The sequence below is a fragment of the Georgenia phoenicis genome, assembly GCF_047302425.1.
Taxonomy (GTDB): domain Bacteria; phylum Actinomycetota; class Actinomycetes; order Actinomycetales; family Actinomycetaceae; genus Oceanitalea.
In genome coordinates this window covers 2,704,164-2,759,884 of the sequence record NZ_CP154855.1, presented here as the reverse complement: position 1 = coordinate 2,759,884, position 55,721 = coordinate 2,704,164, and the positions used below count along the sequence as shown (strand labels likewise).

At 69.9% G+C, this 55,721-nt stretch carries 53 protein-coding genes, 2 pseudogenes and 1 other annotated feature (1 of these 56 only partly in view); of the genes and pseudogenes, 30 read left to right on the top strand and 25 right to left on the bottom strand.

What is annotated here, in order from left to right:
• The first annotated feature begins 141 nt into the window (after positions 1-141).
• The 3 genes from AA0005_RS13115 to AA0005_RS13105 all read left to right on the top strand — a co-directional run bounded on the left by AA0005_RS13115 (position 142) and on the right by AA0005_RS13105 (position 3,683).
• Positions 142-2,529, top strand: a complete 2,388-nt coding sequence (locus AA0005_RS13115) for a heavy metal translocating P-type ATPase (RefSeq protein WP_413450589.1) — start codon at positions 142-144, stop codon at positions 2,527-2,529.
• A 187-nt stretch (positions 2,530-2,716) separates the two neighbouring features.
• Positions 2,717-3,493 (top strand): prolipoprotein diacylglyceryl transferase, encoded by a 777-nt coding sequence (locus AA0005_RS13110; RefSeq protein ID WP_413450588.1) that lies wholly within the window; start codon positions 2,717-2,719, stop codon positions 3,491-3,493.
• A gap of 25 nt (positions 3,494-3,518) precedes the next feature.
• Positions 3,519-3,683 carry a hypothetical protein gene (locus AA0005_RS13105; protein ID WP_413450587.1) on the top strand — a complete coding sequence of 55 codons (165 nt, stop codon included), beginning with the start codon at positions 3,519-3,521 and terminating at the stop codon, positions 3,681-3,683.
• On the opposite strand, the gene AA0005_RS13100 is transcribed toward AA0005_RS13105, so the two are convergent.
• The 5 genes and pseudogenes from AA0005_RS13100 to AA0005_RS13080 all read right to left on the bottom strand — a co-directional run bounded on the left by AA0005_RS13100 (position 3,675) and on the right by AA0005_RS13080 (position 7,994).
• On the bottom strand, positions 3,675-4,817 hold the full coding sequence (locus AA0005_RS13100; protein ID WP_413450586.1) for a sensor histidine kinase: 1,143 nt from the start codon (positions 4,815-4,817) through the stop codon (positions 3,675-3,677). The two genes, AA0005_RS13105 and AA0005_RS13100, sit on opposite strands and share 9 nt — an antisense overlap.
• A complete protein-coding gene (locus AA0005_RS13095; RefSeq protein ID WP_413450585.1) occupies positions 4,814-5,527 on the bottom strand; it encodes a response regulator in 714 nt (237 codons plus the stop codon). The genes AA0005_RS13100 and AA0005_RS13095 overlap by 4 nt, the downstream gene beginning before the upstream one ends.
• 114 nt (positions 5,528-5,641) lie before the next feature.
• Positions 5,642-6,415 carry a sensor histidine kinase gene (locus AA0005_RS13090; protein WP_413450584.1) on the bottom strand — a complete coding sequence of 258 codons (774 nt, stop codon included), beginning with the start codon at positions 6,413-6,415 and terminating at the stop codon, positions 5,642-5,644.
• A pseudogene (locus tag AA0005_RS13085) lies at positions 6,324-7,560 on the bottom strand (IS3 family transposase). Before AA0005_RS13085 ends, AA0005_RS13090 begins: the two are co-directional and overlap by 92 nt.
• Positions 7,169-7,282, bottom strand: a sequence feature (AL1L pseudoknot). It overlaps the preceding pseudogene by 114 nt.
• 5 nt (positions 7,561-7,565) lie before the next feature.
• Positions 7,566-7,994, bottom strand: a complete 429-nt coding sequence (locus AA0005_RS13080; protein WP_413450583.1) for a hypothetical protein — start codon at positions 7,992-7,994, stop codon at positions 7,566-7,568.
• Between the two features lie 274 nt (positions 7,995-8,268).
• On the opposite strand from AA0005_RS13080, the gene AA0005_RS13075 reads away from it, so the two are divergent.
• A complete protein-coding gene (locus AA0005_RS13075; protein ID WP_413450582.1) occupies positions 8,269-9,468 on the top strand; it encodes an IS110 family transposase in 1,200 nt (399 codons plus the stop codon).
• 108 nt (positions 9,469-9,576) lie between these two features.
• Here AA0005_RS13075 and AA0005_RS13070 read toward each other — a convergent pair whose 3' ends face one another.
• The gene (locus tag AA0005_RS13070) at positions 9,577-9,792 is read right to left on the bottom strand and encodes a response regulator transcription factor (protein ID WP_413450581.1); all 216 of its coding nucleotides are present in this window, start codon (positions 9,790-9,792) and stop codon (positions 9,577-9,579) included.
• Between AA0005_RS13070 and AA0005_RS13065 the strand changes: the two genes are divergently transcribed.
• Entirely contained in the window at positions 9,768-10,052 is a 285-nt protein-coding gene (locus AA0005_RS13065; RefSeq protein WP_413453128.1) for a hypothetical protein, read from the top strand. The two genes, AA0005_RS13070 and AA0005_RS13065, sit on opposite strands and share 25 nt — an antisense overlap.
• Here the strand turns inward: AA0005_RS13065 and AA0005_RS13060 are convergent.
• Entirely contained in the window at positions 10,041-11,174 is a 1,134-nt protein-coding gene (locus AA0005_RS13060) for a cation diffusion facilitator family transporter (protein ID WP_413450580.1), read from the bottom strand. The genes AA0005_RS13065 and AA0005_RS13060 overlap by 12 nt on opposite strands.
• A 58-nt stretch (positions 11,175-11,232) precedes the next feature.
• Between AA0005_RS13060 and AA0005_RS13055 the strand changes: the two genes are divergently transcribed.
• From AA0005_RS13055 to AA0005_RS13040, 4 genes are all read left to right on the top strand, one after another.
• The gene (locus AA0005_RS13055) at positions 11,233-11,613 is read left to right on the top strand and encodes a metalloregulator ArsR/SmtB family transcription factor (protein ID WP_324653693.1); all 381 of its coding nucleotides are present in this window, start codon (positions 11,233-11,235) and stop codon (positions 11,611-11,613) included.
• A gap of 192 nt (positions 11,614-11,805) precedes the next feature.
• Positions 11,806-12,204, top strand: a complete 399-nt coding sequence (locus AA0005_RS13050) for a CrcB family protein (protein ID WP_324653694.1) — start codon at positions 11,806-11,808, stop codon at positions 12,202-12,204.
• A complete protein-coding gene (locus tag AA0005_RS13045) occupies positions 12,201-12,413 on the top strand; it encodes a DUF190 domain-containing protein (protein WP_413450579.1) in 213 nt (70 codons plus the stop codon). The genes AA0005_RS13050 and AA0005_RS13045 overlap by 4 nt, the downstream gene beginning before the upstream one ends.
• The gene (locus tag AA0005_RS13040) at positions 12,401-12,982 is read left to right on the top strand and encodes a hypothetical protein (RefSeq protein ID WP_324653696.1); all 582 of its coding nucleotides are present in this window, start codon (positions 12,401-12,403) and stop codon (positions 12,980-12,982) included. Before AA0005_RS13045 ends, AA0005_RS13040 begins: the two co-directional genes overlap by 13 nt.
• A 121-nt stretch (positions 12,983-13,103) precedes the next feature.
• Here AA0005_RS13040 and AA0005_RS13035 read toward each other — a convergent pair whose 3' ends face one another.
• The 5 genes from AA0005_RS13035 to cmtR all read right to left on the bottom strand — a co-directional run bounded on the left by AA0005_RS13035 (position 13,104) and on the right by cmtR (position 17,299).
• Positions 13,104-13,730, bottom strand: a complete 627-nt coding sequence (locus AA0005_RS13035) for an isoprenylcysteine carboxylmethyltransferase family protein (protein WP_324653698.1) — start codon at positions 13,728-13,730, stop codon at positions 13,104-13,106.
• Positions 13,731-13,744: 14 nt separating this feature from the next.
• On the bottom strand, positions 13,745-14,263 hold the full coding sequence (lspA, locus tag AA0005_RS13030; RefSeq protein ID WP_324653699.1) for a signal peptidase II: 519 nt from the start codon (positions 14,261-14,263) through the stop codon (positions 13,745-13,747).
• Positions 14,264-14,363: 100 nt separating this feature from the next.
• Positions 14,364-14,972, bottom strand: coding sequence for a cadmium resistance transporter (locus tag AA0005_RS13025; RefSeq protein ID WP_324653701.1), 609 nt, complete (start codon positions 14,970-14,972; stop codon positions 14,364-14,366).
• 63 nt (positions 14,973-15,035) lie between these two features.
• A complete protein-coding gene (locus AA0005_RS13020) occupies positions 15,036-16,943 on the bottom strand; it encodes a cation-translocating P-type ATPase (RefSeq protein WP_324653702.1) in 1,908 nt (635 codons plus the stop codon).
• Positions 16,940-17,299: a Cd(II)/Pb(II)-sensing metalloregulatory transcriptional regulator CmtR gene (gene cmtR / locus AA0005_RS13015; RefSeq protein ID WP_413450578.1), complete on the bottom strand. Its 360-nt coding sequence runs from the start codon at positions 17,297-17,299 to the stop codon at positions 16,940-16,942. Before cmtR ends, AA0005_RS13020 begins: the two co-directional genes overlap by 4 nt.
• A 72-nt stretch (positions 17,300-17,371) precedes the next feature.
• Between cmtR and AA0005_RS13010 the strand changes: the two genes are divergently transcribed.
• From AA0005_RS13010 to AA0005_RS12995, 4 genes are all read left to right on the top strand, one after another.
• Positions 17,372-17,746 carry an ArsR/SmtB family transcription factor gene (locus AA0005_RS13010; RefSeq protein ID WP_413450577.1) on the top strand — a complete coding sequence of 125 codons (375 nt, stop codon included), beginning with the start codon at positions 17,372-17,374 and terminating at the stop codon, positions 17,744-17,746.
• Positions 17,746-18,657 carry a cation diffusion facilitator family transporter gene (locus AA0005_RS13005; protein WP_324653707.1) on the top strand — a complete coding sequence of 304 codons (912 nt, stop codon included), beginning with the start codon at positions 17,746-17,748 and terminating at the stop codon, positions 18,655-18,657. Before AA0005_RS13010 ends, AA0005_RS13005 begins: the two co-directional genes overlap by 1 nt.
• A gap of 68 nt (positions 18,658-18,725) precedes the next feature.
• Positions 18,726-18,866 carry a hypothetical protein gene (locus AA0005_RS13000; RefSeq protein WP_324653709.1) on the top strand — a complete coding sequence of 47 codons (141 nt, stop codon included), beginning with the start codon at positions 18,726-18,728 and terminating at the stop codon, positions 18,864-18,866.
• A 40-nt stretch (positions 18,867-18,906) separates the two neighbouring features.
• Complete coding sequence (locus AA0005_RS12995; protein WP_324653711.1) at positions 18,907-20,949, top strand: cytochrome c oxidase assembly protein; 2,043 nt, start codon at positions 18,907-18,909, stop codon at positions 20,947-20,949.
• Between the two features lie 104 nt (positions 20,950-21,053).
• Here the strand turns inward: AA0005_RS12995 and cydD are convergent, their stop codons facing one another.
• Genes cydD through AA0005_RS12980 form a run of 3 tightly spaced genes read right to left on the bottom strand, consistent with a single transcriptional unit; the run spans position 21,054 to position 27,063 of the window.
• Positions 21,054-24,563, bottom strand: a complete 3,510-nt coding sequence (cydD, locus tag AA0005_RS12990) for a thiol reductant ABC exporter subunit CydD (RefSeq protein ID WP_324653712.1) — start codon at positions 24,561-24,563, stop codon at positions 21,054-21,056.
• Positions 24,560-25,561, bottom strand: coding sequence for a cytochrome d ubiquinol oxidase subunit II (gene cydB / locus AA0005_RS12985; protein ID WP_324653714.1), 1,002 nt, complete (start codon positions 25,559-25,561; stop codon positions 24,560-24,562). Before cydB ends, cydD begins: the two co-directional genes overlap by 4 nt.
• 20 nt (positions 25,562-25,581) lie before the next feature.
• On the bottom strand, positions 25,582-27,063 hold the full coding sequence (locus AA0005_RS12980) for a cytochrome ubiquinol oxidase subunit I (protein WP_413450576.1): 1,482 nt from the start codon (positions 27,061-27,063) through the stop codon (positions 25,582-25,584).
• A 99-nt stretch (positions 27,064-27,162) separates the two neighbouring features.
• Between AA0005_RS12980 and AA0005_RS12975 the strand changes: the two genes are divergently transcribed.
• Both AA0005_RS12975 and AA0005_RS12970 read left to right on the top strand, forming a co-directional pair.
• A complete protein-coding gene (locus tag AA0005_RS12975; protein ID WP_413450575.1) occupies positions 27,163-27,537 on the top strand; it encodes a BlaI/MecI/CopY family transcriptional regulator in 375 nt (124 codons plus the stop codon).
• A gap of 10 nt (positions 27,538-27,547) precedes the next feature.
• Positions 27,548-28,450, top strand: a complete 903-nt coding sequence (locus tag AA0005_RS12970; protein WP_324653718.1) for a M56 family metallopeptidase — start codon at positions 27,548-27,550, stop codon at positions 28,448-28,450.
• A 131-nt stretch (positions 28,451-28,581) separates the two neighbouring features.
• Here AA0005_RS12970 and AA0005_RS12965 read toward each other — a convergent pair whose 3' ends face one another.
• The 3 genes from AA0005_RS12965 to AA0005_RS12955 form a co-directional block, all read right to left on the bottom strand.
• Complete coding sequence (locus tag AA0005_RS12965) at positions 28,582-29,658, bottom strand: flavin-containing monooxygenase (RefSeq protein ID WP_413450574.1); 1,077 nt, start codon at positions 29,656-29,658, stop codon at positions 28,582-28,584.
• Positions 29,655-30,320, bottom strand: coding sequence for a DsbA family protein (locus AA0005_RS12960; protein ID WP_324653721.1), 666 nt, complete (start codon positions 30,318-30,320; stop codon positions 29,655-29,657). The genes AA0005_RS12965 and AA0005_RS12960 overlap by 4 nt, the downstream gene beginning before the upstream one ends.
• A 132-nt stretch (positions 30,321-30,452) precedes the next feature.
• Entirely contained in the window at positions 30,453-30,827 is a 375-nt protein-coding gene (locus AA0005_RS12955; RefSeq protein ID WP_324653725.1) for a hypothetical protein, read from the bottom strand.
• Positions 30,828-31,368: 541 nt separating this feature from the next.
• On the opposite strand from AA0005_RS12955, the gene AA0005_RS12950 reads away from it, so the two are divergent.
• Together AA0005_RS12950 and AA0005_RS12945 are read left to right on the top strand one after the other, a co-directional pair.
• Positions 31,369-32,277 carry a M23 family metallopeptidase gene (locus AA0005_RS12950; protein ID WP_324653728.1) on the top strand — a complete coding sequence of 303 codons (909 nt, stop codon included), beginning with the start codon at positions 31,369-31,371 and terminating at the stop codon, positions 32,275-32,277.
• A 219-nt stretch (positions 32,278-32,496) separates the two neighbouring features.
• The gene (locus AA0005_RS12945; protein WP_324653730.1) at positions 32,497-32,970 is read left to right on the top strand and encodes a hypothetical protein; all 474 of its coding nucleotides are present in this window, start codon (positions 32,497-32,499) and stop codon (positions 32,968-32,970) included.
• A gap of 108 nt (positions 32,971-33,078) precedes the next feature.
• On the opposite strand, the gene lnt is transcribed toward AA0005_RS12945, so the two are convergent.
• A complete protein-coding gene (lnt, locus tag AA0005_RS12940; protein WP_413450573.1) occupies positions 33,079-34,734 on the bottom strand; it encodes an apolipoprotein N-acyltransferase in 1,656 nt (551 codons plus the stop codon).
• Between the two features lie 18 nt (positions 34,735-34,752).
• Here lnt and AA0005_RS12935 point away from each other — a divergent pair, with 18 nt between their 5' ends.
• From AA0005_RS12935 to AA0005_RS12920, 4 genes are all read left to right on the top strand, one after another.
• The gene (locus tag AA0005_RS12935; protein WP_324653732.1) at positions 34,753-35,403 is read left to right on the top strand and encodes a copper resistance CopC family protein; all 651 of its coding nucleotides are present in this window, start codon (positions 34,753-34,755) and stop codon (positions 35,401-35,403) included.
• A 121-nt stretch (positions 35,404-35,524) separates the two neighbouring features.
• On the top strand, positions 35,525-35,701 hold the full coding sequence (locus AA0005_RS12930) for a hypothetical protein (protein ID WP_324653733.1): 177 nt from the start codon (positions 35,525-35,527) through the stop codon (positions 35,699-35,701).
• Positions 35,702-36,042: 341 nt separating this feature from the next.
• The gene (locus AA0005_RS12925) at positions 36,043-36,690 is read left to right on the top strand and encodes a DUF3105 domain-containing protein (protein ID WP_324653734.1); all 648 of its coding nucleotides are present in this window, start codon (positions 36,043-36,045) and stop codon (positions 36,688-36,690) included.
• A 10-nt stretch (positions 36,691-36,700) separates the two neighbouring features.
• A complete protein-coding gene (locus tag AA0005_RS12920; protein ID WP_324653735.1) occupies positions 36,701-37,384 on the top strand; it encodes a DUF305 domain-containing protein in 684 nt (227 codons plus the stop codon).
• 186 nt (positions 37,385-37,570) lie between these two features.
• On the opposite strand, the gene AA0005_RS12915 is transcribed toward AA0005_RS12920, so the two are convergent.
• The 5 genes from AA0005_RS12915 to AA0005_RS12895 form a co-directional block, all read right to left on the bottom strand.
• Positions 37,571-38,167 (bottom strand): M15 family metallopeptidase, encoded by a 597-nt coding sequence (locus tag AA0005_RS12915; RefSeq protein WP_324653736.1) that lies wholly within the window; start codon positions 38,165-38,167, stop codon positions 37,571-37,573.
• A 405-nt stretch (positions 38,168-38,572) separates the two neighbouring features.
• Complete coding sequence (locus AA0005_RS12910; protein ID WP_413450572.1) at positions 38,573-39,334, bottom strand: hypothetical protein; 762 nt, start codon at positions 39,332-39,334, stop codon at positions 38,573-38,575.
• A 47-nt stretch (positions 39,335-39,381) separates the two neighbouring features.
• Positions 39,382-39,759, bottom strand: coding sequence for a hypothetical protein (locus AA0005_RS12905; protein ID WP_324653739.1), 378 nt, complete (start codon positions 39,757-39,759; stop codon positions 39,382-39,384).
• Between the two features lie 346 nt (positions 39,760-40,105).
• The gene (locus tag AA0005_RS12900; RefSeq protein ID WP_413450571.1) at positions 40,106-42,034 is read right to left on the bottom strand and encodes a heavy metal translocating P-type ATPase; all 1,929 of its coding nucleotides are present in this window, start codon (positions 42,032-42,034) and stop codon (positions 40,106-40,108) included.
• 185 nt (positions 42,035-42,219) lie between these two features.
• On the bottom strand, positions 42,220-42,456 hold the full coding sequence (locus AA0005_RS12895; protein ID WP_324653742.1) for a heavy-metal-associated domain-containing protein: 237 nt from the start codon (positions 42,454-42,456) through the stop codon (positions 42,220-42,222).
• Between the two features lie 1,116 nt (positions 42,457-43,572).
• Between AA0005_RS12895 and AA0005_RS12890 the strand changes: the two genes are divergently transcribed.
• The 7 genes and pseudogenes from AA0005_RS12890 to AA0005_RS12860 all read left to right on the top strand — a co-directional run bounded on the left by AA0005_RS12890 (position 43,573) and on the right by AA0005_RS12860 (position 53,235).
• On the top strand, positions 43,573-45,048 hold the full coding sequence (locus AA0005_RS12890; RefSeq protein ID WP_413450570.1) for an ImmA/IrrE family metallo-endopeptidase: 1,476 nt from the start codon (positions 43,573-43,575) through the stop codon (positions 45,046-45,048).
• A gap of 196 nt (positions 45,049-45,244) precedes the next feature.
• Entirely contained in the window at positions 45,245-45,394 is a 150-nt protein-coding gene (locus AA0005_RS12885; RefSeq protein ID WP_413450569.1) for a hypothetical protein, read from the top strand.
• Positions 45,395-45,592: 198 nt separating this feature from the next.
• A complete protein-coding gene (locus AA0005_RS12880; RefSeq protein WP_413450568.1) occupies positions 45,593-46,360 on the top strand; it encodes a hypothetical protein in 768 nt (255 codons plus the stop codon).
• 309 nt (positions 46,361-46,669) lie between these two features.
• Positions 46,670-47,437 (top strand): hypothetical protein, encoded by a 768-nt coding sequence (locus tag AA0005_RS12875; protein ID WP_413450567.1) that lies wholly within the window; start codon positions 46,670-46,672, stop codon positions 47,435-47,437.
• A 169-nt stretch (positions 47,438-47,606) separates the two neighbouring features.
• Positions 47,607-48,689 (top strand): annotated as a pseudogene (locus tag AA0005_RS12870) (FtsK/SpoIIIE domain-containing protein); the annotation flags it as partial.
• A 521-nt stretch (positions 48,690-49,210) separates the two neighbouring features.
• The gene (locus tag AA0005_RS12865) at positions 49,211-50,485 is read left to right on the top strand and encodes a leucyl aminopeptidase family protein (protein WP_413450566.1); all 1,275 of its coding nucleotides are present in this window, start codon (positions 49,211-49,213) and stop codon (positions 50,483-50,485) included.
• 107 nt (positions 50,486-50,592) lie between these two features.
• Positions 50,593-53,235 (top strand): DNA translocase FtsK, encoded by a 2,643-nt coding sequence (locus AA0005_RS12860; RefSeq protein WP_413450565.1) that lies wholly within the window; start codon positions 50,593-50,595, stop codon positions 53,233-53,235.
• Positions 53,236-53,474: 239 nt separating this feature from the next.
• Here AA0005_RS12860 and AA0005_RS12855 read toward each other — a convergent pair whose 3' ends face one another.
• Positions 53,475-54,788 carry a CapA family protein gene (locus AA0005_RS12855; RefSeq protein ID WP_413450564.1) on the bottom strand — a complete coding sequence of 438 codons (1,314 nt, stop codon included), beginning with the start codon at positions 54,786-54,788 and terminating at the stop codon, positions 53,475-53,477.
• Positions 54,789-54,849: 61 nt separating this feature from the next.
• On the opposite strand from AA0005_RS12855, the gene pgsA reads away from it, so the two are divergent.
• Both pgsA and AA0005_RS12845 read left to right on the top strand, forming a co-directional pair.
• Entirely contained in the window at positions 54,850-55,443 is a 594-nt protein-coding gene (gene pgsA / locus AA0005_RS12850; RefSeq protein ID WP_413450563.1) for a CDP-diacylglycerol--glycerol-3-phosphate 3-phosphatidyltransferase, read from the top strand.
• A protein-coding gene (locus tag AA0005_RS12845; RefSeq protein WP_413450562.1) for a CinA family protein crosses the window boundary here: on the top strand, positions 55,440-55,721 show its 5' portion. The gene runs 210 nt beyond the window's last position; the window shows 282 of its 492 coding nt (coding positions 1-282); it begins with the start codon at positions 55,440-55,442; the stop codon falls past the right edge of the window. Before pgsA ends, AA0005_RS12845 begins: the two co-directional genes overlap by 4 nt.

Here is a 55,721-nt window from a genome sequence, read left to right as displayed (position 1 = left end):
AATCGATCGACCTTCCATGAAGAACCGATGAAGATCTCTGCCCCTTGCGGGCAAATCGGGAATGGACCGCCGCCCGGTCGCCTTTACGGTCGATAGAGATACCCTCTAGAGGTATGCCGAACGATGGAATGAGGGGTTGCCATGGGTACGCCACCGGGTCACGATCACGCAGGGCACCCGCCACGCGAGGACCACGAGGCCGCACACGCTCACCACGACTCGGCTCACGGTGACGGGGGCGGACACGAGGGGCACGAGACCACGCACGGGCAGGCGATACCCACTGACGGCGTGGGTGTCACCGACCCGCTGACCGCCGCAGGCCACGACTCGGCCGCGCACCATGGGCACGGCAAACACACCGGCCACGACGGCGGGCATGGTGGGCACGACGCTCACGCCGACCACGACGCTCACGCCGACCACGACGCTCACGCCGACCACGACGCTCACGCCGGTCACGCCGGTCATGGCGACCATGGCGACCATGTGGGCATGTTCCGTCGCCTGTTCTGGATCATGCTCGTCCTGGCGGTGCCCACGGTGCTGCTCAACGGGATGTTCGCCGACCTGCTCGGGTACACGCTGCCCGACGTTCCGGGGGTGGAGTGGGTCTCCCCGGTCCTGGGCACGGTGATCTACCTGTGGGGTGGGCGCCCATTCCTCACCGGCGCGGTCGACGAGCTGCGCTCCCGCAAGCCGGGCATGATGCTGCTCATCGGGATGGCGATCACCGTCGCCTTCGTCGCCTCCCTGGGGGCCAGCCTGGGATTCTTCTCCCACGAGCTGGACTTCTGGTGGGAGCTGGCGCTGCTCGTGGTCATCATGCTGCTGGGCCACTGGCTGGAGATGCGCTCCTTGGCCCAGACGTCCTCCGCGCTGGACTCCCTGGCCGCGCTGCTCCCGGACCAGGCCGAGCGAGTGGAGGGGGACCAGGTCGTCACGGTCGACCCTGCCGATCTTCGTCTTGGTGACGTGGTCATCGTGCGCCCGGGCGGGCGGGTGCCGGCCGACGGTGAGGTCGTCGACGGCGGCGCAGACGTGGACGAGTCGATGATCACCGGTGAGTCCCGCCCGGTGCTCCGCACCGTGGGGGACCACGTCGTTGCCGGCACGGTGGCCACCGACAACGCGCTGCGGGTGCGGGTCTCGGCCGTGGGGGAGGACACCGCCCTGGCCGGCATCCAGCGGCTGGTGGCAGAGGCGCAGGCCTCCACCAGCCGCGCCCAGCTCCTGGCGGACAAGGCCGCCGGCTGGCTGTTCTGGTACGCGCTCATCGCCGCGGTCATCACCGCGGCAGTGTGGTTGTCGTTCGGGGTTCCGGAGAGCGCACTGGTCCGGGCGATCACCGTCCTGGTCATCGCCTGCCCCCATGCCCTGGGCCTGGCGATTCCGCTGGTGGTGTCCATATCCACCGAGCGCGCCGCCCGCGGAGGGGTGCTCGTAAAGGACCGCGGCGCCCTGGAGCGGATGCGCGTGGTCGACACCGTGCTGTTCGACAAGACGGGCACCCTGACCAAGGGCGAGCCGGCCCTGACCAACATCACGGCAACCGGCGGGTATGAGACGGAGGAGCTGCTGCGTCTGGCGGCGGCCGCCGAGGCCGAGAGCGAGCACCCGCTCGCCCGGGCGATCGTCGCGGCCGCCGAGCACCGCGGCCTGCAGGTGCCGCGGGCCAGCAACTTCCGTGCCGCAACCGCCGTCGGGGTGCGCGCCACCGTCGAGGACCGTGAGGTCCAGGTCGGCGGGCCAGCGCTGCTCTCCCAGCACGGCGCCGAGCCGCTGCCCGCGACAGCGCCGTGGTCCCAGGCCGGTGCCACCGTCCTGCACGTGATCATCGACGGGCAGGTGGCCGGTGCCGTTGCGTTGGCCGATGAGGTCCGCGAGGAGTCGCGTCAGGCGATCGACGCCCTGCACCAGCTGGGCATCCGGGTCGTCATGATCACCGGTGACGCCGAGCCGGTGGCCCGGGCCGTGGCCGCCGAGCTGGGCATCGACCAGGTCTTTGCCCAGGTGCGCCCGGAGGACAAGAGCGAGAAGGTCGCCCAGTTGCAGCACGAGGGCCGCACCGTGGCCATGGTCGGGGACGGCGTCAACGACGCTCCCGCGCTGGCCCAGGCCGACGTCGGCATCGCCATCGGCGCGGGCACCGACGTGGCGATCGCCTCCGCCGGCGTCATCCTCGCCTCGGACGACCCACGCTCGGTCCTGTCGGTCATCCAGCTCTCCCGCGCCGGATACCGCAAGATGAAGCAGAACCTGTGGTGGGCCGCCGGCTACAACATCGCCGCCGTCCCGCTCGCCGCGGGCGTGCTGGCACCGGTCGGGTTCGTCCTGCCCATGTCGGTCGGCGCGATCCTCATGTCCCTGTCGACCATCGTCGTCGCGCTCAACGCCCAGCTGCTGCGCCGCCTGGACCTCAGCCCCGAGGCCAGCACCGCCGCGGCACACGGCGCCCCGCAGGTCCAGTCGGGCCGCACTGCGCGGGCTGCTGACCACTCCGAGGAGGCCGTGGGAGCGCACCACTAACAGAGGCCGTATTTACCTTCGCGGGGTAGCGGCTACCGGCGGGGCGGCTGCCGGTGCTCGCGGTTCTTCAGCAAACCTTCATGCAACGGGACCGGACTTCTTCGGGGTCCGTGGTCATCGTGGTGGGAGGACGCCTGCCGCCGTCGGTGGCACGTCCCCACGATGATGGGAGGGACCGTTGCGTCCGGTGCTGTTCACGTTCCTCGGGTTCGATGTCCAGAGCTACGGGGTGAGCAAGGCCGCGGCCGCGCTCGTCGCGGCGTGGCTGCTCGGCCGGGCCTTCGAGCGGCGGGGCCTGAAGAAGAACTCGGCGCACGCGCTGGTGCTGTGGGCCACGGTCTGGGGGTTCGTCGGCGCGAAGGTCTACTACCTGCTCGAGCAGTACCCGGGCATCACCGCGCATGACCTGGGCGGGATGGGGTTCACCTGGTACGGCGGCCTGGTGGGAGGGATCCTGGCGGCCGTGGCTGTCATCCGCCGCCACCAGCTGCCCCTTGACGTTGTCGCGGGCGCGGTCGCGGTGCCGCTGACGGTGGCCTATGGCATCGGCCGGCTGGGCTGTTTCGTCAGTGGTGACGGGACCTACGGGCGTCCCACCGACCTGCCGTGGGGGATGGCTTTCCCCTCGGGTGTGGTGGCCACCGATGTGCCGGTGCATCCCACCCCGCTGTACGAGGCGATCCTCGCGGCCGTCGTCGCCGGTGTGCTGGTGCTGCTCGCCCGGCGCTGGGCGCCGGGCGCGGTGTTCGGCGCCTACCTGGGCCTGTCGGGCCTCTCGCGTCTGCTGGTGGAGTACCTGCGGACCAACGACCCTGTGGTCTTTGGCCTGACCCAGCCTCAGCTGTGGGCGTTGGCCAGCATCGCCGTCGGCTGCGTGCTGGTCGCCCGCCAGCGCACCACCGCGCGCCGGTCCACGGCCGAGGAGACGGACGAACCCCGCGCGCCGGACCTGGCCGTGCGGTGACCGGCCGGGAGGGCGGGGAGTGCCGATGACCGTGGCCGTGGTGGTTCTGGTGCTGGTGATCTGCCTGGGCTTCATGGCCCTTGGCCTGGGGGCCATCAGGGCCCTGTTCCCCGGCGACTCAGCTGGCAGCCAGTCGCCGGATCGGCTCACGGAGCGGACGACGACCAAGGAGGGCACCCGGTCAGGGTGAGCGGTGCTCCGCCCGGGTCCCGATGTCCACGGGCAGCTCGACGGTGAACAGGGCGCCGTGGCCCGGCCCGGAGCTGGTCGCGGTCACGGCACCGCCGTGGGCGTGGACGATGGAGTGGACGATGGCGAGCCCGATCCCCGAGCCGCCGTGGGCGCGGTCCCGGGCCGCGTCGGCACGGTAGAAGCGCTCGAAGAGATGTGGCAGGTGCTCGGCGGCGATTCCGCTGCCGGTGTCCCGGACCGTCAGCCGCAGCGTGGACCCGGCCCGCTGTACGCCCAGCTGCACCCGCCCTCCTTGGGGGGTGTGTCGCACGGCGTTGTCCAGCAGGTTGGTCAGCACCTGGCCGAGCCGGTCGGGGTCGGCCGTGAGGACCGTCTGGCGGGCCTCGTCCGTGGCCTCGACCGTCAGCTCGACGCCCTTGTCGGTGAACCTGGACCTGGCCTGGGCGGCGGCGTCGTCGATGAGGGCACCGACCTCGAGGGGCTGCCAGTGCATGCTCAGGCGTCCCTCCCCGGCGGCGGTGACCAGGGCGATGTCCTGGGCGAGGCGGGCCAGGCGCGCGACCTGCTCGCGGAGCATCCCCACCGTGGGTTCGTCGGCCTTCACGACACCGTCGAGGATGCCCTCGAGGTAGCCGTCGAGCGTCGCCACCGGGGTGCGCATCTCGTGGGCGAGGTCACCGAGCATGCGCGTGCGGGTCTGTTCGATCTCACCGAGGTCGGCGGCCATGGTGTTGAATGCGCCGGCGAGGTCGTCGAACTCGGTGCCCATGTGGACCTCGGGGACGCGGGCGGCGTAGTCGCCGCTGGCGACCTGGGCGGCGGCCTGCCGCACGCGCTCCAGGGACCTGGCGATGCGCCTGGTGAGGAAGACGCTGACGACGACCGAGGTGAGGAGGGCGGCGAGCAGCGCCAGGGACAGCGACAGTGTCCACGCCGTGGTGAAGGCTTCCTCGGTGTGGGCGACGACTGAGGAGTCGGCGGGCTGGGCCATGAGCATGTGGTCGTGGAAGATCTCCGGGCCGATGGCCGAGGCGACCGCCCATGCGGTGCCGGTCGCGACGAGGATGACGGCGACGATCGCGGCGAGGAGCCGGGCTCCGAGCCCCCACCGGCGGCGCGGTGTGGGGCTCACTGCCCGGTGCCCATCCGGTAGCCCACGCCGCGCACCGTGCGGATGAACCTGGGGGCGGAGGCGTTGTCCCCGAGCTTGCGCCGTAGGTGGGCGATGTGGACGTCGACGAGGTGCTCATCGCCCACCCATCCCGGTCCCCACACCGTTTCGATGAGCTGGCGGCGGGAGAAGGCCATGTTCGGGCGGCTCGCCAGGGCCGCGAGGACGTCGAACTCGGTGCGGGTCAGCCCCACAGGTTCCCCGTCGATGAACGTCTCCCGGCCCAGGAGGTCGATGTTCAGTGGCCCGAAGGACGCGCCGGCTCCGTGGGGGCCGGTGTCCTGGCGTGGGCGACGCAGCATGGCCCGTACCCGGGCGACGAGCTCGCGGGGACTGAAGGGTTTGGTGACGTAGTCATCGGCGCCGACCGAGAGCCCGATGAGCTTGTCGACCTCCTCCACGCGTGCGGTGAGCATGATGATGTAGCAGTCGGAGAAGGTGCGGATCGTGCGGCAGACCTCGATGCCGTCGGCGCCGGGGAGCCCGAGGTCGAGGACGATCACGCCGGGGTGCCACTGGCGTGCCCGGTCAATGGCGTCACTGCCGTCCCCGGTGACTTGTACCTCAAAGCCATGGCGTTCCAGGTAGCTTGCGACAAGTCGTGCCAGCGGCGCCTCGTCGTCGACGACCAGTACGCGGGGCAGGTTCACGTCAGTAGGGACCGCAGTCATGTCCCTCATTCTCATGGTCACGAAGGCAACTGCGTGACCATCATCGGCCGCGGCGATTCAGATCCGTCTCGATCGGGTCATGCGCTACGGCGTCTGGGCGGCCTGGGTGTCGGGTTAGGCGGAGCCGTCTCGGCGTTCGAGGGCGCTGCTGGCATGGCTCTGCGCGTTTGGGAGCGTTGCATCGATGCGGAAGCCGCCTGCTGAGGCGGGGCCAGCGTGGAGGCTGCCTCCTAGCAGACTCGCACGTTCCCGCAGGCCGGCCAGGCCATGGCCGCCGGTGGGGAGATCAGTGGGTGGGGTGGCCGGCGGGCCGTTGCTCACGATGACGTGCAGGGCATCCCCGCTGGGTTTGACGGTGACGGTGACGGGGGCGCCGGGGGCATGCTTGCTGACGTTGGTCAGGGCTTCTTGGACGGTGCGGTAGGCCGCGCGTTGGGTGGGTTCGGCCCATTCCTGCCCGTCCTCGACATCAAGGGTGAGGGTGACGTTGTGGCCGCTGTCGTGCACGAGCCGGGGGATGTCGGCGAGCCGGGGCTGGGGGGAGATGGTGGTGGGGGTGGTGTCGCTGCGGCGCAGTACGCCGATCATGTGGCGGAGCTCGTCGAGGGTGCGCGTGCTGAGCTGGCGGATGGTTTGGGCGCTGGTGCGGACGTTGTCGTTCGGGGCGGTGACGCTCAGGGCGCCGGCCTGGACGGCGATGAGGCTGACCTGGTGGGAGACCACGTCGTGCATCTCGCGGGCCAGGCGGGCGCGTTCCTGGGTCAGGACGCGCTCGGCGAGGTGAACCGCCCCGGGTTTAGTGGCGGCTCGGTTCTCTGGTTTCGGCCGTCGTGGTGACGGGGTTCTGACGGTAGTGGTTGGCCTCGTGCTCGGCGGGTGGAATGTCACCGAGCTCGGAGTGCAGGCGGCTGTTGTTGAACCAGTCGACGTACTCCAGGGTGGCGATCTCGACGTCCTCGAGGTTGCGCCAGGGGCCGCGGCGGCGGATGAGCTCGGTCTTGAACAGGCCGATGGTGGACTCGGCCAGGGCGTTGTCGTAGGCGTCACCCACGGTCCCGATCGAGGGCTGGACACCGAGCTCGGCGAGCCGCTCGGTGAAGGCGATGGAGGTGTACTGCGAGCCGGCGTCGTTGTGGTGAATGAGCCCGGCAAGGTCGGTGACCCCGGCGCGCCCGCGGGACCAGGCCGCCATGTTCACCGTGTCGGTGACCAGGTCGGCGCGCATCGTGGTGGAGGCTTTCCAGCCCACGATCATCCGGGAGAACACGTCGATGGTGAACGCGACGTAGACGAACCCGGCCCAGGTCGCGACGTAGGTGAAGTCCGCGACCCACAGCTGGTTCGGGCACTTGCGGTGAAGTCGCGGTTGACCAGGTCACCGGCCCGTATCCCGTCCTTCGCCGGGATCGTGGTGCGCCGCGTCCTGCCGCGGACCGCGCCCTGCAGGCCGGCGTTACGCATCAGGCGTTCGACCGTGCAGCGCGCCACCGGCCGGCCGATCCGGTTCAGGTGCTTCCACATCTTCCGCGCGCCGTAGACCCCGTAGTTGGCCGCGTGCTCGGCACTGATGACCTCACCGAGCTCGGCGTCGGCCACCGCCCGGGCCGAGGGTGAGCGCTTCTTCGCGGCGTAGTAGGTGCTCGGGGCGACCTGCAACTGGGTGCAGATCGGCTCGACCCCGAACTCCTCCTTGTGCTCGTCGATGTACTTCACGATCACCGATGTGGGCGGTCGAGCTCCGCCGCGAAGAAAGCCGAGGCGCTCTTGAGGATCGCGTTCGCCCGCCGCAGCTCGCGATTCTCCCGTTCCAGCTCGGCCAACCGCTGGGCATCACTGGTCGTGGTGCCCGGCCGGTCTCCGGCATCGACCTCAGCCTGGGCAACCCAGCCACGCAGCGTCTCGGGGTTGATCCCGAGCTGCTCTCCCACCCGCCGACACGCCCCCACACGTGACTCGGGATCCTTCTTCGCTTCGAGCACCAGCCGCACGGCCCGCTCACGCAGCTCGTCGGGGTACTTCCTCGGTGCGCTCATAGCTCTCATCCTCCGTGGACTGAGAGCCTCCATGGAACCCGGGGCGGTTCAAGGAGCCGTTGTTCTCTGTCATGGCTTGCGCTCGTCTCCTCCAAGCTGTTGGACAGGTCCCGCTTGGTCTGGGCCAGCACGCCGAGCGCTACGGGGGCGCCGACGTAGACCGCGGTGTAGATGAGGCCTAAGAAGCCGGCCGGGCCGTGCGGCCAGTGGAAGTCGGTCAGCGGCCAGGGAAGGTAGTAGCCCGCCGCGGTGAGGATCGTGCAAATCACCACCGGCCACCGGCTACGGGCGGTCGCCGCGATGGTGTACAGGGCTGCGAGGGGCGCGATCAACACATAGGCGACGAACAGCGCCGGCAGACTCAGGGCGAAGCTCAGATAGGGCCAGCGCTGGCGCACGGCCAGACCCAGTGCCGCCAGGACAGACAGCACCATCGGGGTGCCCCGTTACCTTCTAGCTATCCCTCGGGGAGTGATGTTTCGGGGGTGCTGGCCTGTCGGGCTCGGTATGGCTCTTTGCCCCCAGTCGTTGATGATCCGGGGGGTGTTGCCGCCGAGGCCGATAGGTGGCTGGTGATCGCTGATAGGGGCCGGGCCAGACACCCTCACCCGGGGGTGCGGAGTCGCCTTCGTAACGTGGATGCCGACGTCAGCCACCGCGGACAGTCCAGCGTCATTGGTCCAGGGCGGTGAGTTACGGAGGTCAGGCATGATCCAGGAACACCACCACATCGAGGTCTTCGTCGGTCTCGACGTCGGTAAGAGCGAGCACCACGCGGTTGCCTTGGACCGGACCGGGAAGGTCCTGTTCGATAAGCCGCTGCCCAACGACGAGGGGAAACTGCGCGCGATTCTGGCGAAGCTCGCCACTCACGGGCCGGTCTTGATGGTCGTGGACCAGCCCGCCACGATCGGCGCGCTGCCGCTGGCTGTCGCCCGCGACGCCGGCGCCACGGTCGGGTACTTGCCGGGGCTGTCAATGCGCCGGATCGCCGACCTACACCCGGGCAACGCCAAGACTGACGCCCGCGATGCGCTCATCATCGCCGAGGCCGCACGGACCATGCCTCACACGCTGCGGTCGATAGAGATGGCCGATGAGCAGATCGCCGAGCTGGCGATGCTCTGCGGCTTCGATGACGACCTGCGCGGGCAGATCACCGCCACGTCTAACCGGCTGCGAGGGCTGCTGACCCAGATCCATCCCGCACTCGAGCGGGTCCTGGGTAAGCATCTGGACCACCCGGCCGTGCTCGACCTGATCCAGGCCTGGCCGACCCCGGCAGACCTCAAGACGGCCGGCACCAAGCGCATCGCCACCCGGCTGACCAAGCGAGCCCCGCGCATGGGGAGGCGACTCGCCGAGGAGATCACCGCCGCGTTGGCCGAGCAGACCGTGGTCGTCGCCGGCACCAGCGCCGCCGGGGTCGTGCTGCCGCGCCTGGCCGCCCAGCTCGCCGAGCTACGCGCCCAGCGCGACGACATCGCGGCAACGGTCGAAGAACTGGTGCGCGACCACCCTCTTCACCCGGTCCTGATGTCTATGCCGGGCAATGGCATCAGGACCACCGCACGGCTCCTGACCGAGCTCGCCGGGAAGAACTTCACCTCCGCCGCACACATGGCCTCCTACGCCGGCCTGGCCCCCGTCACACGCCGCTCTGGCACCTCCATCCGCGGCGAGCATCCCAACCGGGCTGGCAACAAGGTCCTCAAACGCGCACTGTTCCTCGCTGCCTTCGCCTCCCTCAGCGACCCGGTCTCCCGCCGCTACTACGACCGCAAACGCGCCGAGGGCAAGAAGCACAACCAGGCACTCATCGCACTAGCACGCAGACGCTGCGACGTCCTCTACGCCATGCTCCGAGACGGCTCCCTCTACGACGCCCCGACACCCCTAGCCGCTTGACAAAGGAGATAGGGGCACCCCCCTCGCGGGCGGAGCTGAAGGTGGCGTCCAGCAGCGCGAGGGAGACCAGGGCCGCATCGACCGCGATCGGAAACAGCAGCACCGGGCTCACCCGCTTTCGGTCGGGGGCGCGGGGATCAGTCCGGCGTCCCGGGCGATGACGGCGGCCTGGACCCGGTTGGTCACGGCCAGCTTGGTGAGCACGGCGCTGACGTGGTCCTTGACGGTAGAGGGGCTCAGGTGAAGGCGACGAGCGATCTGCGCGTACCACCGGGATCGCGATCGCCCTGCTTGGCGGCATGCTCCTGCTGGCCGACGCGGCAAGCCGCGACTGGTCCATGCTCCGAGGGATCTTGAACGTGTTCGGTGTGATCGGGGCGATGACGCTGACGCTCTACACCGCCCACGTGATGTTCATGAGCTCCCCGCTGGACGTCTTCGATGCCACCATCGGCTACCTCATCCAAGTGGCCGCCGCCATCCTTTTTGCGCTCATCTGGCGTGGCTACTTCGATCGGGGGCCGCTGGAGGCGCTGGTCGCGCGGGCCACCCGCGCTGTGCGGCGGGCGGTCTCATCCAGGTAGCGCCTCGGTGCGGTCGGGGCCGAGCTGCACCGCGGGGCTGACCTGTACCGAGGCGCGCTCCAGGTGGGGAACCTGAGCCCGCAGCTGGTCCTTGACGGCGTGCGCGAGGGCGTGACCGCCGGCGAGGGTGAGGTCGGGATCCACGGTGATCTCGATGTCGGCTTCCAGGCGATGACCCGTCCACCGGGCGCGCGCCGTGTCCACCGAGGTGACGCCCTGCACGCGGGCGGCGGTGGCTTCGATGAGGTCCAGGGTGGCCGGCTCGATGCCGTCCATGAGCCGGCGCACGACGGTGCGCATGGAGCCGATCAGCACCGCGACGATCACGGCCGCGATGACCAGCCCGATGACCGGGTCAACCCAGGGCAGACCGACCCAGGCCCCGATGACACCGACGACGACGGCCAGTGAGGTCAGGGCGTCGGTGCGGGCGTGCTGCCCCTCGGCGATGAGGGCGGCTGAGCCGATCCGTCGACCGGCGCGGATGCGGTAGATCGCCACGACCTCGTTACCGGCCGCCCCGATGAGGGCGGCCGCCAGGACCCAGCCCAGGTGGGTCATGTCCCGTTGGTTGCTCAGGGCGCGGATGGACTCCCACACGATCAGCGCTGCGGACAGCGCGATGACCGCCCCGATCAGCACACCGACCAGGTCCTCGGCGCGGCGGAAGCCGTAGCTGTAGCGCCGGGTCGCGGCGCGCCGGCCCAGCCGGAAGGCGATGATCAGCGGGATGGTCGTGGCCAGGTGCCCCAGGTTGTGCAGGGTGTCGGCGAGCAGCGCCACTGACCCGCTGAGCCAGACGATGACGATCTGCAGCACCGCGGTGGCGCCCATGCCGGCCAGGCTGAGCCACGCCGCCCGGATCCCGATCGCGCTGGTCTCCTCGGCGGTCTGGATCGCCTCACTGTGGTCGTGGCTGTGCGGCACCAGCGCGTGCTTGACCCGCGCCCACAGTCCGGACCCTTCGTGGGGGTGGTCGTGCCCGTCCCCGTGGGGATGGGGGTGGTCGTGATCGTGCCCATGGGGGTGCGGGTGGTGGTGGGCGTCCCCGTGGTCGGAGTCGTCGTTCTTCTGCGGGTGTGCGTGCCCGCCGTGGGGATGCGTCTGTCGCGCCAGGTCCATGTCGCCAAACTATCTGCTCAGCTATGCAGATAGCAAGCGAGGTCGGTAGGATCTGGGCGTGCACGATGAGCCGGTACGCCCCGTTGCCGACGACGAGCATGCGCAGATCGCCGCGGCCACCTTCCGCATGCTCTCTGACCCGACGCGGGTGAAGATCCTATGGGCCGTGTTCCAGAGCGAGGCGAACGTCAACTCCCTGGCGGAGAGCGTGGGGGCCACACCCGCCGCGGTGAGCCAGCACCTGGCCAAGCTGCGCCTGGCCGGTCTGGTCCGGACACGACGGGAGGGCACCTTCATCTACTACTCGGCCACCGACACCCACGTCCACCGCCTGCTGGCCGAGTCCCTGTCCCACGCCGAACACGTCACCGGCGCCGCCGCCGAGGCAGACCCTCACAGTTACCGGGCGCAGGCAACGGCCAGCTCAGTATCCGGATAGGCAGGCTTCCCCCACTACCGACGCGTCGCCGCGAGTACGGCCAAAGATGCGGTTCCACCGCCAACGGCTCCTACGGCACACGAAGGAGGAACGCGCATGCCTCGGTGTCGCAACCAGATGAGTCCCAATCCTGATCCGATACTCCACGCCGCTGAGCCTGGCATCCGGCCGCGAATATCGCTCGACGTCCCGGTGGTCATCGCCGCCGGGGGTGCGCTCGGCGCGGTCGGACGCTACGGGCTCACTGTCGTGATGCCGCACAACCAAGGTGGATTCCCCTGGGCGACGTTCTGGACGAACGTGGCCGGGTGCCTGCTGATCGGGGTGGTCATGGTGATGCTGACCGAGGGTGCGGGTCGCCCGCACCGACTCGTGCGTCCATTCGTCGGGGTCGGCATCCTCGGGGGCCTCACCACGTTTTCGACGTACACCGTGGATATAAATCGGCTGGTCGCGGCGGGAACGCCGGGCACAGCACTGGTCTACATGTTCGCCACGCTCGCCGCGGCGCTGGTCGCGGTACAGGTCGGCATGGTCATGACCCGTTGGGCCACCCGTGCCCGGCGCACCGGGAAGGACACGGAGACATGAGCGAAGGGCGCAGGCTGTTGCGGCTGACAGTCCTGGTCGGGGAGTCTGACCAGTGGCACCACCGGCCCGTCTATGCCGAGATCGTCCACCGGGCCCGCGACGCGGGCCTTGCGGGAGCGTCGGTCCCGCGGGTGGTTCCCAGCAGCACACCGGCGCGTCCGTCCCGATCGCGGCCTACGGTCCCGGTGCGGCGAACGTGGCCGGGCTGACCGACGACACCGACACCTTCTTCACCACGATGAACGTCCTCGAGCTCAACGGGGACCTGGAGTCCCTGAGCGCTTCTGCCACGATCGCGCTCGACCCCTCGCCGGTCGCGCCCGGTGAGGCCGTGACCGCATCGACGTCCGAGCTGAACGGTGACCGTCAGGTCCTCGCCACCGTGGGCGACGAGCCTGTGGGCCAGGCCGACGTCATCGACGGCGTCGCCTCGTTCGACCTCACGGCGCCCGACACCCCGGGTGAGTACCCCGTCGTGCTCACCGGCCTGCAGACGGGCACGGAGCTCACCGCCTCGCTCGTCGTCTCCCAGTCGCCGACCACACCCACGCCCGACGACACCGACGAAACCGACGACAACGGGACGGACGCTGGCGGTGGCGTAGACCCTGATGGCACCGGTGGCTCTGGCCTCGGCGCCGCTCCAGACTCGGCCGGCGGGCCCCTGGCAGTGACCGGCGCGGAGGCTGCACAGGCAGCACTGCTGGCGGTCCTGCTGCTCGGCTCCGGTGGCGCCGCCCTGTGGCTGCGCAACCAGCGTCTCACGCGGGCCCACTGACCAACGCACCACACGAAAACCCACAGGGAGGCCGTCGCCCCACTCCGGGCGACGGCCTCCCGCCGCCCTGGGTGAGGTCCGCATCCCAGCGCCGGGCCAGGCGGTCCGGGGCTCCCGGCGGCTAGGAGGTGTGCGGCGCGAGCGTGCCGAGACCGGGGAGGAACCGGCCGACCCGCTGGGCGTAGCGGGCGTAGGCGGGGCCGTGGGTGCGCAGCAGGTATGGCTCCTCGACGAGGCGGACCTGGATCTCCACCGCGAGGAGCAGGCAGGCCAGCGCCGCGGCGGTCAGGGCCGTCGGGACCAGGACGGTCAGTCCGAGCAGCGCGGTCAGCATCGCGGTGAAGATCGGGTTGCGGACCACGGCGAACATGCCGGAGGTGACCAGGCCGGTGCGCTCGGTGGTGTCGACACCGATCCGCCAGGAGGCGCCCATGCCGGCCTGGGCGGCCAGGACGGCGGCGAAGCCGGCGATGGCCACTGCCAGGCCCGCCCACTGGACGGCCGGGGGCGGGGTGATGGGGGCCGTGGTGCCGGTGAGGGCCAGGGCGGGGCCCGCGGCGCCGAGGGCGAGGGCGGCGGCGAAGAGGATCCCGCCCCACCACTCGGCCGATCCGGGGGCGCCGCTCAGGCCGCGGAAGCCGGTGGAACCGGTACGGCGCCGGTGGATCCAGGAGCGCGCACCGAACGCGGCGACGAGGCCGGCCAGGTACAGGGTCAGTGCCGCAGCGGCTGCGACGTCAGCGGTCATGGGGTCTCCTCGGCTCAGGTCGCACGTTCTGCGGCCGTCGGGTTCTCGGTCGTGTCGCCGCTGATGAGGGCTACCAGGACCAGGGTTATCGCCCCGCCGGTGATGTAGACATCAGCGAGGTTGAAGGTGGGGAACCAGCCGGTGTGCAGGTAGTCGGTCACGACGCCGTCGGGGGCACGATCGATCAGGTTTGCCACCGCACCCGCCAGGATCAGGGCCAGTGCCAGCCACGTTGAGCGCGTCGCGGTGCGGGTGGCACGCCAGGTGAAGACAGCCAGCGCGCCGATGATGAGCCCCGTGATGGCGAGCACGACGCCGGCTGGCAGGCGAGCGCCGAGGCTGAAAGCCATCCCAGCGTTGAAACCGAGGCGAAGCTCGACGGGCCCCAAGTCCACCGAGCGACCGTCGGCCAGTGCTCCACCTGCCCACGCCTTCACTGCCAGGTCGATCGCGGTCAGCAGCGTGATGGTGACGACGAGGGCGACCCGAGCCCGGGTGCCACTCCTCGCTGAGGTGAGATCCGGTGTGGTCATGAGGACGCCGTTCGTGTGTTGGTCATCGCCGCAGGCACAACTTCCAGCACGTCAGGGCTCACGGCTACCCCGTGAGACGAGCCGTCGAGCGTCAGCGACCTCATAGGCCAAAGGCCCCACCCTCGAGGAGGATGACGACGCCCAGGCCGATGAGGACCAGCGGGAAGAGGATGTGTTCCCAGCGTTCGAGGACCTCGGCGATCGGCCGGCGGGTGGCGACATACTTCGCTGCGAGCACGAGGAGGCCCACCAGGGCGAGGAAGACGAGGCAGTAGGCGATGATCGCGGTGGTAGACGCGGTGGCGAAGACGGGGACGTAGACCCCGATGTTGTCCCCGCCGTTAGCGAACGTCACGGCCGCCACCGTCAGGACTCCGACCTGCTTGTCGGCGACCTTGGCCTCGTCGTCGTCGTCATCGTCGTCGCGGTTGCGCCACGCGTGCCACGCCGCGTACAGGCCCAGGGCGAGGGGGATGAGACCGAAGTAGGGCAGGGCGGCCTCGGGCAGGAAGGAGCGAGCTCCCAGGGAGACCACCACGGCGGCCAGCAGGATGCCCCCGAAGCCGAGGTACTGGCCGGCGAGGATCTTGCGGGTGGTGCCCCGCTGGCCGGCGCCGCGGGCGTAGAAGAGGGACAGGATGATGATGTCGTCGATGTTCGTGGCCACGAACAGACCGAGCGCTTGCAGGATCGGGGTGAGCAGGTCCATCAGTGCCTTTCAGGGCGCGCCGAACCGCCGGCGGTGGTCAATGGGGCCGCGTTGGCCCGCGGGTCAGCGTCCGGGCGCGGTGGCGTGGTGGGTGCGTGCGGCGCGCAGGCCGTTGAGGATGACCAGGACCTCGGCGATCTCGTGGATGAGCACGACGGCTGCCAGGCCCAGGACGCCGGTGATGGCCAGGGGTGGCAGGGCGGCGATGATGAGCAGCGACAGGATGATGTTCTGGTTGACGATGCGCCGCCCGCGTCGGGCGTGGGTGATGGCCTGGGGCAGGAGGCGCAGGTCCTGGCCGGTGAAGGCGATGTCGGCGGACTCGATCGCGGCGTCGGAGCCGGTGGCTCCCATGGCGATCCCGACGTCGGCTGCGGCCAGGGCGGGGGCGTCGTTGATGCCGTCGCCGATCATCGCGGTGGGCCGGTGGGCGCTGAGCTCGTCCACGGCGGCGGACTTTCCTTCGGGGCGCAGCTCGGCGCGCACGTCGGTGATGCCGGCCTGCGCCGCGAGGGCGCGCGCGGTGCGCTCGTTGTCACCGGTGAGCATCGTGAGGCCGATGCCGCGGCCCGCCAGGGTCTGGATGACCTGGGGGACCTCGGGACGTAGCTCGTCGCGCACCCCGATCGCCCCGGCGACCGTGCCGCCGCGGTGGACGACGACGACGGTCATCCCTTGGGCCTCCAGGTCACGCACTCGGTCGGTGAGGTGGCCGGGGTCGACCCAGCGGGGGCTGCCGACCCGCACTACGGCGCCGTCCACGGTGCCGTAGATGCCGTGACCGGCTTCCTCGGTGATGCCGTGACCGGCGGGGGTGGCGGGGGCGGCCTGGGTGATGGCGGTGGCGAGGGGGTGGGTGCTGTGCTGCTCGAGCGCGGCGGCCCAGGCCAGGACCTGCTCCTCGGTCACGTCCATCGCGGGGACGACGGCGGTGACGGTGGGCCGGTTGGCGGTCAGGGTCCCGGTCTTGTCGAAGGCGACGTGCCCGATGCTGCCGAAGCGTTCGAAGATCGCGCCGCTCTTGATGATGACGCCGAACTTGCTGGCCGAGCCGACCGCGGAGACCACGGTGATGGGCACGGCGATCGCCAGCGCACACGGGGAGGCGGCCACGAGCACGACCAGGGCGCGGGTGATCCAGGTCTGCGGGTCACCAGCGAGGGAGCCGATGACGGCGACCAGCACGGCCAGGACCAGGACGCCGGGCACGAGCGGGCGGGCGATGCGGTCGGCCAGCCGGGCGCGCTGCCCCTTCTCGGCCTGGGCGCGTTCGACCAGGCTCACGATCGTGGTCAGGGAGTTGTCGGTGCCGGCGGCGGTCGCCTCGACCTGCAGGGCCCCGGTGGTGTTGATCGCCCCGGCGGACACCTCATCGCCGGGGCCGGCCTCGACGGGGATGGACTCCCCGGTGATGGCGGAGGTGTCCAGGCTGCTGTGGCCGGTCCGTACGATGCCGTCGGTGGCGATGCGCTCACCGGGCCGAATCACCATGACCTGCCCCGCGGTGAGGTCACGTGCCGGGACCGTAGTGGTCTGACCGTCGGTGAGGACGGTGGCGCTCTGGGGCACGAGCTTGAGTAGTGCGCGTAGGCCGGCCCGCGCCCGGTCCATGGCGCGGTCTTCCAGGGCCTCGGCGATGGAGTAGAGGAAGGCCAGGGCCGCTGCCTCTTCCACGTGGCCGAGGATGACCGCGCCGGTGGCGCTCATGGTCATGAGGAGCGCGATGCCGAGCTTGCCCGTGGCGAGCCTGCGCAGCGCACCGGGGACGAAGGTGGAGGCCCCGAGCAGCAGACCGACCCAGAACAGCACCGGCGCCGCCTCTTCGGCCCCGGACCACTCGAAGATCCATCCGGCGATGAAGGCCACCCCCGAGGCGACCGGGACCATGACCGCGCGGTCGGCCCACCACGGAACGTCGTGGTCGTGGTGGGTCTCGAGCTGCTCGACGGGCGTGTGGGTGGTGGCGCTCATGCCACGGTCCCGCTCGGGCAGCAGCCGGGCACCGTGCAGCTGGCATCCACGCAGGGGGCGTTCTCATCGACCGCCAGCGTCACCTCGACCAGTGCGGTCATCGCCGCCGCCAGGTGGGGGTCGGCGATCTCATACCGCGTCTGGCGCCCTTCGGGCTCGGCCACGACGATGCCGCAGTCCCGCAGACAGGTGAGGTGGTTCGACACGTTCGACCGGGTCAGGCCCAGGTCCCGGGCCAGCGCCGCCGGGTAGCTCGGGCCCTCGAGGAGGGGCATGAGGATCCGGGAGCGGGTCGGGTCGGCCATCGCCCGGCCCAGCCGGTTCATCACGTCCAGCCGCGAGGCAATAGTCAGCATGCGCTGACCATACAGCACACGCTGACTTCTGAGAGTAACACCTACACATCTGCATAGGTGTATGGTTGTGGCATGACTGTGACGCCGTTGGATTCGTGTGAGGTCGCCGCCGTCCATCCGGAGAAGGTGGCGTTGACCCGGGAGAAGATCCCCGACGAGGCGGAGGCCGGCCGGTTGGCCGGGTTGTTCAAGCTCCTGGGGGACCCGCGACGTGCCCGGGTGCTGTATGCGTTGCTGGAGGCCGGGGAGCTGTGCGTGTGCGACCTGGCGGCGTCGGTGGACGTCCCGGAGGCGTCGGTGTCCCAGGTGCTGCGCCTGCTGCGCACCGCGGGTGTGGTGGCCAACCGGCGGGAGGGCCGGATGGTGTACTACCGGCTAGCTGATGCGCATGTGCGGATGCTGCTGGACGTCTCCCGGGAGCACGCCCGCCACGAGGGGCAGGGCTGATGGGCGCGGGACACAGCCACGCCCCGGCGACCGGGCACGCCGGGGGCCGTTACCGTCGGCGGCTGGCCGGGGCGTTCGCCCTGACCGCCAGCTTTTTCCTCATCGAGCTCGTCGCGGGGCTGGTGTCGGGGTCCTTGGCGCTGCTGTCGGATGCCGGGCACATGGCTGCCGATGTGGTGGTGCTGGGTGCCGCCCTGCTCGCGACGCGCATCGCGAGCCGCCCGGACTCCTCGGGGCGACGCACCTACGGCTCCTACCGGGCCGAGGTGTTCGCCTCGGCGCTGGCGGTGCTGGCGATGCTCGCGGTCGGGGTGTACGTGGTGGTCGAGGCCATCAGCCGGCTGGGTGATGCGCCGGAGGTGGCCTCCGGGGCCATGCTCGCGGTCGGGTTCGCCGGTCTGGTGATCAACATCGTCTCCATGCTGCTGCTGCGCAGCGGGTCGAAGGAGAGCCTGAACGTCAAGGGCGCCTACTACGAGGTGATCGCCGACGCGGCGGGGTCGGTGGGCGTCATGGTCGCCGGTGTGCTGATCATCCTCACCGGTCAGCCGATCTGGGACATCGTGGTCGCGGCTCTCATCGCGGTGTTCGTCATCATCCGGGCTGTGGTGCTGGGCCGGCAGGTGATCGCGGTCCTGGGCCAGCACGCCCCTGAGGGGGTCAACCCGGAGGAGGTCGCCGGTGCCCTGGACGCGGTCCAGGGGGTGGAGGAGGTCCACGACCTGCACGTGTGGACCCTGACGTCGGGGATGAACGTGGCCACCGCCCATCTCGTGGCTGGGCAGGACGCTGACCACAACGCCGTCCTGATCACCGCACGGGAGGTGTTGCGCGACCGGTACGGCATCGAGCACGCTACCTTGCAGGTGGAGGCCGCCGGCAGTGGCGGCTGTCACGACCTGAGCTGGTAGCACTGCCACCGGCAGCCCGCTCATGAGACCCCGCTGCACATACTCAAGCCGACGTCACGGAGCGCGCGATGACCGCGAAGCAGGGCAAGGGTCCCGGGCCGGACAAGGGCCAGCGGCGGGCACGGCGCGGTGTGGTGCTCACGCTGCTGGGGATCGGCCTGGTCGCCGCGGCGTACGTGGTGACGATCGTGGTCATGGTGGTGCGGTGACGTGGCCGTGGGGTGTGGTCCGCGCGGTTAGCATCACGGGGTGTCGATCCTGACGACGAGCGGGAAGCCGCCGCACGGTAAAGCGTCTGCCGGCCGGGGTACCTCGGCGTGGCCGTGGGCGGTGGGGGCGCTGCCGCTTGTCGTGGTGGGTCTGGTGGCGGGCCTGGCGCTGAGTGGTGCGGCGGCGCCGCGCGAGCTCATCGATCCCGGCCCCCTGGTGCGGTGGGGTCTTCCACTGGCGACCTCACTGGCTCGCGTTGCGGCGGCCGTGACGATCGGCGCGCTCATGCTGTGCGCCGTGGTCCTGCCCCGCACCGCACCTGCCCGGACGGGTCGAGACCACGCCGGTCGGGAGGCGCCCCGGGACGGCAGCGGCCGGCGCGCGACCGGCGAGCCCACGGCGCCTGAGGACCCGACGTGGCGGCGGGTGGCGAACATCGCCGTCCTCGCGGCCGTGGTGTGGGCCCTGGCGCAGCTGACGCATCTGCTGCTGACCCATGCCGCGGCGCTGGGCACGAGGATCGGTGGGCCGGGGTACGGCGCTGAGCTCGTCCAGTTCGTCACGCAGATCGACATGGGCCGGTACCTGGGTGTGGCCACGCTCCTGGCCGCGATGGTCGCACCGGTGGCCGCGGTCATCGCCGGCCCCGGCTCGGCGGCCTGGGCCATGCTGCTGGCCGTGGCCGCGTTCTCCCCGGTCTCGGTGACGGGCCATGCCGCCGGGGCGGCCAACCACGACTTCGCCGTGACCTCGTGGTGGTTGCACGTGGCTGCCGTGGCGGTCTGGGCGGGGGGCCTGGGTGTCCTGTGCGTGGTGGCCTCCCGGGTGGGGCCGGGCCTGGCGGATGTCACGCAGCGGTTCTCCAGGATCGCGGTGTGGGCCTTCGCGGTCGCGACCATCGCCGGCGCGGCCAACGCGTGGATCCGGTTCTCCACCCCGCTGGACCTGCTCATGCATCCCTACGGTCAGCTCCTGATGATCAAGGTGGTCCTGACGGTGGCGCTAGGCCTGGCGGGCTGGGCCCACCGCACGATGACGATCCCGGCGATCCGTGCCCAGGCCCGGCCCGGTGGTGGGGCGGGGCTGGCGTTCTGGCGGTTGGCCGGGGTCGAGGTCATGATCATGGGTGCAGTGATCGGCGTGGCGGTCGCGCTGGGGTCCTCCGCGCCACCACAGCCGCAGGAACCACCGGTCGACGCGAGCCCGGTCTACCTGCTGACCGGCTACCCCCAGCCCCCGGCACCCACGGCGTGGGCCTACCTCACGCAGTGGCGCCCCGACCCGGTGACGATCTTCGTGGCCGTCGCTGCCCTGGTGGCCTACCTGTCCTGGGTGTGGCGCCTGCGCCGCACCGGACGGCCCTGGCCGGCCATCCGGGTAGCCAGCTGGGTGGCGGGGGTACTGCTGTTCGCGTGGGCCACCAACGGCGGCCCGGCGGTCTACGGCAGCGTCCTGTTCAGCGCCCACATGGCCCACCACATGGTTCTGATAATGGTGGTGCCGATCCTTCTGGTGCTCGGGGCGCCCACCGCGTTGGCGATGAGCGTCCTGCCGGCGCGGGGCGACGGTTCACGTGGCCCGCGCGAGTGGATCGAGGCACTGCAGAGCTCTGCGGTCATGGCGTTCCTCGCCCGCCCCGTGGTGGCCACCCTCCACGTGGCCCTCTCCCTGGTGGTCTTTTACTACACCCCACTTTTTGCCCGTGCCCTGGACAGCCCGATCTGGCACGCGCTGTTCGTCCTGTACTTCACCGCGGCGGGCTGCGTCCTGGTCCACGCGCTCCTGACCGCGCACCGCCGCCGGGTTCCCCTCGCGGTGCGCTTGGGGGCAGCGGTGGTCGCCATGGTCTTCTACGGCGCGTGGGGCATGGGCCTGGCCTCCAGCATCTCACTGCTGGGCGCCGACCATTTGGGCCGGCTTGGGTTGAGCTGGGGGGTCGACGCCCTGACGGACCAGCGGACCGGGGCACTGGTGGTCTGGGGCGTAGGGGAGGTGGGCATGCTGGCCCTGGCCCTGGCGCTGATCCTCACGTGGATGCGGACACCTGAGACGCCCCGAGCCACCGTCCCGGCGCGCCCCTGAGCGCCGGTCAGTCCACCCCGGGGCTCACAGCACAGGACGCAGTACCGGACCGTTGCGAGGACCCGGGCCTTGAGCGAAGCAGGTGTGCCCGGGAGAACCTCGCTCTACGGGATGGAGGTCGTTGCGGTCGGCAACGGGGACCGGTGCCTACTCGATCGGCCGAGCTGGCCGTCGGATAGCTGCTGGCGGTCGTCGATCATCTCCATGCCCGCCTGTAGGTGGGTCAGCACGATGATGGTTCGTTGCCGGGCGGCGGCGTCGGCGAGCAGTGTGTGCATCAGCGCCTCGGCGGTGTCCTGGTCCAGGCCTTCGGTGGGTTCGTCAAGCACGAGGACATCGGGGTCGCGCAGCAGCGTCCGGGCGAGGGTGAGGCGTTTTCGTTCGCCGCCGGACATCACTCGGCCGCCGGAGTCCAGCCAGGTGTCCAAGCCGTGTTCCAGGGAGATGAACCAGTTGCGCAGCTGGGCCTGGTGGAGCACGTGCATCAGCGCGTTGTCGGTGGCGTGCGGTTGTGCCAGGCGAAGGTTTTCTCGAAGGGTGGTGGCGAAGATGTGGTCGTACTGTCCGGCCAGGGCTACCCGTTCACGCACGGTCTGGCCAGCGAGCTGTGTCGTGGGCAGGCCGCCGAGTGTGACGGTGCCCGCGGCCGGGTCCAGCAGCCCGAGCAGGAGGGCGGCCAGGGTCGACTTGCCTGCCCCGGACTTGCCGTGGATGAGCACCGCTTGGCCCGGCTCCAGGTGCAGGTCCAGATCGCGTAGTGCGGGTTTTGCCGGGTCCCAGCCGGCGCGCACCGCCTCGAGGTCGACTGCCAGGGGAGCGGTGGTGGCCAGTGTCCTGGGGTGGGTGGGGTCCGTGGCGGCTGGTGGGACCGCGCGCAGGGCGGTGAGCCGGTCGCGGGCCCACCGGCCCAGGACGATGGCCCGGACGGCCGGTGCGATTGCCAACGTCGCCTCACCCAGGGCGAGTGCTGCCAGGATGAGTACGCCCACGACCTCGGCGCTGATCTGTCCGTCTCGCCAGGCGATGGCGGCCACCGCTGCCGTGGCGAGGATGGTGGCCCCGAGCCCGACTTGGGCGAGGCCGGCTGATAGGCCCTGGGCATGGGCCGCGCGCTGTTCGGCCGCGTCCAGCTGTGCAGCGCGGGTGGCCACGGCAGCACGGAGGTGTGATCCACGGTGTCCGTGGAGTTCCTCAGCGCCTTCCAGGGTTTCGACTACGGCCTCTAGGAGGTTGGAGCGGGCCTGGACGCGGGGGGTCTCGCTGCGGTGGGCCGTCCAGGCCGCGACCAGTGGCGCGAGCACGGCACTGATCAGTAGGCCACCGGCCAGCGGCAGCACCGCCTGCGGCAGCAGCCAGTACGTCGCCAGGGTGATGACCAGGAGGGCGAGGGTTGCCGAGGCCACCGGTAGGTGGCCTCGGATCAGCCCCGATAGCCGCACGTCGACGTCATCGACCACCCGGCTCAGCAGTGACCCGCGCCGGGGTGTCAAGGTTCCTGGCACGCGGGGAATCAGATCTGCCACGACCCCCGAGCGCCACTGTGCCAGGTGGCTCAGGCCGGTGTCGTGCGCGGTGAGCCGTTCCAGGTAGCGCAGCAGTGGTCGGGCGATCGCGCAGGCCCGTACCGCCACGGCGGCCAGCGACAGGGTCAGGATCGGTGGTTGGTCGGCTGCCCGGATGATCATCCAGCTGGCGGCCGCGGTCAGAGCCACCCCGGCCAGCAGGGAGCCGGCCCCCAGTGCTGCTGAGATGACGTACCGGACCTGGACTGAGCGGCGAGACCACCAGCCGCGGATGCCTCTGGTCATCGGCGACGGACCGGTGGCCTGGTGCTCGACGGGCGCGTCGGCTGTATGGCCGTGACGAGCGGGGGGCTCCTCAACGATGGCAGAGGGGCGCTGCAGGTCGATGACCCGCGAGGCCGCACCGATCAGCGCGGGTCGGTGGGCTGCGGCCAGGATCGTGCCACCGCGATGGGCAAGTTGCGCGAGCTCGTGGACGATGTTGCGTTCGGTCACCGGGTCCAGATGGGCGGTGGGCTCATCCAGCAGAAGGATGATGTCGCGCTGGTGGGCCAGGTGCTTCTTGGCCACCCGCAGGGCACGGGCCAAAGCGATGCGCTGATGCTGGCCGGCCGACAGGCCCTGACCATCGTCTCCCAACGGTGTGTTCAGCCCCTGGGACAGCTCCTCGGCCCGGAGGCCGACAACGCCCAATGCCTCGATGAGGTCTTCATCGTCGACGACCTCGTCCGGCTCTTGCAGCAGTGCCTCAGCCACGGTGCGCGCCTGGGGCAGGGTGGGGCGTTGCGGGACGTACTCCACGGCCGGTTCCTGCCCGGTGCTGGTCACCACGTGGACCTGCCCGCTGTGGGTGTCCTGGGTTCGGGCCAGGATCCGCAGCAAGGTGGACTTGCCGGCACCGGAGGGCCCGGTCACCGCGAGCAGCTCACCACGGCGCAGGTCCAGCTCGGGCAGGTCCAGGGCCCTTGCCCGCCGGCCCGGGTAGTGGACCCGCAGGCCCTGGGCGCGCAGCAGCACCGGGATCGGAGGCACTGTCGGACCCCGGCCCCGCGGGGCCGGGGTCGAGGGGTGGCGGCCAGCGGGGTGAGCGACCACGGATCGCGAGTGTGGAACCTCAGCCGATTGGCCCTCAGCATCTAGTTGCTCGAGCTGGTCAGCAACTGCGCTGGCTTGGGCGCTGTCGTGGAACTGTGCTCCCGCCTCGCGCAGCGGCCGGTAGGCCTCGGGGGTGAGCAGGATGACCGCCAGGGCCGGCCAGAGGCCCATCTCCCCCTGGGCCAGACGCACGCCAGCCTCCACGGCGACCAGGCCCACGGAGAGGCTGGCGACCAGGTCCAGCGCTGTGGAGGACAAGAAGGCGACCGTGAGGACCTTCATGGTGGCGCCCCGATACTGCTCGGAGACCTCGCGTACGGCGCCGGTCTGTCGCTCGGCCCGGTTGACCAGTCGCAGGGTGGGCAGGCCCCGGACCACGTCCAAGAAGTAGCCGGCCAGCCGCCCGCCCGCCTCGTACTGGCGCTGAGCCTGCCGCTGGGTGGCCCACCCGAGCAGCGCGGCGAAGATCGGCACCAGGGGCAAGGTGAGCAGCACGACGAGCGCCGAGGGGACGTCGATGAGGGTCATCGTGGTCAACACCCCGACAGGAAGCACCGCGGCCACCACCACCGAGGGCAGGTACCCGGAGAACCAGGGCCGCAACGGATCCAGCCCGGTCGACACGAGCGTGCCCACATCAATTGGGTTGGGCCCGGCGCCGACGCTGGCCAGCCAGGCTGGACCGCGCTGTTCAACCCGGTCCAGGGCGTGGCGCCGCACGTGTGCGATCACCCGCCAGGAAGCGGCGTGAGCCACCAGTGGTTGCAGCCAGTCGATCAGCGCCCGCAAGGCCAGGCAGGCACCCAGCAGCACGAGAGCAGGGCCCATCGCCCCGGCGCTTGCGGTGAGCACCTGGACCACGAGGTGGGCTCCGGCCAGCGCGGTGGCAACGGGCAGCGCCGCGGACAGCAAGGAGAGCGCCGTCAGCACACCGATCGGGCCGACGGCGGGCCGAGAGAGCCGAAACAACCTCGCATCGACCGGGCCCCGACTCATGTCACCACCCGCTCGCTGCTCACCCGGCGCCGGAAGACCCAATAGGCAAAGGCTTGATAGGCCAGCACCCCGGGCAGGATGACCACCCCTGCGGCAGTGATAGTGCCCAGCGCCGTGTCGCTGGCCGCGGCCCCCTGCAGGGTCAGCGACCATGCAGGGTCCAGCGTGCTGGGCAGGAGCACCGGCAATGAGATGGTGAAGACGGCCACCACCACGGCCACGACCAGGAGACTGCAGATGCCAAAGGCCCAGCCCTCACGGCGGTAGCGGGCGGCGAGGACGGCCAGCAGAAGTAACGCGATCACCACCGTGGCCGGCAGCCAGCGGACCACGCCGGTCACTGCCCCGAGGGCCACTAGCGCGACAAGCGCCGCTGCCAATGGCGGCACGATCATTCGGGCCCGCTCACGAACGGGCCCGGTGGTGCGTAGCGCCAGGTAGGTTCCGCCCAGCAGGCAGGCAGTCAGTACCCCGGCCCCAGCTCCCACCAGTGCCCCAGGCTGGGCCACCACCGCCAAGGTGCGTGCTAGTGCGCCTCCCGCGCCGGCCGCGACCTCGCCATCGGCTCCGATTGCCAGTCCGCCGGGCAGCACGCCGAGCAGGCCCCCGAAGGCGGCCGCACACAGTAGTGAGCAAGCAGCCAGCACCCTCTCGCACCGGCGCCGCCAGATGGGGTCATCCTTCTTTCCCCGGAACTCCAGGGCGACCCCGCGTCCGGCCAGGGCCAGCAGGATGATCACCATCGGCAGGTACAGGCCCGACAACAACGCCGCGTACCAGTCGGGGAAGGCGGCAAAGGTGGCACCGATGGCAGCGACCAGCCACACCTCGTTGCCGTCCCAGACCGGCCCGATCGTGGTCAGGGCAGCACCGCGTTGATGGGAGTCTCGGCCCACGACCGGGGTGAGTATCCCGACGCCGAAGTCGAATCCCTCCAGCACGAAGAACAGCACCCAGCACAGCACGATCAGCGCGAACCACAGGGTGGGCAGATCCATCGTCGTCCTCTCCGGGGCGGTCAGTAGCTGGGTGCGGTCGGTGCGGGGCTGCGGTCTCGCTCCGCCGTTTCTGAAGTCCTCGCTGGATCTGGCTGTGAGTCGCTCTCGCCGGGCTGATCAGGTGGCGCGGACAGGTCCAACCGCGCGAGATGACCCACCAGACGCAGCCACACCACAGCGAGCACGGCGTACACCGCGGCGAAGCCGACCAGGGACAGGACCGCTTCGATGGGGGTCAGGCCCGGGGAGACGCCGTCCTGGGTGCGGAACAGGCCAAAGACCAACCAGGGCTGACGGGCGGTCTCGGTGAAGATCCAGCCGAAGGTGTTCGCAGCCATCGGCATCAGTGGCACCAGCGGCAGCGAACGTAGAGTCCAGCGCCCCAGGAGCGAGGAGGAGTCGAGGTCGCGTTGGCGCCGGGTCTTGAGCAGGACCAGTAGGGCGATCCCCGCAGCCAGTACCCCCAAGCCGATCATCAGGCGGAAGCTCCAGTAGGCCACCGGTATCCACGGCATGTAGTCCCCGGGCCCGTACAGCTCGGCGTACTGACTTTGCAGCTCGGCCAGGCCCTGCACCGGTGCGTTGGGGTCACCGACCGCCAGGATGGACAGCAGGTAGGGGATGTCGATGGAGAAAAACGGCTCGGGTGAACCCGGAGCACCGATGGCGAATATCGAGAACGGTGCACCGCTCTGAGTGGTGTACAACGCCTCGGCGGCCGCCATCTTCATCGGCTGCACCTTGGTGATGACCTTGCCCAGCACGTCACCGCTCACCGCCACCGCGGCCCCGCCCACCAAGGTGATCCACGCCCCCAACCGGGCCAGCACCCGCCACGAGGCGTGATCGCGGTGCGACCTGTCCGCGCGCTGACCCCAGGCCCGCCGGGCTCCGATAGCCAGCAGCAACGCCCCACCGACCATCGCCGCCCCAGCCATCGTGTGGGGAAACGCCGCCAGATTCACCTCGTTGAGCAGCAGATCGATGAAGCTGTCCAGCTCGGCGCGCCCGGTTTCGGGATTGACCGTGTAGGCCACCGGGTTCTGCATGAAGGAGTTGGCCGCCAAGATCACGAACGCGGAGATCGCAGTGCCCACCGCGACGATCCAGATGGTGGCCAGGTGCACCTTCGCCGGCAGGCGGTCCCACCCGAAGAACCACAACCCAAGGAAGGTCGCCTCCAAGAAGAACGCGAGCATCCCCTCAATGGCCAGCGTCGGACCGAACACGTCGCCGTAGAACCGCGCAAAAGCGCTCCAGGACAAGCCGAACTGGAACTCCTGGACCAGTCCGGTCACCACGCCGACGACGAAGGTGGCCATCAGCAACTTGCCGACCAGCATCGTCATATCGCGGTAGGCCTGCCGCCCGGTACGCAACCAGGCGGTCTGCAGCCCGGCCGTCGTGGCCGCCAGCGCGATCGAGAGCGGCACGAAGAAGTAGTGGTAGATGGTCACCACTGCGAACTGCAGCCGCGCGATGTCCACCGTCTCGATATCCACCGCGTTCCTCCACCACCAGAGACCAAGGTCCTACACGACGTAGTAGACACTACATGCTGTAGTACTTCGGTCGTCGTAGAGCTGGGTTACGCTGCTCACATGGCGATGGGTGAGCTGGAGAAGGCCGTGATGGCCGACCTGTGGGTTGCCGATGGGCCGCGCACTGTGCGTGAAGTCCATGCCAGCCTCAGCGCAGAGCGGTCGCTGGCGTACACGACTGTGATGACGGTGCTCGGGCGGCTGGCCAAGAAGGGCGTGGTTCACCAGGAACGCCACGGGCGCGCCTACCGGTACTCACCGGTGCGCAACCGTGAGGAGATGACTGCCGAACTGATGTTGGACGCGTTGCGCACGGGCAGTGACCTGGGCAATCGGGAGGCAGCGCTGCAGCATTTCGTGGGGCAGGTGAGCCCTCGGGAGGCCGAGGCCATTCGCGCCGCACTGTCGAGCTCCACGGCCGACCCCCACTCTTAACCAGCACGCCGTGGCCGGGTTGCTGCTCGCCCTGCTGGCGATCGTCCTGTCCGGGCCGCTGCCCAGCGCACTGTCGCGCAGCCGGTGGCCCAGGCGGGTTCCGCGCGCTGCGCTGGTGCTGTGGCAAGCGGTCGCTCTGGCGGCCGTCCTGGCCGCCATCGGCAGTGTGCTGGCCACCCCCGAAGGGCTGCTACGGCACTTGAGCGGGCACGGCGAGATCGGCCTGGGGGCCGGCGTCGTGGTCGCGGCGGGAATCGCTGTGGTGCTTGCCGCCACCATCGTGTTGCGGCTCGGCGTCGTGGTTATCAGGCTCGGGCTGGGGACCAGGCGCCGTCGTCAGCGCCAGCGCGACATGCTCGACCTGCTCCAGACGGCCAGCCCGGCCGATCTACACCTGCACGTGCTGTCCGGGGACGTGCCGCTGGCCTACTGCGTGCCTGGCCGTCAGCCGAAGGTTGTGGTCAGCGCCGCCACACTGAACCTGCTCTCACCGGACGAAACCGCTGCGGTTGTCGCCCATGAGCGTGCCCACCTGCGGGCGCGCCATGACCTGGTGCTGGAGGCGTTCACCGCCCTACACGTGGCCTTTCCCCGGTTTGTGCGAAGCAAAGCCGCACTGGATGCGGTGAATCAGCTGTTGGAGATGCTGGCCGATGATGAAGCCGCTCGACGAGTCGGCCCGGCTCGGTTGCACCAGGCGCTGGAGAAGTTGTCGCACACCGCCGGCACCGAGGGGGTGACGGCGCGTAGCCAGCGACTGCAGTCGTCCTCGACATCGACAGCGCAGGTCTCTGCCCGGCTCTTGAGCACTGCGGCCTACAGCGGCGCAGTGGCGGTCCTGGCGGTGCCGACCATCACGGTGGTGAGTCCGTGGTTAACCGGCGCACTTGCCGCCGCGGGGTTCTCCCTCTGATCGGCCTCATCGGCCGGTCGTTCCCGGTGGCGGGACCTGCCCGGTGAATGATCGGCGGCGGGTTGGCCACCGCCGGGCGCGGTCTTGGACGTGCCCACCGCTTCCCGGAGCCCTATTCAAGCCGGCGGGGGTCACGGTTGCCGACCGATCGTCCGGGCGATTCGTGCCGCATCGCGGCCCACGCCAGTGAGCAGCGCGGAACTGCGGGTGTGCATCCAGGGCAAGCCCAAGACATACAGGCCCGGGACGCACGTCGTGCCTCGAGTCTGCACAACGACACCGTTTGAGTCCCGGACCTGGCCGGGAAGCCAGCCGAACCCCGGCCGGTAGCCGGTCGCCCACAGCACGGACTGGGCGGTGAGGCTGGTGCCGTCCTGAGAATGGAAGGTTGAGCCCGCCGCGTCGAGGAGTCGCGGCACTATCCGCACCCCCAGGGCGCGTAGCTCGTGAAGGCTCTGGCCGATCACCACCTCGCGGTGGGACAGACGTCGACCGACGGGGGATCGGGCCGGGACTCGCAGGATCCCGGTCGCGGTCATCCAGGAGAAGATATCGACGCCGAGGAATCGCTGCGGCAGCTCGCGTTGAGGAACGCCGACGGCGAGTGTCACCTCGTGGGAGCCGGCGAGCTCGCGGGCCAACTGGCGACCGGTGTTGCCAGCCCCGATGATCAGCACCGATCCGTCGGGCAGCTGCTTGGGATGTGTGTAGCTGTCGCTGTGCAGGTTCTGCCCGGACACGCGAACCCGGCTGGCGAACTCGGGAAACCGCGGCTCGGTGAATGGCCCTGTCGCGGCCACCACGTTGCGGGTGGCGATCTCGCCGATGTTCGTGACCAGCGTCAGTTCATGACGGTGCGGGTCGAGCCGAAGACCATGCACGCGGGTGCCCCACCTCGGCGCCAGACCCAACTGGTTGGCGTAATCCTCCAGGTAGTCGGCCACTTCATCGGTTCTCGGATACCGAGCCCCTGAGCCGGGGAAGGGCATACCCGGAAGGGAGGCGTGCTTGGCGGGGGTGAACAGGCGAAGCGAGTGCCATCGCCGATCCCACGCCCGCTCGCCCATCACGTCGGCATCAAGGATCGTGAAGTCGACCTGGGGCCTGAGCCCCGTGCGGATTAACGCGTGGCCCATGGCTAGGCCAGCTTGGCCGGCACCAACCACGATCACCCGTTGTGACTGGAGGTCTTCCAACGGCGTGGTCAACGGTCGAGCTCTGCTTGGATCGCTTCGCGAAGATCGTCGTAGGCGGTGAGCTGCACCAGCTGGTCGTTGACGAAGAAGCTCGGGGTGGAACTGACGCCGAGCGTGACGCCATCATCGAAGTCCGACTGCACGCGTTGGGCCGTGGCAGGGTCGGCCACGGCGGCGTCGTACCGGGCCAGGTCGAGACCAAGCTCCTCGGCGAACTGACGGAACAGCGGCGCGTGGGACTCCTGTGCCTCACCCCACTGCGCCTGTGTCTGGAACATCCGCTCGTACATCGCCTCCAGTTGCCCCTGCTGCGCTGCCGCCTCCACGGCGAGTGCGGCGTTCTGGGAGTTGAAGTGCCCGGGCAGCGGGAAGTAGCGGATGGCGAACGTCACCTGGCCGGCGAACTCCTCCCGCAGATCCTCCACGACCGGGTAGAAGGCACCGCATGCTTCGCATTCGAAGTCGAGGAACTCCACCACGGTCACGGCACCGTCGCCCGCGTCATCCAGACGGTGGCTGTCCTCCCGGATAGCGGAGGCCACCCCAGTTCCGGGGGCACCCTCCGCTTCAGGGCTGGTCTGCGGGTCCTGTGTGATCGCGGCGATGATGACCACGCTCACGGTCAGGACGATTACGCCGAGCACTGCGATGGCGACTTTGGTTCTACTGTTCATTTCCGGACTCTCTCCACGGCTCATCGGACACATCAGGAGCGCGCCCGGAAGTGCTCGGAGCGCACGCAGTACGGCTGGCACGGAGAAGGGGGTGCACTGCGGCGCGCCCTAAGCTTCAGTGCCGGCGCGTGTCTATGTGCGACTAATGGAGAGGGCGATGAGGTCGGGGCGGGCGGCAAAGGTCGGCCCGGTCGGAGTCACGCCGATGACCGCGCGAAGGGTGTCCGTGACCCAGCTAAGCCGCTTGAGCAGGTCTCCCCGCCCCGCACGAGCGGGCACCAGTGCCAGGCACGCGATCAGCACAATACAGCCCGTGACTAGCCCTGCCGCAGGGTGACCACCGGGACTATCCGGCGCTCCGCCGCTGCCGGCGAGCGGCTGAGCGGCTGCGTCAACTTCCAAGACAACCGGCTGGCTAGTCTCGCCCTGAACGGTCTGAGCGTGATGCGCGGCCAATGCACCCAGCACGACCATCACCACCGCCAGGAGGATGGTGACGAGCCTCATGGCCGCAGGACTCGGGCAGTGCCTCGAGCTGGGGGGCAGACTCATCGGATCAAGGCTACTTCCCCCCGGGGGCGGCTGTGTCCGCGGCACGACCGCTCTAGCGGCACGTAAGCCGGTGGTGGGCCTGGCCCGCCCATCGCGCACTGGCCGGATCGGTGCTGAGGCACATCACCGACGTCAACTGCTGCCACCCCGCTCACTGTGTCCCACGCCTCAGCCAACGCCGTGACCTCTCCGTTACACTTCTCGTCGGCGTTGTTGATCGGGACTGTGAAAGAGATCGTGTGACTTGCTGCTTGGAGACTGCTTGATGCCCGAGAGGTCCGGGGCATCGTCACCGCCGTCGGTGACGCGACGCCAGCTGCGCGAGAGCCGCAGCAAGGGCTCCCGCCACCGTCCCACCGGTCCGGTGCGTAGGCGCGCCGTCGGGGGACCGGCGGCTTCGGGTCCTGCCCCGGCCTCGCCCACCCGCCGGGGTACAGGCTCCTCCCGTGAGGCGAGTTGGTCGCAGATCCTCGGCGAGCGTGAGCCCGCCCCGGAGATGAGTGCCAACCGCCCGGTCTCCCGCCGCGAGCTGCGCACCACCGGGAAGGCGTCGCGCTCACGGCGACGCTCCACCTCCCGCGGTGGCCTGCGGCGCGCCGCGACGCGGTCCGCGATCGTGACGGCCCTGGCGGCCTCAACGATCGTCATCCCCCTTCTGGGAACGTTCTGCATTGACCCCGCCCACGCCCACCCCGGCGAGACGCGGCAGCTGGCACCAGCCACCACTCCGGACGCCACCGGCACCACGGAACAAGCCGCCACCCGGGCTAGGCCCATCGAGACTCCCGATGATGTGCCGTCCGCTGCTCCGGACCCCTCGCGCAGTAAGGACCAGGCATCGCGCTCCGCTGAGCGTGAACCCGCCGAAGACCCCCAGATGAAGGCGATGCCAGAACTCGAACTGCTCGCGGAGGAAGGCCCTATCGAGCCGGTCGAACCGGCCGAACCGGCGCCGACGTTTGTGCTGCCGCTGGCTCAGGACGCCTTCCGGTTGTCGTCGTCCTACGGAGGACGGGCCGACCCGTTCAACGGGGCAGCGGCCTTCCACGAGGGGGTGGATCTGGCCGCGCCGATGGACACCCCGATCTACGCCGTCGCCGACGGGGTGGTGGACTATGTGGGTCCGGGCAAGGACGGACGGTCCAGCATGATCATCGTCGTCGCCCACGAGATCGAGGGCCAGCGGGTCTATAGCTGGTACAACCACATGTACGCCGATGACCTCTACGTGCAAGAAGGCCAGGGCGTGGCCGCTGGTGAGGTCATCGCCGGTGTGGGGTCCAATGGCAGGTCTACCGGGCCGCATCTGCATTTCGAGATCCACACCGATGACGAGTTGACCACCACCGACCCGCTGGCGTGGCTGCAAGAGCTGGGCGCAGTGGACATCAGCGCACTTTCGTGACGCTGCTGGCGCTGAGTCGGGACGGGCAAGTTTCTGGCAGTATCGGTGGGCTTGGCCGGACGTAGTTGCGTCCCCTTCACGGTCCTGACGTGCCATGGTCACAGTGGCCCGGATCGGCACCGCCAGGAGGTCAGGCGGCTGGTGCTTACGTCCCATCTTGGAGGTGCCCCGATGCCAGGAAGGTCAGAACCGACCAGCCAGCAGATCGACGGTGGACCAGTGTCCAGTGTCATCACCACCTCGCAATGGCTGACCATGCGGCCCTTCGTCCTTATCGGGGCGATTGCGATCATCGGTGGTGGACTCGTCGCCGCTGTTACCGGCCCGCTCGGCTTCGCCAGCGGGTCCTGGGCGGCGGCCTACCTGGTGTTGGTCGTCGGTGCCGCGCAGGTCGCGTTGGGTGGGGGACAGGCCATGCTCGCCGATACTGTCCCCTCCTGCCGGCGCCGCGGCTGGCAACTGTTGTGCTACAACACGGCCAACGTCGCAGTGCTCACGGGCACCCTGACCGGTGCGGTGGCGGTGGTTGTGGCAGGCGGGGTGATGCTGTTCGTTGCCCTCGTGCTGTTCCTCACCGCAGCACCTCGCAGGCACACGCGCCGGTGGCCGCTGATGATCTACCGGGGACTCATCGTCGTGCTCGCAGTGAGTATCCCAGTCGGTCTAGTGCTCTCAGCCCTACGCCATGGCTGAACCGTGCTGATTTGGCGCGGCCACGTGTTCATGGATGAGCGGTGCCGCGACCGTCATGGAGCGGTGCGCACTGGAGGAAATACCGGAGAGGCCAGCGCCTGATGGGGGTTACGGCACGGGCTGTTTGCGGCCGGTGGCTAGGTACTCCGGTGTTCGAAGGCGGGGGACCCGTCCGGTGCACCGGGTGCGGCGGCTCAGCAGGCCGGCCGCCACCCCAGCAGCAGCCAGCACCCAGGCGATCACCTCGGGGGCGGCGCCGAGTCGGGCGGCTGGCGTCAGGGTGGTGCGCAGCGGGAGCGTGGCGGTCAGTTCCTCGGCGGTGAACAGTCCGCTGCGCTGGGTCATGGCCCCGTCGGGCATGATGACGCCGCTGACACCGACGGTGGAGATCTGGATCGTTGCCCGGCCGTGTTCCACCGCGCGGAAGCGCGACATCGCCAGTTGCTGGGTCGACTCCGCGGAGTAACCGAAGGAGGCGTTGTTCGTCGGAATGATGATGAGCTCTCCGCCGGCAAGGACACCTTGGCGGATCAGGTCGGCGTAGGCGACCTCGAAGCAGATACCCACGGCGGCATCAACCTCGCGCTCGAGTCGGTTGACGGGGATGGTCATGAGCCCCGGCCCGGTCCCGGCCGCCATGTCGGTGGAGACCCGGTCCACCAGTGGGGTGATCTGCCGGAAGAAGTCCCGGTAGGGCACGTACTCCCCGAAGGGGACGGGATGCTGCTTGGCATAGGCGGCGCTGGCGCCCTGGCCGGCCTGCCACAGCACCATTTCGTTGTAGCGGATGTCCTGTCCGGTGGGGAACCGTTGGGTTCCCAGCAGCAGCGGCGCGCCGGCAGTTTGCGCGGCCGCTTCGACGAGCGCGGCCTGGTCCGCGTCGGTGCGCGGGTCGATGTCCGCGGCGCTCTCCGGCCAGAGCACCAGGTCCAGTTGGGCTGACCCCACCGAGTCCACCAGCCGCTGCGTGCCGCTGGCGTGGTTCGTGGTGATCTGACGGGCTTGGGCCAACCAGTGGGCACCCTGCTGGGGCACATTGCCCTGCACGGCACCCACCCGCAACGTCCCCCCCTCCGCGCCGGTGTGCACCGGAAGAAGCCACGGTCCGAGGCCTAGGACGACAGCAGCGCCGGTGGCGCCCACGCAGGCCGCGATTCGCCGTTGGCGCCCCCAGACCCACACCAGCGCCATCAACCCGGCGATGGCCACCACGACGGCGGAGACCAGGACCTCACCACCGTAGGGAGCCAGCCGCAGCAGGGGCGCGTCGGTCTGGGAGAACGCCAGGATGCCCCACGGGAACCCTCCGAACGGCCACGAGCCACGAATCTGCTCGACCCCCACCCAGATGACCGCGGCCAGGGCGATCTTGCCAAGGGGGTGGTCGCGGACCCACACCGCTTCTCGGGCAAGCGTCCACGCGGCGGCGAAGCCCGCGATGTAGAGAGCCTGCGCCAAGCTCAGCGCCACCCACGGCAGGAGTGAGCCGGTGGCGTGCACCGCCCAGTAGATGTGCGGGAGGAAGAATGTCAGACCCCACACCAGTCCGGTGACCCCCGCCCGCACCATTCGCGCCTTACGTAAGGCGAGCAGCAGCAGCGCGACCCCGAGGTAGGCCAACGGCCACCAGCCCCGATCAGGGAAGGCAAGGTTGGTCAGCCAACCCCCCACCGCAGCCATCAGCAGCGGTATCAGCGCAACCCGAGAGGCAGGCATCAAGGAGCCCGCGGGGCGCCTGTCACAGATAACGGGGTCACGTGCCACAGCACCTATGGTGCTGCCATGTCCGCCCCGATCCACGCTTCACGTAGCTCCCTGGCCCGACTGTCCGTTCTCGCATTCCTGCCAGCACTTGTCCTTGCTCTTCTTGGCGCCATGATGGTAGCCCTGGCCACGAGCGCGGCCGCGCACGACACCATCATCGACGCCGAGCCGGCCCACGACGCTGTGCTGGACACTGCACCAACGGAGATCGTGCTGACCTACAGCGCCGAGGTCCTTGATCTGCCGGCGGCCATCATCGTCACCGACGCCAACGGCGAGATCGTCGTCGAAGGCGAGCCGAGGGTCCAGGGGCACTCGGTGGTCCTGGACCTGCCCTCTTTGGCGAATGGGACCTATGAGGTGCTGTGGTCGGTGGTCTCCTCCGACGGGCACCGCACCGAAGACGTGTACAACTTCACGGTGGACGCCAGTGAGACAGCCGGCGACCCGCTGGCCACCACACCCGGCGAATCGACCAGTGAGACCCCCACCGCGGAGACAGGCGCAGAGCCTGCCACACCGGCACCCGCCACCAGCCCCGACCGCGCCGCGGATGCCGATTCCCCGGTGACAGGGTGGCCCATCGGCGCCGTGATCCTGGTGCCGGTCGCTGTCCTTGCCCTCGCCCTGATCGCTGCCCTCCTCTACCGCCGCAGGCGACAGCCCTAGACCGCTTGGGTGGATCACACGCCGGACGGTGCTATGTACCGCGACCTCTGCACCGTTCAACGCGAGATCCCGTTGACCCTCAAAGCCTTCACATGGGCCATGACGCCTATGATGTCGCTCCATGGACTACGTCGTGGCGCTCTTGCCCTCCATCGGCGTAGGCACGCTCTTTTTCATCGTCATGCGTGCCATCCTCCTGGCGGACCGACGCGAACGCGCCGCCATGCGTAAGTTTGAAGAGGCGCAGAACTCCCGAGTTGCTGCGCAACGCAGCGAAGAGGACACGGACGGCAGCTGAAGGCGTTGCACGGCACGCTTGCGTCACATCGGCGGTTTCCGCCGGCAGGTTGCCACACTAGTGTCATGGCCCCCACTTTCCCCGCCGACTGAGGAACGTCCACACCAGCACCCTGAGCGGCGAGGCCACAGCACCCGCACACCGGCCGAACAATGTGGGCACATGAGGCGGGCGCGACGCGCTCCTGGTGTTCGTCAACTACTTCGTCGTCAACCTCTTCACTACGTCTTCCAGGTCTCGCCACAGCGAGCGGCTCGAGAAGTACACCCCCCCTCCCAGGTTGTCCGCTTAGTGTTCTCCCTCAAAGGACAAAGGTGTGCTCGACAGCGAAGGGGAACCCGGTGGGCGACAAGAGGCAGCAGGCGCGCGAACGTGCCGCCAAGGTGGCGGAGCTGCGGGCGGCGCAGGCCCGGCAGGAACGCCGGCAGAAGTTCCTCGTTTACGGGGTCGTGGCCGTGGTCTGCCTCGCCCTGGTCACCGCCGTCGCGGTGCCACTCATCAGCCAGGCCCGGCGCCAGGCGGCGATCGAGGCCACAGCCGGCGCACCGGTGGAGGGCGTGGAGCTCATTGAGGTTGCCTCGGCCAACCACGTCCCCGGCACTGTGGACTACCCGACCTCCCCGCCGGCGGGTGGGGACCACAACGGGGTGTGGCAGAACTGTGGCGTGTACACCGAGCCGGTGGTCAACGAGAACGCCGTCCACTCCCTCGAGCACGGCGCCGTGTGGATCACCTACTCCGCTGACCTCCCCAGCGAGCAGGTCCAGGTCCTGACCGACCGGGCCGCACAGGGGCAGGGGTACGTACTCGTCAGCCCCTACCAGGACCTGGCCGCGCCCATCGTGCTCAGCGCGTGGGGCGCCCAGCTCGCGGTAGACGAGGCCGACGACCCCCGCGTGGACGCCTTCCTCACGCAGTACGTCCAGGGCGAGCAGACCCCCGAACCCGGTGCGGCGTGCTACGGCGGCACCGGCACGCCCGCCGCCTGAGCACGCGGGCATGACCGACACACCCGACATCCCCCCTCCGTCCGCCTCCCGAAGCGGCGACTTCCCCCGCCGGCTGGCGATCGCCGGCGCGGTGGGCGTCCTCATCGCGCTGGCCGCCGTGGTGGGCCTCATCGCCGGATCCCGCCTTGCCGTGTCCGCCCCGCAGTTGCCCGGTGAGGGCTCGGTGGATGCTGGCTTTGCCCGCGACATGGGAGTCCACCACTCCCAGGCCGTGGAGATGTCGGTACTCATCCGTGACCGCACCGACGACGCCGAGTTGCTCAGTCTCGCACTGGACATCATCCTCACCCAGCAGCAGCAAGCCGGACAGATGTACGCCTGGCTCGAGCTGTGGGGCCTGCCGCAGACCTCGACCCAAAGCCCCATGGGCTGGATGCAGGACCACTCCGATCCCCAGGCCCACGCCACCGCGTCCGACCCCATGCCCGGGATGGCCACCCGGGAGGAGCTCAATCGGCTCGCGGCCGCATCCGGCGCCGAAGCCGAACGGCTCTACCTGGACCTCATGGTCGCGCATCACGAGGGTGGGATCGAGATGGCCCAGTACGCCGCCGACAACGCCCAGAACTCGGCGGTCAAGGGACTGGCGGTGAGCATCGTCAACTCCCAGAGCGCGGAGTTGAACGTGCTCAATGACCTCCTCGCCGCCCGCGGCGGACCACTGCCCGACTGACCTCAGTCGTTGCACCGCGCGCCGGTTGCCGTACCCCGGGCACGTCGACTCCACCGGCTGCCTCTGGCCTCCACGTCGGGTGTGGGGAGGGTGTGTCTCGACCGTCCGGGGCGCTGATCTGGTGGAAGGTCTGGGTGCTGGCGCGGACGGCCGTCCGGCGGCCTCGCGCTCAATGTCTCTCCGGCGTCAGGAGGGTTGGAACGCCCAGTGCCAGGGTTCGCGTGGGGTGTCCTCCATGAATCCGAACCGTGCGGCGTTTGTGCGCATCCATGCCTGCGCCGATGTGTCCAGGTCGAGGTCCACGGCCATTCCCCAGCCGTGCTGGCTGGTGCCCGGCTTGGCGCCCAGGCCGCCCTGCGAGTACAGGCCCTTGCGTCGCACGACGTCGACCTGCACGTCGTAGGACCGGTAGGAGTCGGTGACGCCGATGGCTATACCGTCGGCTGCGGCTGCCGAGAGGAGCTTCTCGAACGCCTGGGCGGCGGGCGCCCACAGTTTGTGGCCGGTGTCGCCCACCGGTTCCAGAGCGTCACGCGGGATGCGGCCATTGCCGTACGCGGCGAGATCGACCGGCACGCCATCGCCGTTGACCTTGAACGGAGACCCTCCAAGGTTGGAGGTGCCGGCGGCCACAGCGGGGGCGGCGTCGGCGACGGCGCTGGCGAGGACCTCGGCGAATGCTGTGGCCGAGCCGGTGGCTGACTGCATCCGCGGGGGCGAGATCGAGCTAAGGGTCGCCTCGATCTGCGCCATGCGCTGAGAGATGGCGAGGATCCCATCCACCGATACTCCGTTCGTCGTCCACTACGTCCTATCGGCCCGTCTTCACCTCTCGTTAGCGAGAACCGCCGCCTCCACTCACCTTGTGGACGCGTGAAGTGCGCGCACCGGCGACGTCCCGCCTGCAGTGACCTGGTGGATGCGGTCGTCGAGCTCGCGCACGAGTTGGAGCCCCTCAGGCGTGGTGTTCTGACGGCACCGCACCCAGCCGAGCCGGGTCCGTTGCGGAGAGGTTCGGCCCCAGCCGCACGCCCCGTCATCGCGCCTCGAACGCACAGAGACTAAGACGCCGATAGTGACAATCCGGCCCCATCTCTACTGTACTCGGCGTGCGGCAGCCCCCTTTCGGTTCGCCCTGCGCAGCAGGAGAGCTTGGTGACGCCGACGCCGCCCGCGGGATCGGTGGAGTCAGTAGCGCGGCGCACCGGGGAGCACCTCGAGCTGCCAATCGGTAGTGACAGCGCGGAAGGCGTCGCCGTCGACGTTGAGGTCGTCGATGGTCTTGGGGTCGTTGTCTCCGGGCATGAGGCCGTCGTCGGCTCTGCGGTCCCACCAGGCCCAGCAGGTGCCGTAGCCGGTCTTGGAGGTGAACTGGATGCCGAGCGGGAGGGAGCCGTCGAAGAGTGTCTGGCTGCGGACTTGTTGCGCGAGGAGGGTGGTGACGGCGCGGTTCTCACCGGTGGTTCCGCTCAGGGTGAGCAGCGGGACGCCGGCCTGGCGTAGCGGTTCGGCGAGGTCCAGGCCCAGGCGGTTGAGTGTGGCCTTGTGGTCGATCTGGACCCACCAGCCATCGGCTGGCATGGCGACGCGGTGCAGGCAGCGGCTCATCTGCCAGTCCACGCTGACGGCCCAGGGGCGTTCTCGTCCGTTGGCGTCGGCCTGGTCGCGGACCGCGGTGATGTAGTCCTCCACGCTCAGGCCGATGGCGTCAGCGTCGGCCTGCAGGGCGGCGCGGGCGGCGCGGAAGTCCTGGAGGACCTCAGCGAACGCAGTGGTTGCCCGGTCGGCGAAGTAGACGGTGCGCCCGATGGTGTCGAAGCGGCCGCGCTGGTCGGGAAGTTCCGCGGGCAGCGGTCCGACGTGCTCGTTGACGCGCACGGCGAGGATGCCGCCGGAGCGGGTGTAGCGCTCCTGGGCGACGCGCCAGCCGTCTTGACCGCGTGCCGGCACGAGGTAGAGACCGGTGCGGGGACAGACCCGGGATCGTGAGGCGGTGCTCACGCCGCCGGGGAGCCATCGATGAACGCCAGGGCGGCGCCGATGACCTCGGCGCTCTTGAGGTCGCGCACCGCGGAGACGGGGGTCGTCTCACCGAGGCGCGGGTTGGCGCCCACCAGCCAGGCGAGGGCGACGTCGGGCCCTTCTGCTTGAGCCATGAGGTGCCAGACGCGGTAGCCCAGCCTGAGCTGGTTGACGGTCTTCAGGCGCGGCTCGGGGCCGTCGGGGCGGGCCCACCTGGCGGGTTGGCCGCGGTCCCTGGTGCCGGTTATCGCCTGCACGACGGTGGTGCCTACGTTCTCGTTGAGGATTCGCACCAGGTCGTGGATGTCGAGCCTGGTGGCGTCGGCATGCGTGGCAACAACATCGGATCTCATGCCAAAACACTACGCGTGAAGCGACCTAAAAGCCACTGCGGATCCGACTGGAAGCCATGGGAACTGGTAGTCCTGTTGGCTGCGCATCTCCGTGAGGCCCATGGGTCAGCGAGGCGGACGTGGGGTGCCACCGGCTGCGGCAGATCTCGGGTCCATGGTGGGTGGCCCTCTACGACCGACCTATGGTCGGTGAGATAGTGCAACCGCTGCTCGATAAGCTCGGCGACTGCGGTGAACAGCAGTGCCGCTGTACCGAAGGCCAGTCCCGCGATCGGTACGGGAGCGAAGACCACGGCGTCATGCTCGTGGGCCGGCCCCTTGCAGAGACCGGCCCACCTGGGGTGGCTCAGCCCACTCGGGCGGGCTCCACCGGCTGCGCCGCGGGTGCCGGGGCGACCTGCGTCGTCGCCGGCTCGCGGCGCCGCATGAGGCGCATGGCGTTGACGATGACGACGAGCACGGAGGCCTCGTGGACGAGCATCCCGATGGCCATGGTGACCCCGCCCGCGAAGACGCCGGCCATGAGAGCAGCGACGGTGGCCAGGGCGATGACGATGTTCTGGCGCATGATGCGCACGGTGCGCTTGGCCAGGCCGATGGACTCGGGCAGCTTGTGCAGCTTGTCGCCCATGAGGGCGATGTCGGCGGTCTCCACGGCCACGGCCGAGCCGGCCGCGCCCATCGCCACGCCGATGTCGGCGACCGCGAGCGCGGGGGCGTCGTTGACGCCGTCGCCGACCATGGCCACCGTGTGGCCCTGGGCCTGCAGCTCGCGCATCGCGTCGAGCTTGTCCTCCGGCAGCAGCCCGGCGCGGACCTCGTCGATGCCGGTGGCCTTGCCGATGGCCTGGGCCACCAGCGGGGCGTCACCGGTGAGCATGACGACCTTCTGCACCCCTGCGGCGTGCAGGTCGGCCACCATCTGCGCGGCGTCCATCCGTACCTGGTCGGCCACGGCGATGACGCCGAGGACGGCGTCATCGAGCGCCACGATCATCGGAGTACGGCCGGCGGCAGCCAGCTCCTCGGCCGCCCGGGCGGCTCCGACGGTGTCGGCCACCCCGTACTGCTCGAGCAGGCCGGCGTTGCCGATGAGCACACGCCGTCCACCGGTGGTGGCGGTGATGCCCTTGCCGGGCACCGGCTCCGTAGCCTCCGGCAGGCCGGCAGTGGACAGGCCCTCCGCCGCGGCGGCCTCCAGGACCGGGCGGGCCAGCGGGTGCTCCGAGCCGGCCTCGGCGCGAGCGGCCCAGGTGAGTACCTCCTCGCGGGTCGAGGCGGGGTCCAGGACGACGACGTCGGTCAGGTAGGGCCGACCCTCGGTGAGGGTGCCGGTCTTGTCCAGGGCCACGGCGTCGATGCGCGCGGAGCTCTCCAGGTACTCCCCACCCTTGATGAGGATGCCGTCGCGCGCGGCGCGGCCGATACCGGCGACCACCGTGACCGGGATGGAGATGACCAGCGCACCGGGGCAGGCGATGACGAGCAGCGTCAGGGCCAGGACGACGTTGCCGGTGGCCAGCCCCACGATCAGTGCCATGGCCATGATGCCGGGGGTGTACCAGGTGGCGAAGCGGTCCATGAACGCCTGGGTCTTGGCCTTGGCGTCCTGGGCCTCCTCCACGCGGTGGATGATGCGGGCCAGGGTGGTGTCGGCGCCGATGCCGGTGGCGCGCACCTGGAGGAAGCCGCCACGGGAGACGGTGCCGGCGAACACCTGGTCGCCCTCGGTCTTCTCCGCGGGGATGGACTCACCGGTGATCGAGGCCTCGTCCAGCGCGCCGTTGCCCCCGATGACGACGCCGTCGACGGGCACCTTGGCACCGTTCTTCACCAGCACCGTCTCACCCGTGGCAACCGCACCGGCCGGGACCTCGACCTGCTCACCGTCGCGCAGGACGACGGCCACGTCGGGAGCGACCGCGACCAGCTCGGCCAGCGCCGAGCGGGTCTTGGTCATGGTGCGCGCCTCCAGCGCGTGGCCGATGGCGAACAGGAAGGTCACCGCGGCGGCCTCCCAGTACTCCCCGATGATCACCGCACCGATCGCGGCGATCGAGACCAGCAGGTCGATGCTGATGTTCCTCACCATGAGGGCCCGGACGGCCTTGATCGCGATCGGGACACCGGCCACCGCCGCGGCGGCCACCATGAGCAGGTTGCTCACCGGGTCCGAGCCGAGCACCCGGGCCACGAAGAACGAGAGCAGGATCAGGGTGCCGGAGACCGTGGGCACCATCCACGGCCCGTTCCACCACTTCGTCAGCTTGTTCACTGTCTTTCCTTCCGATGTCACCCGCAGTCCCGGGCGTCTGATCACGACGTTACGAGGACGGCGGCGAAGCTTCCTTGACGTGCGTCAATCACCGGTAGACCGCCCTGAAGTACCGCCTTGGCAGTGGCGCAGCATGCGACAGCGCCACCACCGAGACGACTCGGTGGTGGCGCTGTCGGAGCGGGTCAGAAGGCGGAGGGCCTGGCCACGTAGCCGGCCTTGGCCACGGCCGCTACCAGGTCCTCCACGCTGGCGGTGGTCGGGTCGTGGTCCACCTCGATGCGGGCGGAGGCGAAGTGCACCTTCACTGCGTCCACGCCGTCCAGGCGGCCCACCTGCTTCTCGATCTTGGCCACGCACGAGGGGCAGGAAAAGTCCTCGGCCCGCAGGATCGTGCGGGTGGTGTTCGTCGTCGTGCTCATCGGTCTCGGTTCCTCTCGTCGTCACTCATCGGTGCAGCTCTTGGCTACTAACCACAACGCTACGCACCTGGTGCTCGACCGTCCTTGACGCAGATCAATCGACCGTAGATATGAGCCACACGGGCGCGAGTGGCGGCGCGCTGCCGCCGCCATCGATCGCGGTCTTCACTGATAAACCTCCCGGCCGACCCCCTTGCGAGAAGGTCGGAGGTCAGTGCCGGTGTCGGGCGGGGCGGCCGAGTAGGGGGTGTTCGGAGCTGGTTCCCGCTAGGCGGGGTATCCGACACACTGCCCAGGTGGTCTCCCTGGTGATCGGCTATGCCCGGGGCTCCCGCTTCGGCGTCGACGGCAACGAGCGGCTCTGCTGGCACTGGGAGCCAATGTCGACCGTGTGTACCTCGACGAGCGGCCTTAGACCGGGATGAAGCGTCCGCGGCTGGGACTGCGAGAGCACTGGCCGCGCTCGTCGCTCATCAGCTCTTGACCCGACTGCAGGCGTCACGCACGGTGCAGGTCGGTGAGGACTGCTATGCAGCGGCGCAGCCGGACACCGAGCTTCTGCTGACGTGCTGGCCCGGATCATGGACCTCCAAGCCGGGCTGGACAGCAAGCGGACCGCAGAAGGCTTGCCCACCGCGCGCCGGAGTCGCGGACAGCTGCTCGGCCGCCCAAGGTCAGTCCTCTCCGGGAGCGCGAGCCCCCGCCAAATAGCTTCTAACAGGCGGCGGCGGGTCGGATTGCCGGTGAGGACGGGTGGTGCAGACGGGGGAGGTCGCTCGCTCCTTAGCTTCCTGATGAAGCCGTCGCGAGCGTAACTTCCCTAGTCAAGTGATGGGCAACGAGTCCGCAATCCTTAGCACGGCCGTAGTGCCGCAATGCCTGAGCTGCTGCGGTATCTGCGCGCAACGGTGCCTGCGGCATGACGGCTGGGGGACATACCGCCGCAGACCAGGTGCCTGTGGAGGGACCGACGGGTGTCCTGTTACTCCGCTGTGCCCGAGTGCACGTATGACCTGTGAAGGCTGATTGAGCTGACAGGTGGTGAAACGTGGCGATGAAGCAGTTTCGACGTGCGGCCCTGAGGGGTCATTGCGACGTGGGGACGGGGGAGCGGCAATGAGTGCCACCGCCGACACGGCTGCTGGTGTGTGGGTCAGTGACTACACCACTGCCGGCGGGGTGCACGTTGCTGGGCACTGGCGCCGGCGTCGCACCGGTACCGCCCACACCTCGTCGGGTGGTGGACACGGCGGGGAGGATCGGGCAACGAGACCGCATGGTCATGAGCTGCTGGCCAACAGTGCGACCAGCGCGGCGAGTGCGGAGACTGAGCCGTGCGGGACGGGGAGCATTGCTCCGTTCGTCATGGCGGCTGGGATGGGCACGGCCGCTGAGCGGTTGGCGGTGGCGGAGGAGCGGTATCGGGCGGCGGTGGTTGCCGCGGGGGTGAGCTCGCTTCAGCGGCGTCGGGGTGACCTGTCTGCGGATCCGCAGGCCGCGATCCGGGAGCGACGTGAAGCCAAGCTCGCGTTGGAGAAGGCTCGTGTCGAGCTGGCTCAGCAGACCGTGGCCGTCCCCGACGCTGAGGACGGGCCCACTCCCAACACCACAACGGGCCCAGCGCGGTGCACCGGCTGTGGTCAGTTCCGTTCCGCCGAGCATCACTGCCCAACTCCCGCTGGCCTCCCTGGAGGGGACTACGCCGGCATCAAGCCCGATGAGCGGGTCAAGGCGATGGTCGCCGACCTCGAGACCGCGGTCGCGGCCATCGTCGAGTCTGGCCAGCTACATCGTTGGCTGGACGCGATGGCCAGCAACGGGCTGAGCCGCTGGAGCGCGAACAACCGGATCCTCGCAACCGTCCAGATGCTGCAGCGCGGTGAGTCCCTCGAAGGTTTGCACATGATGGGTTTCCGGCAGTGGCAGAAGTACAACCGCCAGGTCACCAGGGGTGCCCGGGCGGTGTGGATCCTTGCACCTGTCACACGCAAGATCCTCGTCGAGAACGATGATGGCACCCGCACCCCGGTGCAGCGCCTTGTCGGGTTCAAGAGCGTGTCGGTATTCAACATCTCTGACACTGCCGGAGAGGATCTCCCCGGACCACCAGTCCGCCCCGCCCCGGGTGAGGCGACGCGCGGCACGCTCGAGGGGTTACGTGAACGGGTCGCCAAGGCCGGCTACACCTACGAGGAGTCGCAGATCCCTGGATGTCGCCCGGACACGGGCGAGGGGGCCTTGGGCTACACCGATCCAGGTACCAAGCGAATCGTCGTTGATTCTCGACTGGGTAGCGCGCAGAAAGCCGCGGTCATCGCCCACGAGCTCGGGCACGTTCACTGTGGTCACGTCGACGGTGACTACGCCGAGTACCAGCGCCACCGCGGGCAGATGGAGACGGAAGCGGAGATGACTTCCTATCTGGTCAGCCGGTCCCGGGGCATGACCCGGGACCAAGTCGAGGCGTTCTCGCCCGGCTACATCGCCCACTGGTCACAGGGCGATCCCGCCGTCATGCACAAGGCAGTCGATAAGGCCACCCGCGCCTTCAACAAGATCGTCGACGGCACCTGGCCCACGGAAAGGAGGTGAGACCCATGACCGAGATCGAGACCCTCACCCGCGCGCTCGGCCTAGCTCTCGATGCACGCGATGCCCTTACTGCTGAGCTGGAGTGGTTGCGAGGAAGGAGCGGGGGACCGGACGCACTGTCACACCGAACCGGTTTCGACCCAACAAGCCAGTGTGACTTCACCAGCACCACGAGAACGGAAAGAAGGGGAGCGGCATGACCGAGATCCACGTCGCCGAGATCACCGACCCGATCACTGGGGAGAAGACCACACTGACTGCCGACACGGAGAGCGAGCTCGAGCAACTCATTACCGCTGAGCTCGAGTCCGCCTACCCTTCGCCCGAGCAGACAGCCACCGAATGATCGACGGATGCGCGCCCGACTAGATCTGGGGCGCGCTGCTGTTACCTGCCGCCGGCTCGTTGCACGTATGACCTGTGAAGGATCGTCGACTCGTAGGCGGTGAGGTTGGTGCGGTATCCGTTCCCGAGCGCGCAGGCACGACCGACCGTGAGGTGCGGAGGGTATCCAGCGTCGTCGCTCGCGGTGTGGGGAGGGGACGTGTCTACTGACGCATCGGCGGCGGCTGACTATCAGCTCATCCATGAGCCGGACAGCAACTCCCACTGGATGACCGCCTACCTGCCACCCCACCAGCTGGGCGAGCTCTTGGGTGATGAGCGGATCACCCCGGCTCATGCGCGGGAGTTCTTCGACTACTCGCGGGTCATGGCCGTCAGCGCCTTCGTTCGCCGGCGATGGGCCGCCCACGGCGTGCAGGCTGACTTCGTCGCACTCCTCAGCGGCAAGGTTGCGCTCTCCCAATCACTGCTTGTGGGCGACGAGTGGGGAGATCTCAGCGATGAGGACCTCGCCGATGCGGTCAGGCACCTCACGGAGACCGCCAGGTTGATCGAGCTGGACATGGCCGCTCGACCTGGGCAGGTCTCACTGTTCGGCAAGGAGCTACTCGACTACCTGGACACACGCGTGCAGGCACCGTCGCGAGGAGCCGGCAGTGAGGTGCGCAGCGCGCAGAGCGGGGATGAGGAGGTCAACGTCCTGCTGGAAGCAGTCCTGGTGCATTCCGCGGGTGGTCCGGCTACCGGGGGATCTGGTGGCGCGCGCGACCTGCTGGGACATGGAGGCGAGGCCGATCGTGCTGTGGTGGAGCACGAGGTGGAGATGTTCGCCCTCGCGCACCCCGCCGCAGGAAGTGCGCTGCGGGCCTGGGTTGCCGACCAGCCCACCGCTCGCCAGCAGCTGGAGGAGATCGTTGCAGGAGCGGGTGGCTCACCTGATGCCGGCTGCCTCGCGGAGATCCGATGAGTGCCTCAGGTGGCCCGGGTGTGTGGGTCAGCGACTACACCACTGCCAGCGGGGTGCACGTTGCTGGGCACTGGCGTCGGCGAAGCTTCGGGGCGCAGTTCGAGAGCGGAAGTGACCCCCCCCGACCAGGGTCGGGCGGCCGAGTCACCATCGACGGCATCTGCCGCTGCATGGTCGTCGGCGGCCGAGCGGCTCGCGGTGGCGGAGGAGCGGTATCGGGCGGCGGTGGTTGCCGCAGGGCTGAGCTCGCTTCAGCGGCGTCGGGGTGACCGGTCGACAGATCCGCAGGCCGCTGTGAGGGAGCGTCGCGTGGCGAAGGAGGCGTTGGAGGCCGCGAGGTCCGCAGCCGCCGCCCCGCCCTCGGCCGGCAACCTCCCCGGCGGCAGCTCGGCGCTCGAGCGATGCACGGAGTGCGGCCAGTTCCGATCTGCTGACCACAAGTGTGCGCCCCGCGGCGTCGCCGCGGAGGACCGCGCCGCGCTGCAGTGGACCCACGAGGGTCGCGAGGACCTGGACCCGGAGGTCGGTGCGCTCTACGCCGACCTCGATGACTACGAAGCCTCGGGCGTGTATGACGAGGACACCCAGTTCATGCTTGCCGCTCGCGCCCGCCGGCTCGGTGTCGGTCCACGCCGGAAGTCTGCCCTCGTGGATGGCGTCAAGGTCACCGCCTTCGCCCGTCACCTCGAGGACGAAGGGCAAGCCACCGCTGAGCATCGCCTTGAGTTTCCCGATGAGCAGCGCGGATCGGTCTACTACGGCGACGGCACCGGTCGGTGGTACTCCTACGGCCCCGGAGGGCAGCAGCTCGCCACCACCCGCGAGGCTGCGATCGGTGCGCAGGTCTTGTACTGGAAGGCAAGCCAGCGTTGGCCCCACACCCATGACGCTCTTGACCGCGGCGAGGACGTCGAACCCAACGTGCACTACATGCATCTGCCCAACCAGCACACCCATCCCGGGCGGTGGTGGGTCCGTCCCCCCGCGGAGCTGTCCAAGTTCCCCCAGCGCCGGTACGTGACCACCCCCGAGACCCGCACCTGGGCGGTTGATCTCGGCCCCGCCGGGACGGCGTGACGCCGCGACCCGGGCGGCAACGTCATCGACGGGAGCGAAGAGCTCAGCCCCCAGGAGTGCAGCCGAATCCGAGCAGCTGCAGCCTCCGACCCGAGTCTGGACGGACCGTGATGTGGGCCGGGCCAGCACCGAGCTGTGAAGGGACATCAACTCACAGGGGGTGTTCGTAATGGTCACGACAGCCCGACCTGCAGCCGCGGAAGAGCTCCCGAGCCTGCCTGGACGCGTGGCACGAACCGTGGTCAGCGCAGGGCTGGTGTCCTGTGTGCTCGTTGCCGTCATCTGGTTGCAGGGGGCGCTGTGGCGGCTCTGGATAGTTGGTCCGGTCCTCGTCGTTGCCTCCGTGGCAGTAGTTGCCAGGCAGGTCCACTCTCACCGGCGGCGTGAGCTCGAGGCCCATCTCGCACGGGCCCTTGCCCCCTTGACCGGGGAGCGGGCAGCCGGAGTGGCTGCCGTGCAAGGCAGCAGATGGCGCGGCAGGGGCGTCGGCGTGCCGGGACGGATACTGGTGCGCTACCAGCCGGCGGTCCACGACGGCCCGGACTGGGTGGGCCAGGTCCACGAGGCGATCGAGCGCCGGCTCGCGATGGACGTCTCCACGCTGAAGCATGATCGCCGCCGTTGTCGGATCATCCTCAACGTCACTGACGAGACCGAGGCCACAGCGGGGGAGAAGCAGGCAGCCCGAGCGCGCTTGGTGGCCCGGGAGCTCTTCGGGCGAGGTGCCTCGATCAAGATCGAAACTCGCCCCGCAGCCGACGGTGAGGCGGAGCTGATCGCGGTCGACGTGAAGCATGAGCTACGCGCCAGGGTCGTCTCACCGTCCACCCGCGCCCGGATCGAGCGCGTGTTCTCGGCGATGCTCCCCAACCGCTGGCGCGCGCGGTGGGACCTGGTCGAGGACCAGGTGCGCTTCGAGCTTCGACCAGTCATGCCCACGGCGGTGCCTCACCCGGCCGAACCGCTGACCGCGGAGAACCTCCACCGCATCCCGGTGGCCGTGGATGAGGACAGCCAGCCGGTGAGCTGGGCGCTCAATGGCTCGGGACCGCACTTGATGATCGTCGGCAAGACCGGCACAGGAAAGACCGTGGCAATCCTGGGTGCGGTCATGGAGTTCGCACGTCGCGCGTGGCCGGTGTGGATCTTGGATCCCAAGCGGATCGAGTTCATGGCGATGCGCAGCTGGCCCAACGTGCAGATCGTCGCCACCTCGGTCGAGGACATGGTCGCCACCGTCAAGGCCGCACACGACCTGATGGAACGCCGCTACGAGGACATCGAGAAGAGGGGAGCGGACGAGTCGGAGTTCGAGCCCCTGCTCGTGGTCCTGGACGAGTTCCGCAACTTCCACCGACTGGTCACCGCATGGTGGACCGCGATCAAGGTACGCGGGATGCCTACGAAGTCCCCGGTCTTCGACTGGGTCGCAGCCATCGCCGAGAAAGGCAGATCCGCTCGCGTGCACCTGATCCTGGGAACGCAACGCCCCGACGCAGACTTCATGACTGGCTCCATGCGCGACAACTTCGACACAAGACTGGCGATGGGCCGCCTATCACCGCAGGGTGCCCAGATGATGTGGGACAGCCCCTACCTGGGCATCGCGGTACCTCGGAAGATCCGAGGCCGCGGAACAGCGATCTCCGAAGAGGAGAGAGTCTCCGAGGTCCAGGTCCTGTGGACCCCAGATCCGCGCCGGGCCACACGAGACGCCCGCGAGAGCGACCTGGCGATCCTTGCGCAGCTACGCCCCAATCAAGCGTGGGGGAGGTGGCGCAGCTCGGCGCCGCCGAGGTGCGCGACGCCGCGGCCGCCTTCGCCCGCGCCGTGCCGCAGGACGCCCGGCTGGCCACGCGGGTCCCCGACGGCCTGCCCGCGGGTGACGCCGCCGCGGCGGTCGTCGAGGGGATCGTGCTCGCCCGCTACCGGTTCTCCCTGCGCAGCGAGCAGACGGGGCCGGTGGCCCTGCGCTCAATCGTCCTCGTCGCCCCCGAGGGCGAGCTCGGGGAGGTCCGGGCCGGGGTGGCCCGCGGCCTGGCCACGTCCCGGGCCGCCTGCCTGGCCCGCGACCTCGCCGCCTGCCCGGCCGGGCTCCTCACCGCGACCCGCCTCGGGGAGATCGCCGAGGCGCTGGCCGAGGGCTCGCGGCTGCAGGTGGAGGTCCACGACAGGGCCGCCGCCGTCGAGATGGGCCTGGGCGGGCTGCTCGGCGTCAACAAGGGCTCGGTCGAGGAGCCGCGGATGGTCGTGCTGCGCTACGTCCCCGAGGGGGAGCCCACCGGCCACCTCGCGCTCGTCGGCAAGGGCGTCATGTACGACTCCGGCGGCATCAGCCTCAAGCCCAGCGACCTGTCCCACTCCCAGATGAAGAACGACATGACCGGGGCCGGGGACATCCTCGCGGCGATGTCCGTGCTCGCCGAGCTCGGCGCCACCACGCAGGTCACCGGCTACCTCATGTGCACCGACAACATGCCCTCCGGCTCGGCGATGCAGCTCGGCGACGTCCTCACCATCCGCGGTGGCCGGACCGTCGAGGTGCTCAACACCGACGCCGAGGGCCGGCTCGTCATGGCCGACGCGCTCGTCCTCGCCGTCGAGGAGGGGGTCGACGCGATCGTCGACATCGCCACGCTCACCGGGCAGTGCCTGCGCGCCCTGGGGGAGGAGGTCGCCGGGCTCTTCGCCAACGACGACGACCTCGCCGCCCAGGTGAGCGCGGCGGCCGAGCGCACCGACGAGCAGGTGTGGCGCCTGCCGCTCGTGCGCAGCTACCGCACGGAGCTGGACTCGGAAGTGGCCGACATCAAGAACATCGGCGGCCCCAACGGCGGCTCGATCCACGCCGCCCTCTTCCTCGAGGAGTTCGTCGCCGGCAGGCCGTGGGCGCACCTCGACATCGCCGGCACCGCCCAGTCCTCGGCCGAGCGCAGCTGGGTGAATAAGGGTCCCACGGCCTTCGGCGTCCGCCTGCTCATCGAGCTGGCGCTCGCCTTCGCCCCGCCCACCGTGCAGCCCGAGCAGCCACCCCGCGGCCTCGCGTGACGGTGGCCAATACGGCCGCTATCGCGTGTCCACCGGGCGATCGGTGGGCCCGGTGTGGTTCAGTGGACCCGCAGGTGCGTCGCTGACGCACCGCTTGGAGGACACACATGGCGACCCGTACGACTTCCCCCGCACGGTCCGCCCGGCCCGCCAGGCCGAGCGCGAGCTCGGCCGCGCGCTCCGGAGGACGGTCGAGTCGCGCCCCCAGCCCGTCACGACCCCCGTGGCCGGTCCGGGCGGTGCGTGGGCTGTGGTTGGGGATCGCCCACGGCATCGGAGGGACGCTGCGTCGTATGGGAAGTGGTGCGCGCGGTCTGGACCCGGCACTCCGCAAGGACGGGGTGGCCCTGCTGCTCCTCGCGCTCGCGATCATCGTCGCCGCGCGTGAGTGGTTCGGGCTGTCCGGGGCGGCGGGCACCGTCGTCCACGCCGTCACCGCGGGGAGCGTCGGCGTGCTCGCCGTCCTCCTCCCCGTCCCGCTGGTCGTCCTCGCCGTGCGCCTCATGCGCCACCCCGAGCGCGGTCAGGACAACGGGCGAGTGACGATCGGCGTCGCGATCGCCGTCGTCGCCGTCACCGGCATCATCCACATCGCCAAGGGCGTGCCGAGCGCCACCCAGGACTTCCCGGCGGTGCAGGACGCCGGCGGCGTCGTCGGCTGGCTGGTGGGCACCCCGCTCACCGTGCTCCTCAGCGAGTGGGTCGCCATCCCGGTGCTCGTCCTGCTCGCCTTCTTCTCCCTCCTCATCATCACCGCGACGCCGGTGGCCGCCATCCCGCGCAAGCTGCGGGCGCTGACCGGCCGCAAGGACCGCGCGAGCGACGACGGCGCCCCATCCCCGCAGGAGGAGGAGGTCGCCGCCCCCCGCCCGCCCAGGCCGCGCCGCCGTCGGGCCCCCAAGGCCGAGACGGAGGTCGTCCCCGGGGACTACGCGGCCGACGAGGCCTACGCCTCGGCCGCCGAGATCGCCGCCGCCGCGGAGGAGACCACCGTCCTGCCCGAGCAGGGCCGCAAGCGCGGCGCGCGCAAGAAGGCCGCTGCGCCGGAGCCGGAGGAGGCGCCCGAGGAGGAGCTCCACGCTCCGCCCACCGAGCCGCTGCCGGCCCGCGCCGAGCAGCTCGAGCTCAGCCCGGACATCGTCTACCAGCTCCCGGCCGACGACGTGCTCGTCAAGGGTGCGCCGCACAAGGTCCGCTCGGCCGCCAACGACCGTGTCGTCGAGGCGCTGAGCAACGTGCTCGAGCAGTTCGAGATCAACGCCAAGGTCACCGGCTTCTCCCGCGGCCCGACGGTCACCCGGTACGAGGTCGAGCTCGGGGCCGGCACGAAGGTCGAGCGCGTCACGGCGCTGAGCAAGAACATCGCCTACGCCGTCGCCAGTGCCGACGTCCGCATCCTGTCCCCGATCCCCGGCAAGTCCGCGATCGGCATCGAGATCCCCAACGCCGACCGCGAGACCGTCTCCCTGGGTGACGTGCTGCGCTCCTCGGTGGCCCGCCGCAGCGAGCACCCGCTCGTCATGGGCGTGGGCAAGGACGTCGAGGGCGGCTACGTCGTCGCCAACCTCGCCAAGATGCCGCACCTGCTCGTCGCGGGCGCCACCGGCGCCGGTAAGTCGAGCTTCGTCAACTCGATGATCACCTCGATCATGATGCGCGCCACCCCCGAGGAGGTGCGCATGGTGCTCGTCGACCCCAAGCGGGTGGAGCTGACGATCTACGAGGGCATCCCGCACCTCATCACCCCGATCATCACCAACCCCAAGAAGGCCGCCGAGGCCCTGGAGTGGGTGGTGCGGGAGATGGACGCGCGCTACGACGACCTCGCCGCCTTCGGCTACAAGCACATCGACGACTTCAACGCCGGGGTGCGCGCCGGCAAGGTCAAGCCGCTGCCGGGCAGCGAGCGCAAGATCTCGACCTACCCCTACCTCCTCGTCGTCGTCGACGAGCTCGCCGACCTCATGATGGTGGCCCCGCGCGACGTCGAGGCCTCCGTCCAGCGCATCACCCAGCTCGCCCGCGCGGCCGGCATCCACCTCGTGCTCGCCACCCAGCGGCCCTCCGTCGACGTCGTCACCGGCCTCATCAAGGCGAACGTGCCCTCCCGGCTGGCCTTCGCGACGTCGTCGCTCGCGGACTCGCGCGTCGTCCTCGACCAGCCCGGCGCGGAGAAGCTCATCGGGCAGGGTGACGCCCTGTTCCTGCCGATGGGCGCGCCCAAGCCGATGCGTGTCCAGGGCGCCTGGGTCACCGAGTCGGAGATCCACGCCGTCGTCGAGCACGTCAAGAGCCAGCTGCAGCCGAGCTACCGCGAGGACGTCGTCGTCGCGGCGGCGAAGAAGCAGGTGGACGAGGACATCGGCGACGACCTCGACCTGCTGCTCCAGGCGGCCGAGCTCGTCGTCAGCTCCCAGTTCGGCTCGACGTCGATGCTCCAGCGCAAGCTGCGGGTCGGCTTCGCCAAGGCCGGGCGGCTCATGGACCTGCTCGAGTCGCGCGAGGTCGTCGGCCCCTCCGAGGGGTCCAAGGCGCGTGACGTCCTCGTCCAGCCCGACGACCTGCCCGCCACGCTGGCGATGCTCCGCGGTGAGACGCCTCCGCCGTCGGGCGAGGACGTGCCCTACGACATGGCCGCCGAGGTGGACGCCACGACCGTCCTGCCCACGGGCGACGCGGAGGTCGTCGAGGACTACTACGACGACGACACCCCCTCCGACGAGGACGCCTGGAACCTCACCGACCGCTGATGGCCGAAGCGGTCCTCGCGCCGCCTCCCTCGCGCCGACAGCAGAGTTGTTCCAGGGTCTCCCGCTCCGACAGCAGAGTTGTTCCCGGTGCCCCTCGCGCCGACAGCCGGATTCTCCGGAGGCGAAGACACACACCGCGTGCGTTCCGCGGCTGCGTGTCCCGCCCCTTGCGTCGAGAGCCGGATTCTCCGTACCCGACGGGCGCGGAGAATCCGGCTGTCGGTGAACGGGGCGGGTGGTCAGCCGGCGGAGCGCGGGATGACGCGGGGCGGCGGACCGGTGGGCTGGGGCGGCTCGGTGCGCTCGGCGGCGTCGTCCCCGACGACGTCACGCACGTCCTCGTAGCGACTGGTGATCTGCGCGTCGGTGAGAGTGAGGCCCTCGGGCCGCTCGCCGGCGACGAGGTCGGAGAGCACGTGCAGGCGCTGGGCGCCCACGCGGTCGACCGTCACCGCCGTCCACTCCACCGTCTCCACCCGGGCGGGACCGCCGTCGGGCTTGACGACGTGCGCGATGGCCATGAGCCCCGACGCCGTCTGCGCGACGCAGCACAGCTCGTCCTGGTTGGAGATGAAGTTGCCCAGCCCGTAGGCCACCCACATGCCGTTGCCGCTGGGGCCGCCGGGAAGGAGCTCGATGGGCTGGGGGACGTGGGCGTGGTGGCCCAGGACGAGGTCCACCTGGCCCGACTCGGCGAGCGTCTCGGCCAGGGAGAGCTGGTCCGCGTGCGCCGTACCGCTGTACTCGCTGCAGCAGTGGATGCTCGCGACGACGAGGTCCGCCCCCGCCTCCCGGGCCTCGGTGGCCATGCGCACGAGGCGGTCGGGGTCGATGAGCTCGACCGCCCAGGGGCTGTCGGAGGGCACCGGGATGCCGTTGGTGCCGTAGGTGGCGGCGAGCTGCGCGACCCGGATGGTCTGGCCCTCGCGCTCGAGCTCGTACCACTGCGGGCTGTCCGCCTCCGCCCGGCTGCGGGCGGTGCCGACGTGTCCGAGGCCCGCGGCGTCGAAGACGTCGAGGGTGTGGGTGAGGCCCGCGAGCCCCCGGTCGAGGCTGTGGTTGGTGCCCGTCGAGCAGCCGTCCCAGCCGAGCGTCGCGAGGTTCGCGGCGAGCTCCTCGGGCGCACCGAACATCGGGTAGCCGCTCGGCTCGGTGCCGGGCGGCGCGACGGGCACCTCGGCGTTGCACAAGGCGAGGTCCGCGCCGCGGGTGTACTCCGCGGTCGCCTCGAGCATCGGGACGAAGTCGTAGCCCTCGCCGGTCCGGGCGTAACGGATGACCGTCGCGTGCGGCAGCACGTCGCCGGCGCCCAGGATGGTGAAGCGGGCGTCGGGCCGTGGCTCGGGCGTGGGCGTGGGAGCAGGGGTGGGGGTGGGCTCCGCGGCGGGGGTCGACGGCGTCGTCGTCGCGAGCGGTGCGGCGGGGGGCCCGGGCTGCCACGGCTGCCACAGGGCAACGGCGGTCAGGGCGAGGGCGAGCAGGACGACGCCGAGCACACCGAGCACCACCCGGGGCGCGGGGCCGGGGCGTGCGGGCAGGGCGTGGCGTCCCATGGCGCAGAGAGTACTGCGCGGCGGTCGGTGTCCCGGCACCCCGGCCCGTACCCTGGACCCCATGTCGACGGAGAACCCCCCGCACGTCCCGCTGTGGAACCTGGCGAACGTGCTCACGATGGCGCGCGTGGCCCTGGTGCCCGTCTTCGCCGTCCTCATGCTCGGCGACTCCACCGCGGCGCGCGTGGGGGCGACCGCCGTCTTCCTCCTCGCCGCCGCCACCGACAAGCTCGATGGCCACATCGCCCGCAGCCGCGGCCTGGTGACGAACTTCGGCAAGATCGCCGACCCCATCGCGGACAAGGCGCTCGTCATCGCGGCGCTCCTCCTGCTGTGGGCGGAGGGCACGATCCCGTGGTGGGTGCCTGTCGTCATCATCGTGCGCGAGCTCGGCATCACGCTGCTGCGCTTCGTCATGGTCCGCCGCGCCGTCATGGCCGCCTCCAACGGCGGCAAGCTGAAGACCGTCCTCCAGATCGTCTTCATCACCGCCTACCTCGTCCCGTGGGGCTCCCTGCTCCCCGAGGCGGCGGCCGACGTCGTCCTCACGTGCGCGTGGTGGGTCATGCTGCTCGCGGTCGTCGTCACCGTCGTCACCGGGCTCGACTACGTCGTGCGTGCCGTGCGTATCGCGCGGGCCCCGGCCCGCCGGTGACCGCCGCGGCGGTCGTCGCGCGCCTGCGGTCCGCGGGTCTGACGGTCGCGACCGGCGAGTCCCTCACCGGGGGACTGGTCAGCGCCGCCCTCGTCGACGTCCCCGGCGCGTCGAGCGCCGTCCGTGGCGGTGTGGTGACCTACGCGACGCCCCTGAAGGCGCAGGTGCTGGGCGTCGCGCAGGAGGTGCTCGACGACGGCGGCCCGGTCCAGCCCGAGGTCGCCCGGCAGCTGGCCCTCGGCGCGGCGCGCCTGCTCGGTGCCGACTGCGGCATCGGG

What these genes read in the sequence shown, in the direction of transcription:
- AA0005_RS13045 (WP_413450579.1), top strand. Translation starts at nt 12,201, where the DNA reads ATGAGCGAAGGGCGCAGGCTGTTGCGGCTGACAGTCCTGGTCGGGGAG.
- AA0005_RS13035 (WP_324653698.1), bottom strand. Translation starts at nt 13,730, where the DNA reads ATGACCGCTGACGTCGCAGCCGCTGCGGCACTGACCCTGTACCTGGCC.
- AA0005_RS13095 (WP_413450585.1), bottom strand. Translation starts at nt 5,527, where the DNA reads ATGACTGCGGTCCCTACTGACGTGAACCTGCCCCGCGTACTGGTCGTC.
- AA0005_RS12890 (WP_413450570.1), top strand. Translation starts at nt 43,573, where the DNA reads ATGAGTGCCACCGCCGACACGGCTGCTGGTGTGTGGGTCAGTGACTAC.
- AA0005_RS13065 (WP_413453128.1), top strand. Translation starts at nt 9,768, where the DNA reads ATGCTCCTGCTGGCCGACGCGGCAAGCCGCGACTGGTCCATGCTCCGA.
- AA0005_RS13075 (WP_413450582.1), top strand. Translation starts at nt 8,269, where the DNA reads ATGATCCAGGAACACCACCACATCGAGGTCTTCGTCGGTCTCGACGTC.
- AA0005_RS12955 (WP_324653725.1), bottom strand. Translation starts at nt 30,827, where the DNA reads ATGAGGCTCGTCACCATCCTCCTGGCGGTGGTGATGGTCGTGCTGGGT.
- cmtR (WP_413450578.1), bottom strand. Translation starts at nt 17,299, where the DNA reads ATGCTGACTATTGCCTCGCGGCTGGACGTGATGAACCGGCTGGGCCGG.
- AA0005_RS13080 (WP_413450583.1), bottom strand. Translation starts at nt 7,994, where the DNA reads ATGGTGCTGTCTGTCCTGGCGGCACTGGGTCTGGCCGTGCGCCAGCGC.
- AA0005_RS13115 (WP_413450589.1), top strand. Translation starts at nt 142, where the DNA reads ATGGGTACGCCACCGGGTCACGATCACGCAGGGCACCCGCCACGCGAG.
- AA0005_RS12855 (WP_413450564.1), bottom strand. Translation starts at nt 54,788, where the DNA reads ATGGGACGCCACGCCCTGCCCGCACGCCCCGGCCCCGCGCCCCGGGTG.
- AA0005_RS12975 (WP_413450575.1), top strand. Translation starts at nt 27,163, where the DNA reads ATGGCGATGGGTGAGCTGGAGAAGGCCGTGATGGCCGACCTGTGGGTT.
- AA0005_RS12935 (WP_324653732.1), top strand. Translation starts at nt 34,753, where the DNA reads ATGTCCGCCCCGATCCACGCTTCACGTAGCTCCCTGGCCCGACTGTCC.
- AA0005_RS12920 (WP_324653735.1), top strand. Translation starts at nt 36,701, where the DNA reads ATGACCGACACACCCGACATCCCCCCTCCGTCCGCCTCCCGAAGCGGC.
- cydD (WP_324653712.1), bottom strand. Translation starts at nt 24,563, where the DNA reads ATGAGTCGGGGCCCGGTCGATGCGAGGTTGTTTCGGCTCTCTCGGCCC.
- AA0005_RS12885 (WP_413450569.1), top strand. Translation starts at nt 45,245, where the DNA reads ATGACCGAGATCCACGTCGCCGAGATCACCGACCCGATCACTGGGGAG.
- AA0005_RS12930 (WP_324653733.1), top strand. Translation starts at nt 35,525, where the DNA reads ATGGACTACGTCGTGGCGCTCTTGCCCTCCATCGGCGTAGGCACGCTC.
- AA0005_RS12960 (WP_324653721.1), bottom strand. Translation starts at nt 30,320, where the DNA reads ATGAACAGTAGAACCAAAGTCGCCATCGCAGTGCTCGGCGTAATCGTC.
- AA0005_RS12950 (WP_324653728.1), top strand. Translation starts at nt 31,369, where the DNA reads ATGAGTGCCAACCGCCCGGTCTCCCGCCGCGAGCTGCGCACCACCGGG.
- AA0005_RS13000 (WP_324653709.1), top strand. Translation starts at nt 18,726, where the DNA reads ATGACCGCGAAGCAGGGCAAGGGTCCCGGGCCGGACAAGGGCCAGCGG.
- pgsA (WP_413450563.1), top strand. Translation starts at nt 54,850, where the DNA reads ATGTCGACGGAGAACCCCCCGCACGTCCCGCTGTGGAACCTGGCGAAC.
- AA0005_RS13005 (WP_324653707.1), top strand. Translation starts at nt 17,746, where the DNA reads ATGGGCGCGGGACACAGCCACGCCCCGGCGACCGGGCACGCCGGGGGC.
- AA0005_RS13060 (WP_413450580.1), bottom strand. Translation starts at nt 11,174, where the DNA reads ATGGACCTGGCGCGACAGACGCATCCCCACGGCGGGCACGCACACCCG.
- AA0005_RS12860 (WP_413450565.1), top strand. Translation starts at nt 50,593, where the DNA reads ATGGCGACCCGTACGACTTCCCCCGCACGGTCCGCCCGGCCCGCCAGG.
- AA0005_RS13010 (WP_413450577.1), top strand. Translation starts at nt 17,372, where the DNA reads ATGACTGTGACGCCGTTGGATTCGTGTGAGGTCGCCGCCGTCCATCCG.
- AA0005_RS13025 (WP_324653701.1), bottom strand. Translation starts at nt 14,972, where the DNA reads ATGGACCTGCTCACCCCGATCCTGCAAGCGCTCGGTCTGTTCGTGGCC.
- lspA (WP_324653699.1), bottom strand. Translation starts at nt 14,263, where the DNA reads ATGACCACACCGGATCTCACCTCAGCGAGGAGTGGCACCCGGGCTCGG.
- AA0005_RS12895 (WP_324653742.1), bottom strand. Translation starts at nt 42,456, where the DNA reads ATGAGCACGACGACGAACACCACCCGCACGATCCTGCGGGCCGAGGAC.
- AA0005_RS12905 (WP_324653739.1), bottom strand. Translation starts at nt 39,759, where the DNA reads ATGAGATCCGATGTTGTTGCCACGCATGCCGACGCCACCAGGCTCGAC.
- AA0005_RS13020 (WP_324653702.1), bottom strand. Translation starts at nt 16,943, where the DNA reads ATGAGCGCCACCACCCACACGCCCGTCGAGCAGCTCGAGACCCACCAC.
- cydB (WP_324653714.1), bottom strand. Translation starts at nt 25,561, where the DNA reads ATGGATCTGCCCACCCTGTGGTTCGCGCTGATCGTGCTGTGCTGGGTG.
- AA0005_RS13105 (WP_413450587.1), top strand. Translation starts at nt 3,519, where the DNA reads ATGACCGTGGCCGTGGTGGTTCTGGTGCTGGTGATCTGCCTGGGCTTC.